The following is a 56,335-nucleotide window of genomic DNA, read 5'->3' as shown; positions in this document are numbered from 1 at the left end:
TTCCACCGGTCACCATCGAAGGGGATTGCCGTGACCATCTCGCTAGACGGCCAGGCCGCTCCGGCCACGGCCGAGGACTTCCTCAACCGGCCGCCGACCGTGGGCCAGCGCGTCCACTCGGTGCTGCACAAGCAGCCCGCCCTGAGCCCGGCCATCGTGCTGATCCTGGCCGCGGTCGCCTTCGGCCTGCTCAACAGTCGCTTCTACCACCTGCAGAACCTCTCCCTCGTGGCGCAGCAGGTCGCCGTCGTCGGCGCGCTCGCGGCCGGGCAGACTCTGGTCATCCTCACCGCCGGCATCGACCTGTCGATCGGCGCCGTGATGGTGCTCGCCTCGCTGGTCATGTCAAAGCTCGTATTCGACCAGCACGTGCCCGGCGTCCTGGCGCTGCTGGTCGGCGCGGTCATCGCGGTGCTCGCCCAGGCTGTCAACGGCCTGCTGGTGACGAAGATCAAGTTGCCGCCGTTCATCGTCACCCTCGGCACGCTGAGCATCTTCACCGCGATCACCCTCATCTACGCCAAGGGCCAGACGGTGACGCTGCAGCCCGGCGCCTTCCTGCTGTGGAGCGGGAACACCGTCTCGATCGGCTCGCTGCACCTGACCACCGGCGTGCTGATGATGATCGGGCTCTACCTCGTGATCGGCTTCGCGCTGCGCTACACCGCCTGGGGCCGGCACCTCTACGCGGTCGGCGACGACATCGAGGCGTCGCGGCTGGCCGGCATCTCGGTGAACCGGGTGCTGCTGAGCGCGTACATGGTCGCCGGGGTCGCGATCGCCGTCGCGGCCTGGATCCTGGTCGGCCGGGTCGGCGGCGGCGACCCGAACAGCGGCCTGAACGCCAACCTGGAGTCGATCACCGCCGTGGTCATCGGCGGCACCAGCCTGTTCGGCGGCCGCGGCGTCGTGGTCGGCTCGCTGATCGGCGCGCTGATCGTGCAGGTCTTCGACAACGGCCTGGCGCTGGCCGGGCTCGACCCCAACTACCAGGTGCTCGCGGTCGGCCTGCTGGTGATCGCCGCGGTGTCCGTCGACCAGTGGATCAGGAGCGTGAAGGCATGAGCGCGGCAGGCACCCTTCCGGTCCTTGAGGCCAGCGGCCTGGTGAAGCTGTTCGGGCGCGTCGTCGGGCTCGACGACGTGGACCTGGCGCTGTACCCCGGCGAGGTGCTGGCCGTCATCGGCGACAACGGCGCCGGCAAGTCCACGCTGATCAAGTGCCTGTCCGGGGCGCTGGTCCCGGACCGCGGCAGCATCCGCGTCAACGGCGCCGAGGTGCACTTCCGCCGGCCGCAGGACGCCCGCGAGGCCGGGATCGAGACCGTGTATCAGACCCTTGCGGTCGCACCGGCCCTCGACATCGCGAGCAACCTGTACCTGGCCCGCGAGGTGCGCCGCAAGGGCCCGCTCGGCTCGGTGCTGCGGATGCTGGACACCGGCGAGATGAAGCGGCAGTCCGCCGAGCACATCAAGCGCCTCGGCATCAGCACCCTGCAGAACATCGGCCAGGCGGTGGAGACGCTGTCCGGCGGCCAGCGCCAGGCGGTCGCGGTCGCCCGCGCGGGCGCGTTCGGCAGCAAGGTGGTCATCCTCGACGAGCCGACCGCCGCGCTCGGCGTGCGGGAGACCGGCCAGGTGCTCAAGCTGATCCGCGAGCTGCGCGACAACGGGCTCGCGATCATCCTGATCAGCCACAACATGCCGAACGTGTTCGAGGTCGCCGACCGCATCCACATCCAGCGGCTCGGCGCCTGCGCCGGGGTCATCACGCCGAAGACGCACTCGATGGAGGACGCGGTCGCGATCATGACCGGCGCGAAGAAGCTCGCCGCGACGACGGACTGACCGCTGACATGACGCAGATGACGGCCGGCTCAGGCTACGAAGATCCGCCGAGCGGCTACCTGATCGAGCACGGCCACCTCGGCTTCGAGCCGGTCGTCATCGTGACCTCGCCCGACGGCGCCGCCCGGGTGATCCTGGCCCGGCGTGGCGCGACCCTGCTGCGCTGGGAGGTGAACCGGCTCGGCGCGCCGTTCGACCTGACCGACGGCTACCGCGACGAGGCCGAACTGCTCGCCCAGGACGGCGTGCGCAACGGGGTGCTCGCGCCGTTTCCGAACCGCGTCGCCGACGCCCGCTACACGTTCGCAGGCGTCGAATACGACCTGCTGCCCGGCCAGTCGGCTGGCCGGACCTCCCCGCGGTTGAGCTACCACGGCTTCGCGCGAGAGCTCCCCTTCGATCTCGCCGAAGCCGTGGTTTCCGCGGACCGCGCCCAGCTGACCTTCGTCACCCGGATCCACTCCGGCCGGCACTCCGGCTATCCGTTCCAGCTCGAATTCGCGATCACCTACCTCATCACCGGCGACGAAATCGCGATCACCACCCGCGCGACGAATCAGGGCACGTCCATCGCGCCGTACGCCGCCGGCTGGCATCCCTACTTCCGCCTTTCCGGCACCGTCGACGACTGGACGCTGCAGATTCCCGCGCGCACCATCGTCCGCACCGATGACGCGCTGATCCCGCTCGACGGCGCTGCGGCGTACCAGCCGCTCGACGACAACCCCGCGATGGACTTCCGTCTGCCGCGCAAGTTGAGCGGCCTCGTCATCGACGCCTGCTTCACCGATCTCGCGTTCGAGCACGAACAGCGATGCGAGACGGTACTGCGTCACACACAGGCTCCTGACGAACTCCGCGTCTGGCAGTTCGGCGGCTCAATGCACGTATTCACCGGCGACACCCTCGCACGCGACCGTCGCCGCAGCATCGCCCTGGAACCGGTCGAGGTGGTCACGAACGCCTTCAACCGCGCGGATTGCGCAGGTGCGCTGCGTCTTAGGCCCGGCGAGACTCGCACGTTCCGCTTCGGCGTCCGCTACCTGCGCAATACCTGAACCGCTTGCGCGCTACTTGATCTCAATCACTCCCAGGTGATTGTCCGAGGGCTTCTCAGCCGAATCGGTGTCCGTGGCCGCGTGCGCCGCGCCCGGGTTCATCCCGGCCAGCAGCTGCCTGGCCAGCCCCAATCCGGTGCCGCCCATGGTCAGCGCCTTGGCCAGCAGCTCGTTGACGCCGTCCGCGCCGTTGAGCACCACCATGTGGTCCACGCCCGCGAAGGCCTCGGCGCCGGCGTGCACGATCGCGGGCCAGTTCTCGGCCAGCTGCTGGGCGATGACGGCCTCCTGGTTCTCCGCCAGCGCGGCGGCCCGCGCCTTGATCGCCTCCGCCTCGGCCAGTCCCTTGGCCCGTGCGGCCTCGGCTTCGGCGAGCCCCTTGGCCTTGGCGGCCTCGGCCTCGGCAAGACCCTTCGCCTGGGCCGCGGCAGCCTCGGCGGCTCCGGTGGCCCGAGTGAACTCCGCGCTGGCCTGGCCGCGGGCCCGGGTGGCCGCGGCGTCCGCCTCGGCGGCGGCCTTGATCCGGGTGGCCTCGGCGAGGGCGCGCAGCTCGGTCTCCTTGGCCTCGGCCTCCGCCTCGTGCACCTTGGACTCGCGATGCGCCTGCGCCAGCGTGACCGTCTCGTAGGCTTTGGCGTCGGCGGGCTTGCGCACGTCGACCTGCAGCTGCTGTTCGCGCTTCTGCGCCTCGAGCTCGGCGACGCGCGTCTCCTGCACGACGACTTCCTGGCGGGCGGCGGCCTCCGCGAGCGGACCGGCCATCTTCGCCTTCGCCTGGGCCTGGTCGACCTCGGCCTGGTAGCCGGCCTGCTGGATGTTCGAGTTGCGGATCGCCTCGGCCTTGCGCGCGTTCGCCTCGGCCTCCGCCTCGGTGGCGGTGCGCTCGGCGGCGGCCTGCGCGATGCGCGCGTCGCGCTGAACCGCCGCGGTGTGCGGTGCGGCCAGAGCCTTGATATACCCGGTCGGGTCCTCGATCTCCTGGATCTGCAGCGAGTCGATGGTCAGCCCGAGCTTCTCCATCTCGTGGCCCGAGGTGGCGCGGGTCTGCTCGGTCAGCCGCTCCCGGTCCCGGATCATCTCCTCCACGGTCAGGCTGCCCACGATCGAGCGCAGGTGCCCGGCCAGGATGTTGTGCACTCGGGTGTTCATGTTGTTCTGCTGGTCGAGGAACCGGCGGGCGGCGTTGGCGATGGAGACTCGGTCGTCGCCGACCTTGAAGATCACCACGCCCTGGACGTGGACCGGGATGCCCTGACTGGTGACGCAGTCCACGGACAGGTCCGCCTCGTTCAGGTCGAGCGAGAGCTTGCGCACCGCCTGCACGCCGGGCACCACGAGGGTGCCGCGGCCGGTGATGATGCGGAAGCCCATGCCCTCGTCGACGCCCTCGATGCGGTGGCGGGCACCGGAGATCAGCAGAGCCTGGTTCGGTTCGGCCACCCGCCACATCAGCTTGAATATGAGCACTGCCAGGACGACGCAGGCGGCGATGATCCCCGCGAGAATGAGTGCCGAAGGCACTGTTTGTTCACTTCCCCCTGTAGGAAGCGGAGCCGCAGCCCCATGCCGCGGGTCTCCGCACTACTGGTGTACACCCGCCGAACCTTGGACGCACACCCGGGTCTCGTAAGAGGGCTGTCAGAGCGCCGAAACGTACACCGTGCGCGGCGGATGGTATTCGAGCACGACCACGATCGTGCCGACCGGGATCTGCTCGCCGGCCTCCGCGGCGTACGCCATGAACGCCTCTGCGCCGCCGCGCACCTTCACCATCACCTCGCCGACCAGGCCCGGAGCGATCCGCCCGGTCACCCGCCCCTGCAATCCGACCAACGTCGGCCTCCCTCCGCAAGCGATCAGCGCCATTACACACCACGCCGCGCTCGGTCGGCGCCTGCGGCCCCTGGCACAACTCGACGACCGGATATACAGTCCGAACAGCTGAGCCGACGGCTTTGAGACGATCGCGCAGCGGGCCGCGATTTCCACGCGGCGGGGGCGGGGAGCGGGGCGGAAGTGAACGTGGAACCGGAGCAGGTCTTGTTCGCCGGGGAGCGCATCCTGTGGACCGGTCGTCCGCAACGGGCGCGGCATTCCGCGCAGGAGCTCGGGATGGCGCTCTACCTGGTGATCGGCGTGCCGATCGCGCTCGCCCTATTCATCCTGCCGCTCTTCAAACACTCGCAGCCGGGGTGGCTCGTCGCATTCACCATGATCGTTGTGGTCGGCGGGCTCGTTCAGGCGGTCGGATACCTGATCTACCTCGCGGTCATCCAGCCGCGTGTGCGGGCAAGCGTCACATATGCGGTGACCGATCGGCGCGTCATCATCACCGGCGGATTGCGGGTACGCGTCGCGAGCTCGGCGTACATCAGCTCACTGCGTAAGCCGGAGCTCGTGCAGCACGGCGACGGCACCAGTACCCTGCGATTCGGGGACGGGCGTCAGGCGAAACGGCCCATGCCGGTGCCGTCGCCTTTCCGCCGCGAGGCGCCGACGCCCGTCCTGCCCGCGCTCTCCGGCGCGGACGCCAGCACGGCGCTCGCGGCAGTCCAGCAGGCACTCACTGCGCTATCCCACGGCGAGGCGAGTACCGCGTGGTCATCCGCCGACTCCCTGCCTGCGCTCACCGACGCGACGCCCGCGGGTTGGACAGCGATGCCGGGTGAACAGGTGCTGTGGATCGGTCGGCCCGGCCGGGTGCGCTGGTGGTACGGCGCGCACGACGTGTACACCTCGCTGTTCGGCGTCGCTTGGACCGCCGCGGTCGGCATCATGGAAGCACTCGCGATCTCACAACACGCTTGGCCGTTCGCCATCGCCGTCCTGGCTTTCATAGCCTTTGGCATCCATTCGATGTTCGGACGACTGCTGTGGCGCCGCGCCCGGATTCGTCGCTTCACCTACCTGGTCACCACGCAGCGCGTCGCGACCGTGTGGAACCTGCGGCGGCCCCGAATCGTGTCCGCAGCCCTGTCGGACCTGCGTCCGGCGGCGTTGTCCGACACCGGAACGCTGACGTTCAACCTGGCCGTCCCGGCCACGCAGCAGCAGCCGGGCCAGGCGACTGCCTCCCTGCTCAGCCCTGCGGCCACCAACGAAGCGCCCGTCTTCCTCGACCTAGCCGACGCCGCCACCGTCTACCGCATCGTCGGCGCTGCTCAAGCCGGCGCCATGGGTCTCACGACCTCACCCGCGTGACTCCAGCGCTGCGTAGTCGATCCGCTCTTGGGTCCATATGAGAGGCTGAGTCCATGCGGAGGCGTTCGCCGAGGCGAGACGCCGCAACGTGGTGCTGCTGATCTCGATCGGCTACGCGGCCTGCCACTGGTCCCACGTGATGCGCTAAGTACAGCAGTTGAACGGGTATGGTGCTGGATTAGCCCGACAGCGGGTTAGTCCAGCGCAGGCCAGGGAAGCGGGCGAAGTCGGTATCGTTCGAGCACATTTCCGCGTTGCGCTCGATCGCGAGTGCCGCTAGCTGGGCGTCGGTGGTCAGGTTGCCGCCGGTCCCCACTCCGCGCAGCAGGTCGAAGGCGAGTTCGAAGTGGCGTGGCCCCGGAGTCAGGATGCTGACATTTGGCTGTGCGAGCCACGCCGAAACGTGTCCGGTCGCGGCCTCCACGGTTAGTGGCGGGTTGAGGACGCGGGGATTGGTGGCGATCCGGATGAACCCGAAGACGGCGGGGGCCGCCAAGCCAATCTCGGCCGAGGAGTTTATGGTCTCCTCCCACCATGCGTGCGCGGCCTTGTGCTGAGGGAACGCGGTGATGACCGCGTAGAGCAGGAGATTGACATCGGGCACGATCACGACTTGCGACGCCTCACCGTCTCGAGGATCGCCGCGTCTTCGAGTTCGTCGGCCAGGCGATTGAACCCGGACAGATCCAGGCCGGGCTGGAGCGCGGCTTCGTGGACGGGCACGTGGTACGTCTCTCGTTGTGAAGCGGCCGGAGAGAGCGCACGGCGCAACGCGTCGTTGATGACCTGCTTCATCGACGTGCGCATACGGTGGACGGCATCTTCGACAAGGTCCGCCACGTCGGGGTCGAGCGTCAAGGTGGTACGCATGCAAGCATCATAGTGTCAAAAATTCGAGGCATCAAGATGCCTTCAGGCCATAAGGCGGCCTGTTGGCGCGACTTTGCCGTATCTTCGGCAGCACGCTCCAACGAGGTGGACTGGCGGCGGCCGGGTGAAGTGGCGCGTCACAGGTGCCGCGTAATGAATTGAGTCAAGTAGTACGCGCCAGCGTTCTGACGTGCGGAGAGTGTCGTGAATCCAGACGAGCTGATCAGACTCGAAGGGTCGCTGAGAGAGATCTTGGACGGCAGTTCGCTCGAATGGCTTCTCGACGAGGTTGACAGCGCTATAGCCGTCGGTGTGTCCGAAGAAAAGCTGCTACAGCGTCGCGCGCGTGGCAGCGGAGAAGAGTGGAACGTCACGGATGAGCTCGACGGGCAAGCGCTCGTCCAGGAACTGCGTGCTCCCACCGGCGACTCTCGTAGATCACGACATGGAGCCGCGTACGAGAGCGCTAAACGCAAGGGAACGCTGGTGATCTCGACGCGTGCGATGAGTGTGGAGGAGAGGGTTGGTGTACTCATCGAAGCACTGCGGCGCGTGCTCGTCGAAGTTCCAGTAATTGAAGCCGAGACCTTGAAGACCCTTGTGACGGTTGAGGAGGAAGTCGGCGAGCGCGAGGGTGCGAGCACTGTCATCTTCGCACCCGAACAAGGACCGCCTCAGCGTCGTAGCAAGCAGCCGATCGAGCTGACTGACCGATACGTCGACGAAGGCCGGATACGGCTGGAGCGGCTGTTGAGACAAATTGAGGCGGAGGTGAGATCGTGAGTGCGACGGACGATCTGATCGACGAGATCCGTGGCCTGCTGTCCACGAACCGCATCTCCTATCGTTCCGCATCAGATGTCTGGGATGTCTAGGAAGGGTTCATCTTTTCCCTGGTTGTAGCCACGGCCAGTAGACACGGCGCCACCGTCTGGTACGAGAACGTTCACGGCCAGCCTACAAAGGACCTCGTCTTCCGTACGAGTCCCGGCCAGCTGTACAGCGACGCCATCCCCTACACCCACGCTGTCATCGAGTTCGACGGGGCGCCGCCGTTGGAGGTCCACCTCGGTGTTCGGGTCCAGGGCACTTCGGGCGTACTCCACGAGTGCGATGTACTCGTCCTGCCGCGAGCTGAGGCCGCGTTGTGCCGGATGGAGAGGTTTGCGCCTCGGGGAAGTCAGTGCATCCTGGTCGTCGAGTGCAAGTACTACACATCGGGTCTCGGCATCACGCTGGCTCGAAACTTCGAAGGTCTTCGCGCCGATGTGAAGACCCAAGGGGAGCTGTTCGTCGCCAACGTAGGTTCGGCGAGCGTTGTCAGGTACCTGGGTTCGCGTCGGCGTCCGTTCGAGCGTGACGTTCTGCCGAACACCCCGCAGGCGGGTTATGTCCAAGCTGAAATCCGCCGAGTATTCAAGGACTACCTGAGTAAGACGGCGCCGTCGACGATCATCTAGTGTCAGCCGAAGGGCTAACGCGCCCGTGGTGATATGGGACCACCTCTGAGCGGTGTGAGAGGCTGAGTCCATGAACCGGCTCGGCACTGCGACCTCGCCTTATCTGCTCCAGCACGCGGACAATCCGGTGGATTGGTGGCCGTGGGGCGAGGAGGCGTTCGCTGAGGCGAGACGGCGCGATGTGCCGCTGCTGATCTCGATCGGCTACGCGGCCTGCCACTGGTGCCACGTGATGGCGCACGAGTCCTTCGAGGACGTGGAGACGGCGGCGGCGATGAACGCCGGATTCGTGTGCGTGAAGGTCGACCGTGAAGAGCGGCCGGACGTCGACGCCGTCTATATGACCGCGACGCAGGCGATGACCGGGCAGGGCGGCTGGCCGATGACGGTGTTCGCCACCCCTGAGGGCAAGCCGTTCTACTGCGGCACCTATTTCCCGCGGGAGTCGCGCGGTGGCATGCCCTCCTTCCGGCAGCTGCTCGACGCGGTGGGCACGACGTGGCGGGAGCGCCGCTCCGAGGTCGAGCGTGTGGGGGAGGACATCGCCGGCAAGCTCGCGCAGACCGCGGCCCCGGTGGACGGCGGCGCGCCGGGGGAGGCGGAGTTGGCCGCGTCAGTATCCGCGTTGGTGCGCGACTTCGATCCCGTACACGCCGGGTTCGGCGGGGCTCCTAAGTTCCCGCCGTCGATGACGCTGTTGCATCTGCTGCGGCATCACGCCCGCACGTCTTCGCCTCAGGCGCTCGACATGGTGCGGCGCACCTGCGAGGCGATGGCCCGCGGTGGAATTTACGACCAGCTCGCCGGCGGGTTCGCGCGGTACGCGGTCGATGCCACGTGGACCGTGCCGCACTTCGAGAAGATGCTCTATGACAATGCCTTGCTGCTGCGCGTATACACGTTGCTGTACAAGGCGACCGAGGCCGGCGATACGGGTTCCGACTCTGCTTCCGACTCTGCTTCCGGTTCCGCTTCGGATTCCACTTCCGGCCCCGCGTCGGGCTTCTTCGCGCGCGTCGCGATCCAGACCGCCAAGTTCCTGCTGGCCTCGCTGCGCACCGTAGAGGGCGGCTTCGCCTCGGCGCTCGACGCCGACACCGAAGGCGTCGAAGGCCTGACGTACGCCTGGACGCCGGAACAACTGCGCGAAGTCCTCGGCGAGGAGGATGGCGCTTGGGCCGCGGAGTTCTTCCATGTCACTGAGGAGGGCACGTTCGAGCACAGCACGTCAGTACTCGAAATGCTCTCCGACCCGGCCCCGGAAGACGAGCCGCGCTACCACCGCGCCAGGATCACGCTCCTCGAAGCCCGTGCCGAGCGACCTCAGCCGCACCGGGACGACAAGGTCGTCGCCGCCTGGAACGGCCTGGCGATCACCGCGCTGGTCGAGGCGTCGCTGGCCTTTGACATGCCGCACCTGCTCGACGCGGCGCTCGGAGCGGCCCGGTTGCTGGCGGACGTGCACCTGCGTGACGGACGCCTGGTGCGCACCTCCCGCGACGCAGTCGCCTCGACGAACCCCGGCGTGCTGGAGGACTACGGCTGCGTCGCCGAAGGATTCTGCGTTCTGTACTCGGCGACCGGCGACAAGCAGTGGCTCGAGCGCGCCGCGAGGCTGCTGGAGACGGTACGCGAGCAGTTCGTCTCGGACGCGGGCTTCCACGACACCGCCGCCGACGCGGACGCGCTGTACTTCCGGCCGAGCGATCCGACCGACAACGCGACTCCGTCCGGCACCTCTGCCGCGGCCGCCGGCTTCGTCGCCTACGCCGTGACCGCGGGCTCGCTCGACCACCTCGACGACGCGCACCGCGCCCTCGCGGCCGCCTCCCGGCTGGCCGAGCGCGCGCCGCGCTTCGCGGGCTACGGACTCGCGGTCGCCGAGGCGCTGCTCTCGGACGTGCCGGCGGCCTTCGTCTGTCCGGGCCCGTTCTGCGCGTGACCGCACCCGCACTCCACTGGCTGATATCGCCGTGTCACCTCCGTCTTGCTCGCGTGATCGACCGGACCGGCCCTAGGCGCCGTCCCGGAATGGTGCGATCCTCGGTAATGTGACCTGCGTCACATTTCCATGGCGCCGACAACCTCGCGGCCGCGACCGGCGGTCTGGTCCGTCAACGCTCGTGGTTGAGGGGGGTTGAGGTGGACGCGAGAGCCCGCGCCGAGTTCGAAGAGTTCGTCACCGCGCGTTCCGCCGCGCTGTTCCGCACCGCCGTCCTGCTCACCGGCAACCGCCAGGACGCCCAGGACCTGGTGCAGTCCGCCCTGGAGCGGGCCTGCCGGCACTGGGAGCGGGTCGCGGCGGCCGAACAGCCGGAGGCGTATGTGCGCCGCATCCTCGTCAACTCCCTCAAAGACCGGTGGCGCGTGCGTCGGCGGATCGTCGAGGTGCCTTTCGACGACGCGCGGCCGTCCGTGCCCGCCGGCCAATCCCCGCAGCGGCAGGTCGAGCAGGTGGAGCTGCGGCGATCGATGATCGCCGAATTGCTGCGGCTGCCGACCGGGATCCGCGCGGTGCTGGTTCTGCGCTATTTCGAGGACCTGTCCGAGGCCGAGATCGCGCACGCGCTGGGTTGCTCGACCGGGACGGTCAAGTCCCAGGCGGCTCGCGGCCTGGCGAAACTCCGGGCGGCACTGGGCACGGAACCGGACTTCGCGGTGTCCGCGTCCGGACCGCCGCCCGCGAGCCAGGACCCGGGTCCTGGTCTGAATCCAGCAAACCGACTGCTGCCGAACCGTCCGGCGGATCGGGGGGACTCATGAAGCGTCCGCTGTCACCCTTCGAGCAGGAACTGGTGTACGCCATGGACGAATACGCTCAACGCACCGTGCCGCCAGGCTTCGACGCCTCACGCATCATCGCCCGCGAGCGGCAGCGTGTCAGGGTGCGGATCTCACTGGCCGCCGTCTGCGTCGCCACCGCGGCCGGCATCGCGTCGTGCGTCGCGGCCGGCGTGCCCGGCAACGCGGACAAGGGACTACCGGTAGTCGGCAACACCAACACCCCGGTCGCGGTGACCGGGAGCCCGACGCCCGCCGCGTCCCAATCCGTCGGAACCTTGCCGGGCGCGACGATCGCAGCCTCGCCGGTCACGGCCGGCAGCAGCAGTGCGTCGGCGGCGCCGGGTCTCTATCCGCCGATCTGGCCGACGACACCCACCAGCAGCCCGTTCGCGGGATCCGTCCCGCCGGTTCCGGTGCTCAAGTCGATCAACGCTGGCGAAGTGTTTCTCGGCGACAACAGCCGCGGCGAGTACTGGGTCTCCTTCGAGTTCACCGGCGAGGTGCCCGGTTTCAAGGCGCAGTACGTGAGCAGGGTCGTCCACGAAGGCTCTGGAACCGCGCTCTCCATGCCCGGTTCAGCCTTCCTGCAGCTGACCTTCAGCTCGGCGCAGGCTCACGACGACAGCGGCAATCCCACGCTGAATCCTCCCGCCACGAGCCCGATTCCGGTGCGGCCGGGCCAAGCGGTGCCTGCTTATGTGGTCAACGGCGACTTTGAGGGAACGGTCACTGTGACCGTCGGCCTGCAGCACGTGAAGGGCTTCCACCTCAGCGAGCAGACGGTCTCGGCGACCGATCACATCATCCGCTTGGAGATCAACCTCTGAGTGCCGTGGTCCGCTCAAGTCCTCGCGTAGACCGTGATCGAGATCGCGACGTAGTGGCAGACGAAGGCCGCGATCGTGAACAGGTGGAAGATCTCGTGGAAGCCGAACCACTTCGGGGAGGGGTTCGGCTTCTTGAGCGCGTAGACCACGGCTCCGATCGAGTACAGCAGCCCGCCCGCGATGATCGGCCCGGTCACCGCCCAGCCTCCGTGCCGCACGAGCTGCGGCATGTAGAAGATCGCGGCCCAGCCGAGCGCCAGGTAGCAGGGCACGTATACCCATCGCGGCGCGCCGAGCCAGAAGACGCGCATGCCGATGCCGAGCAGCGCGCCCGTCCACACCAGGGTGAGCAGCACCTCGGCGGAGTGGCGCGGCAGCAGCACGACCGAGATCGGCGTGTACGTCCCGGCGATGATCAGGAAGATGTTCGTATGGTCGAGCCGGCGCAGCACCAGCTGTGTCCGCGGCCCCCAGTTGCCGCGGTGGTAGACGCCGCTCACTCCGAACAGCAGCCAGGAGCTGACCGCGAAGATCGTGCACGCCGCCGCGGTCGCGGCCGTCGGCGCCAGCGCGATCAGCACGATCCCGGCGGCCAGCGCCAGCGGGAAAGTGCCGGCGTGGAACCAGCCGCGCAGCTTCGGTTTCGCGTGCTGCAGCGCCTGCGCGGCCGCTTCTGTGGCGGACGCCACAGCCTGAGATGGAGAGACGTGCCTCACAGCCGAGGTGCGCGGATCCAGTGCTTCACCGCCCGGGCCCATGAGATTCGTCACATCGCGCTCCCGTCCCGGCCGCTGCCGCGGCCTGCTGTTTCATTCTTTTTCAGGACATTGCGCCACGCCGCGTCGGTGCGCCCGTTGGCATCTCAAGGGTAACCTACGCATCCGTAAGTTACCCGAGCGTAGGATTTAGGTATCCACGATGCGGACACTCGTGGCTATAGTCCAAAACACCCCTCACCACGCCCGGGAGGTGCGGACCCCCGGCGTACTTTAGGAGTGCGTGCGATGTCGTTCGCCCTTGCAGAATCCCTTTTGTCCGAGAATCCCCCTACCCGCCATCCGGGCTTGCTGTCCTGGGTGCGCGAGGTCGCCGAACTGACCAAGCCGGAGCAGATCGTCTGGTGTGACGGCTCCGACGAGGAGTGGACCCGGCTGACCGGCGAGCTGGTCGAGAAGGGCACCCTGCGGCGACTGAACCCTAAGAAGCGGCCCAACTCCTTCTACGCGGCCTCGGACCCCTCCGACGTCGCCCGGGTCGAGGATCGCACGTTCATCTGCTCGCAGCGGGAGGAAGACGCCGGGCCGACGAACCACTGGGTCGCGCCCGCCGAAATGCGCGAGACGCTGCACGGCCTGTTCGACGGCTCGATGCGCGGCCGCACGATGTACGTCGTGCCCTTCTCGATGGGGCCGCTCGGCTCCCCGCTCTCCGCGCTCGGCGTCGAGATCACCGACTCCGCCTATGTCGCGCTCTCGATGCGGGTCATGACGCGTATGGGCGAGGCGGTGCTCAACGAACTCGGTGAGAACGGCGACTTCGTCAAGGCCGTGCACTCGGTCGGCGCCCCGCTGGAGCCCGGCCAGGCCGACGTGCCGTGGCCGTGCAACCCGACCAAGTACATCACCCACTTCCCTGAGGACCGCGAGATCTGGTCGTACGGGTCCGGCTACGGCGGCAACGCGCTGCTCGGCAAGAAGTGCTACGCGCTGCGCATCGCCTCGGTCATGGCCCGCGACGAGGGCTGGCTCGCCGAGCACATGCTCATCCTCAAGCTGACCCCGCCCAACGGGCAGACGCGGTACATCGCCGCGGGCTTCCCGTCCGCGTGCGGTAAGACGAACCTCGCGATGCTTTCCCCGACCCTCCCCGGTTGGAAGGTCGAGACGGTCGGCGACGACATCGCGTGGATGCGTTTCAGCGAAGACGGACGCCTTTACGCGATCAACCCTGAGGCCGGATTCTTCGGCGTCGCGCCCGGAACCGGGATGGCCACCAACGCCAACGCGATAGCCACTTTGACCGAAAACACCATCTTCACCAACGTCGCGCTGACCGACGACGGCGACGTGTGGTGGGAGGGCCTGACCGAGGAGCCCCCGGCGCACCTGACCGACTGGAAGGGCCGCGACTGGACCCCGGACTCGCCCGAGCCGGCCGCACACCCGAACTCGCGGTTCTGCGTGCCCGCCGCGCAGTGCCCGACGATCGCGCCCGAGTGGGAGGATCCCAAGGGCGTGCCGATCTCGGCGATCCTGTTCGGCGGCCGCCGCGCCACGTCCGTGCCGCTGGTCACCGAGTCGCTGTCCTGGCAGCACGGCGTCTTCCTCGGCGCGAACGTCGCCTCCGAGAAGACCGCGGCCGCGGAGGGCACGGTCGGCGAGCTGCGCTACGACCCCTTCGCCATGCTGCCGTTCTGCGGCTACAACATGGGCGACTACTTCGCGCACTGGCTCCAGGTCGGCGCGGCCGCGGACCCGGAGAAGCTGCCGCGCATCTACTACGTGAACTGGTTCCGCAAGGCGAACGACGGCCACTTCCTGTGGCCCGGCTTCGGCGAGAACAGCCGCGTGCTCAAGTGGATCGTCGACCGCCTCGACGGCCGCGCGGACGGCGTGCAGACGCCCATCGGCGTGGTGCCGACCCCGGACGCGCTCGACCTTGACGGCCTCGAGATCGACGACAAGGACCTCGACCAGCTGCTGTCCGTGGACGTCGAGGCCTGGCGGCACGAGGCGGAGCTGATCCCGTCGCACTTCGAGCGCTTCGGCGACCACCTGCCCGAGGCGCTGTGGGAGGAACACCGCGCGCTCAAGTCCCGGCTTGGCTGAACTGAGTTCGCTTCGTTGCGCGACGAGCCGGTAGTAACCGTCATCTGAGCGGATCTTCACCAGATCCTCACAGCCGCCTCGCCTCTTCGGGGGTTGGGGCGGCTGTGATGGTTATAGGGTTCCGCAGGAGAACCGCAGGGCCGAGGAGAGGCGTCGGAGATGAGCGTGCGAGACCTCGTCTACGGCGTGTACGAGAAACGGCTGACCGCGAAGCTGGACCGTTCCCGCATGCCGCGTCACGTCGGCGTGGTCATGGACGGCAACCGGCGCTGGGCCAAGTCCGTCGGCGAGCAGATCGCCACCGGGCACCAGCGCGGCGCCGACAAGATCCACGACCTGCTCGGCTGGTGCGAGGAAGCCGGGGTCGAAGTGGTGACCCTGTGGCTGTTCTCCACGGACAACTTCAACCGGCCCGCCGAGGAACTCGCCGACCTGCTGCGCATCATCGAGGGCTCAGTACGCAGCCTCGCCGACACCGGACGCTGGCGCGTACGCCCGCTTGGCGCGCTGGACCTGCTGCCCGGCGATTTCGCCCGCACCCTCAAGGAAATCGGCGCGCGGACCGCGGACAACCCCGGCCTCGTAGTTAACGCAGCAATCGGATACGGCGGCCGACAGGAGATCGCCGACGCGGTACGGTCCCTGCTCCAGGAACACGCCGAACGCGGTACGTCGATCGAGGACCTGGCGCAGGTGATCGACGTCGAACATATCGCGCAGCACCTTTACACTCGCGGGCTGCCCGATCCGGATCTGCTCATCCGCACCTCTGGAGAGCAACGCCTTTCCGGGTTCATGCTCTGGCAATCGGCGCATTCCGAGTTCTACTTCTGCGAGGCTTTCTGGCCCGCGTTCCGCAAGATCGACTTTCTCCGCGCACTGCGTGATTACAGCCTGCGGCAGCGCCGCTATGGTGCGTAACGAGCGCTGACACGTCCGAGGACTGCGCCGCAGGCCAGGCCGGAGACCGTTTTCGCATAGGCCGCAAGGGGTAATGCCCTGGTATGACGTGTGACACCGGCCCCGCTGGCAGACCTCGGAAGGCTGCCGCGCACGGTCCGGTGATCAGCCGAAAACTCTTCGCCTGGAGCCGCCCCCCTTCCTTACCGTTGTGACCGGTGTGCAAGTCCCACCCTCGTTCAGGGCGCGCCGGGCACGGCGCGCCACAGGGAGTCGTGCTAAGTGGCCGTTACACCCAAGCGCCGTTCCGCCCGTCCCGAACGGCGCACTTTCGTGCTGGACACCAGCGTCCTCCTCGCGGACCCGGCCGCGATCACCCGCTTCGACGAACACGAGATCGTCATCCCGCTCGTGGTCGTGAGCGAACTCGAAGGCAAGCGTCACCACCCCGAACTCGGATACTTCGCGCGTTCCGCGCTGCGGATGCTCGACGAGCTGCGCGTGAAGTACGGACGCCTCGACGCGCCCATCCCGATCGGGAACGCGGACGGCACGCTGCGCGTCGAGCTCAACCACACCGACCCGACCGTGCTGCCGCCGGGATTCCGTCCCGCGGTCGCCTCTCCGGACAACGACACCCGCATCCTCTCGGTGGCCAAGAACCTGGAGGCCGAAGGCAGGCAGGTGACGCTGGTCTCCAAGGACCTGCCGCTGCGGGTGAAGGCCGCCGCGGTGGGGCTGCCGGCCGAGGAGTACCGCGCGGAGCTGGCGATCACCTCGGGCTACACCGGCATGGCCGAGCTCGAGATCGGCGGCAACGTGGTGGACCGGTTGTTCGAGGAGGGGCGGGCGGAGATCGCCGAGGCGGCCGATCTGCCGTGCCACACCGGCCTCGTGCTGGTCTCCGAGCGGGGTAAGGCGCTCGGGCGGGTGACCGCGGACAAGCAGGTGCGGCTGGTGCGCGGCGATCGCGAGGCGTTCGGGCTGCACGGCCGCTCCGCGGAGCAGCGGATCGCGCTCGACCTGCTGCTCGACCCGGAGGTCGGCATCGTCTCGCTCGGCGGGCGGGCCGGCACCGGCAAGTCGGCGCTGGCGCTGTGCGCGGGCCTCGAGGCGGTGATGGAGCGCCGCCAGCACCGCAAGGTGGTGGTCTTCCGGCCGCTGTACGCGGTCGGCGGCCAGGACCTCGGCTACCTGCCCGGCACCGAGGGGGAGAAGATGAACCCCTGGGGCCAGGCGGTCTTCGACACCCTCGGCGCGCTGACCACGACGGACGTGATCGACGAGGTGGTGGACCGCGGCATGCTCGAGGTTCTGCCGCTCACCCACATCCGCGGCCGCTCGCTGCACGACTCCTTCGTGATCGTGGACGAGGCGCAGTCCCTGGAACGCAACGTGCTGCTCACCGTGCTGTCCCGGGTCGGCTCCGGCTCGCGGATCGTGCTGACCCACGACGTGGCGCAGCGCGACAACCTGCGCGTCGGCCGGTACGACGGCGTCGTGGCGGTCGTGGAGAAGCTGAAGGGGCACCCGCTGTTCGCGCACGTGACCCTGACGCGCTCCGAGCGCTCGCCGATCGCCGCCCTCGTGACCGAAATGTTGGAGGATCTGGCGGTCTGATCCCACCCGATCGCGGGCGCGCCCACGGGGGAACCCGCGCGCGATGTGACCCACGACACAAAATCGAGGCCCCGGGAAGCAATTCCCGGGGCCTTTTGCGCGCTTTTTGATCAAACAGCTGACCTGCACCGGCTAGACGAAGCGTGAACGGCTGTCCACGGACGGTGCAATTGGTGTGATTTAACCCACATCTGAAAGATTTGGGGTTTGCGGCAACATTCAGGCAGTGTCTTGGTTCGTCAGGCCCCCCGCACCGGGTTCCCGATTCGGCACAGCGAACGGAACGACCCGGGTGCGCCACCCGCCGGCGTGTACCTCCCGCCGCGGGCACCAAGAGTCAAAAGGGGCGAGGCGCCGAGCGCGCGCGGCAGAGCAAAGGTTCCAACGCGGCCATCCCGGCCGCTGCTTCGCCATGCCCGCCGGCAGACGGAAGGTTATTTGTGCCCAGGCTCCGCCTGTCCATTCCCGAGTCCATATCGACGCACAAGCACAAAATCGCGGTGACCGCCGCGTCGTGCACCGCGGTCACCGGCGCCATCATCGGTGCCCTCGCGGCCGGCGCGTCGGGTGCGAACGCGGCTACTGCACCGGTGGCGCACGTTGTCCATATCCCCGTGCTAGCCCCGACGCTCCCGGCCTCGCCGAGTGCGAGCGCCAGCGCGACGCCGTCCGCGGCGCCCACCAGCGCCAAGCCGCCGGCCCCCGCGACGACCAAGGCCGCGGCCCCGGCTCCGGCGACCACCAAGCCGGCCCCGGTGGTGCCGAAGGTGGTCGACCCCTACGCGGGTCTGAGCGCGTACCAGATCGCCGAGCGCATCGTGCCCTCCGGCGAGTTCGGCTGCTTCGACTGGATCGTCACCCGCGAGTCGGGTTGGGACGTCCACGCCACGAACCCGTCCAGCGGCGCTTACGGCCTCGGCCAGGCCCTGCCCGGCTACAAGATGGCCTCCGAGGGCTCCGACTGGCGCGACAACCCGGTCACTCAGATCAAGTGGACGCTGAACTACATGGACGAGCGTTACGGCTCGCCGTGCTCGGCTCAGTCCTTCTGGGAAGCGCACAACTGGTACTAAGCCGATTCGGTCGGTTTACGCCGCGGTTAGCCGCAATGCATCCACACAGGTCGGGCGGGACGCCTCACACGTCCCGCCCGACCTGTTCGTCTGCGGCGTCCGCGCCCTGAAGCGAATAGGCGTTTGCCGGAATCTGCGGGTACGGCCCCGCTGATTGCCGACCGATACGCAAGCGCACGCAGGCCGCTGCAACGATGACCAGTGTGCCGCCGAGAGCGAACCAGAATCCTGGCAGCAAAGTCGTTGAGGCCACGTAGTCCGAAAACCGCGACGCCGCGTTCCAGCCGAGCAGCGATTGCCGCGGGAAGATCGCGCGTATGCCGATATCGGGCAGTCCCCCCGCATTGAACAAGGCCGGGCCGAGCAGCCACGCCACGGACAGGGCACGTGACCTTATGAATCCGGCCGCGATCGCGAATCCGGCGACGACGGCAAAGCCGCCGAGCGCGCCGGCCTTGCCGAAGTTGCTGCGGCCGGTGAAGTTGCAGCAGTAGTACGTGTGCAGGTCGCCGAAACCCGGAAGTCCGTAGTGATCCACGCGCCAGCTCATGAGGTTGGAAAGCAGCAATAGCCCACCGCCGAGCAGAGCGCCCCCTCCGAGGCACAGGAGCCCGATCCGGAGCCGTTGTGCGCGCTCGGGGATGACGGCCGGCGGTTCGCGCCGCAGCAGGTCACGCAGCGCGAACCCGGCGAAGCCGGCGGCGATCACCGTGGCCAGCTCGATGGAGATGAAGACGATCATGGCGGTGCGCCCGTCCGACGGCCTCGTGAACAGCGAAGGCCGGAAATTGCCGGGATTGATCGCGATCCAGGACACCGGGAGTGCGATGGCGAGTCCAAGCCCGAACACCCGGGTCCTTCGTATCAACACGAGTGTGCCGACCGCCGCGAACAGCAGCAGCACGTAACCCTTATTCGCGTCCTGCTGTGGAAAGGCGTACGCATGCGGGTCGACGAGGCTGTTGGATCGAGCGATGGCTAGCCACACGAAATGCGTCGCCGATGCCAAGAAGTACAGCACCGCGACCACGACGTACAACTGGTCCGGCTCACTGGCCGATCCCGCGGGCTGCGGCCAGGAGACCGAGGCCGCCGCCTCCTTCTCCTGCGGGCTGCCTTGCTCGACGATCGCCCACGGATCGCTTTGCGCCATGAAACATCCCCCGCCTGTGTCCTCTACCGTCGGCGCAGCCGACGGTAGAGGCCCGCGCCTCGGCGGAACAAGCACTTTTCGATAACGGCAGAGGGCGTACAGACGAGGGGTTTTCAGCGTGGCGTGCGCCGCCGTTTGATCAAGGCCTCTGCCCGATCCGCAGCAACGGCTTGTCGTCACCGGGGTTGGTGAAGAAGTCGTTGCCCTTGTCATCGACCACGATGAATGCCGGGAAGTCCTCGACCTCGATCCGCCAGACCGCCTCCATGCCGAGCTCCGGGTAGTCGAGCACTTCGACGTGCTTGATGCAGTCCTGCGCCAGCCGGGCCGCCGGGCCGCCAATCGAGCCGAGGTAGAAGCCGCCGTGCTCCTTGCAGGCCTCGGTGACCTGCTTGCTGCGATTGCCCTTGGCCAGCATCACGTACGAGCCGCCCGCGGCCTGGAACTGATCAACATATGAGTCCATCCGTCCGGCCGTCGTCGGACCGAAGGAACCCGAGGCGTAACCCTCCGGCGTCTTAGCCGGTCCGGCGTAATAAACCGGATGATCCTTCATGTACTGCGGCAGCGGCTTGCCCGCGTCCAGCAGCTCCTTGAGCTTCGCGTGCGCGATGTCCCGCGCGACCACCAGCGTTCCGGACAGCGACAGGCGCGTCTTGACCGGGTACTTCGACAGCTCCGCTCGTACCTCGCTCATCGGCCGGTTCAAGTCGATGCGCACCACGTCGTCGTCAAGGTGCTCATCGGTCGTCTCAGGCAGGTAGCGCGCCGGGTCGGTCTCCAGCTGCTCCAGGAACACTCCCTCGACGGTGATCTTCCCGAGCGCCTGGCGGTCGGCGGAGCAGGACACCGCGATCGCGACTGGGCAGGAGGCGCCGTGACGCGGCAGCCGGATCACCCGCACGTCGTGGCAGAAGTACTTGCCGCCGAACTGCGCGCCGATCCCGAGGTGCCGGGTCAGCTCCAGCACCTCGGCCTCGAGCTCCACGTCCCGGAAGCCGTGCGCCAGCATCGAACCCGAGGTCGGCAGGGTGTCGAGGTACTTCGCCGAGGCGTACTTGGCGGTCTTGAGCGCGTACTCCGCGGAGGTGCCGCCGACCACGATCGCCAGGTGGTACGGCGGGCAGGCCGAGGTCCCCAGCGAGCGGATCTTCTCCTCGAGGAACCGCAGCATCGCCTTCGGATTGAGGACCGCCTTCGTCTCCTGATACAGGAACGACTTGTTCGCCGAGCCGCCGCCCTTTGCCATGAACAGGAACTTGTACGCGGACCCGGAGGTGGCGTACAGCTCGATCTGCGCCGGGAGGTTGGAGCCGGTGTTCTTCTCCTCCCACATGGTCAGCGGCGCCATCTGCGAATACCGCAGGTTCAGCCTGGTGTAGGCGTCGTACACACCCTGTGCGATGTGCGCCTCGTCGCTGCCGTCGGTCAGCACGTTCTGCCCGCGCTTGCCCATCACGATCGCGGTCCCGGTGTCCTGGCACATCGGCAGCACGCCGCCGGCCGCGATGTTCGCGTTCTTCAACAGGTCGAGCGCGACGAACCGGTCGTTCGGCGAGGCCTCGGCGTCGTTCATGATCGAGGCGAGCTGGGTCAGGTGCGCCGGCCGCAGGTAGTGCGCGATGTCGTGCATCGCGGTGTCGGTCAGCAGCCGCAGCGCGGAGGGCTCGACCTGGAGGAAGGTCCGGCCCGCGGCGGACACCGTCGACACGCCTTCGGTCGTCAGCAGCCGGTACTCGGTCTCGTCCGGCCCGAGCGGCAGCAGGTCTGAATAAGCGAACTCGGGCATGCACAAGCCTCCTGTGACCGTACGTTTCATAAGTCCGCGGCCTCGCGGCGTCACGGACTATGTACGAAGCCTATGCCCGAGCGATAAGCGCCTCGCGCCGGGTAGCGTAGCGGGGTGACTTCTCCTGCGATGCGTGGTCCGGAAGACCGCAATCCCGGCCTGCGCGCCTCCGATGCCGACCGTGAACACGTCGCCGAACTGCTGGGGCGGGCCTTCGCGGAAGGCCGGCTGAGTTCCGAGGAGCACAGCGAGCGGCTCGAGGCCGTCTACGCCGCGAAGACGATGGGCGAACTGCGGCCGCTGGTGTCGGACCTGCCGGTGGTCTTCGCGCCGCCCACGGCCGCCGCCACGGCGACCGGCGCCGGGCTCACCGACCTGGCCGCCGCGGACGCCACCACGCGGTACGGCGGCGGAGAACCGGTCGTCGCGCTGTTCAGTGAGACGAAGCGGACCGGCCGGTGGCTCGTGCGCTCCGGCCTCAACGCCCGCGCGATCTTCGGCTCAATCGAGCTCGACCTGACCGAGGCGATGCTCGAACAACGCGAGATCACCATCGTCGCGAACGCGGTGTTCGGCGAGGTGATCATCCGCGTCCCGGAGGGCGTCATCCTGCACGACGAAGGCAGCGCGATCTTCGGCTCGCGCAAGCTCGCGGCCAGACCGGGCACCTTGTTCGGACCGGAGACGCCGGTTGTGCACGTGCAGGGCGTCGCGGTGTTCGGCAATGTCGAAAGCAAGGGGCCGAAGAAGAAATGGCTCAAGGGCCGATGAGCAGCGGCGACACGAACAGCGGCGACACGAACAGCGGCGATATGAACAGCAACGGCATGCACGGTGCTTCGATCGACAAGCCGCTCTACCTCCACCGCGCAACGGTCTGGTTCGACGAGCTGGACATGGTGGGCGTCCTGCACAACGCGCGTTACGCGATCCACGTCGAGCGCGCCATGACCGCGCTCTACCACTCGCTGACCGGGCTCGATCCCTCGGACAGCTACGTTGTGGTCAAGCACTACGAGATCGAGTTTCTGCGGCCGTTCACCCGCGAGCGCGGCGAACTCGTTGTCGAGATCGGCCTCGGCCGGCTCGGCCGGACCAGTGCCGTGTACACGTTCCGTTGTCTGTCTGAGGGAGACGACGGCGCGGAGATCGAGCACGCGCGCGGTACCCGCACCATCGTGAAGGTAACGCGCGGCGACCTGCGTCCCGCGCCGTGGTCAGACGGATTGCGCGCCGCGGTAGCGGGCTAACGCAGCGCCGACTGCTTTGCGCACTTGCGCTGCTCAACCCTGACGCGACATCACGTCACGGTTCGGCGCGTCCAGCGAGTTGTCTGCCAAACGGTGCAGCATCGCCAGCAGATCCGCGTGCTGTTCGGGCGACCAGCCGGCCAGCTGCTCCTGCAGGATCTCCGACCGTGCGCTGGAGAGCTGGTCGATGATTTGCACGCCGGCCGGTGTGAGCGTCACCAGGCCGTCCGCGTCGCGCTGCGCGAATCCGCTCGCGATGATGCCGTCGATCTTCGTACGAACCTGCTCGACCGGCAGGCCAAGTCGTCGGGCCGCCGCCTCGTCGGTGATCGGACCGGCGTGGTAGAGCCGGAACAAGCCGTACGCCTGCGGGATCGTGATGTCCACGCCGGCCCGCTCGATCACGGTCTGGTACCGGTCCCACAGGTTCTGCCGGCTGGTAAGCCTGGTCAGTGCGCGCTCGATCTCGTCGAGCGAGCTGCGGAAGGTCGGCAGGCCGGTCGCCTCGCCAAGCTCCGACGCCCTGGTCGCGCCGCGCAGCGGCACCTCGCGCAGGAACAGCGTGAGCAGGAACGCGACGAGCGTGATCGGCACCGCGATAAGGAACACCGTCTGCATCGACAACGCGAAGATGTGCAAGAAGGGCGCGGCCTGCGTGTGCGGCAACTGACGCACCGAGGTCGGCGATTCGAGCACGCGTCGCACCGGGAAGGTGGTCGGCAGCGTGCCGTCCTTCAGCGCGCCGGTGACCTTCGAGCTGAGCTGGTTGTTCAGGATCGTGCCGAAGATCGAGGCGCCGAACGAGCCGCCGATGGAGCGGAAGTACGTCGCTCCGGAGGTCGCCGTCCCGAGGTTCGCGTACTCCACGGCGTTCTGCACGGCGATGATCAGCACCTGCATGGTCATGCCGAGACCGAAGCCGAACACCGCCATGTCCACGCCCATGACCGTCGCGGTGGAATGTTCGTCGATCCGGGAGAGCAGATAGAGCCCGAACGCCATCAGGGCCGTGCCGACGATCGGATAGATCTTGTATCGGCCGGTCTTGCTGATCAGCTGTCCGCTGCCGATGGAGGCGACGAGCAGACCGCCCATCAGCGGCAGCAGCCGCAGTCCCGAGACGGTCGGGGAGTTGCCGTTGACCACCTGCATGAACAGCGGGATGAAGGAGAGCGCGCCGAACATGCACAGGCCGACCACGAACCCGATCGCCGAGCACATGGAGAACACCGGGTTGCGGAACAGGTGCAGCGGCAGCACCGGTTCGGCGACCCGCTGCTCCACGAGTACGAACCCGAACAGCAGCACCACCGCGCCGATCCCGCAGCCCCACACCTCGACGGAGTTCCAGGCCCAGGTGCTGCCGCCGAGGCTGGTGATCAGCACCAGGCAGGTCGAGGCGGCGGCGAGCAGCGTGGTGCCGGCGTAGTCGATGCGCGGCCGCTGCTTCGGGGACTTGGTGCGCAGCGCGGTCGCGATGACGCCCAGCGCGACCACGCCGACCGGCAGGTTGACGTAGAACACCCAGCGCCAGGACAGGTTGTCGACCAGGAAGCCGCCGAGCAGCGGCCCGAGCACCGAGGACACGCCGAAGACGGCCCCGATGACGCCCTGGTACCTGCCGCGGTCCCGCGGCGGCACGACGTCCGCGATGACCGCCATGGCCAGCACCATCAGCCCGCCGCCGCCGATGCCCTGGAAGGCGCGGAAGGCGATCAGCTGGGGCATGTTGTGCGCGACTCCGCACAGCACCGAGCCGGCCAGGAAGACGATGATGCAGACCTGGAAGACGGTCTTGCGGCCGAACAGGTCGCCGAGTTTGCCCCACAGCGGCGTGGTCGCGGTCGAGGCGAGCATGTACGCGGTGACCACCCAGGACAGGTGGTTCGCCCCGCCCAGGTCGCTGACGATGGTCGGCAGCGCCGTGGACACGATGGTCTGGTCGAGCGCGGCCAGGAACATCCCGAGCATCACCCCGGCGAACACCAGCCGTACCCGGCGGGCGTCCTCCTCGACGGGGGCGACGTTCGCGGCGGTGTCCTCGATCTGACCCGACATCAGCGCCTCCGAGGCGATCGCGCGACCCTGAAGATGGTTGTTCCCTCAAACAGAGGTAACACCCCGAAATGCCCGATGCCCGCCAGAAACGCTAAACGGATGAGTTGAAACGCCCTATCACCGCGCTGGCCGGTGCGCGCCGGCCAGCGCTTGGCGATCTGCTGGCGGCTAGCCGAAGTCGATGGCGCTGAACTTACGCAGCTTGTCGAGCCGGTGTTCCGAGTCGATTCGGCGGACCGTGCCGCTCTTCGACCGCATGACGAGTGAGGACGTTATCGCCCCTCCGGCGCGGTACCGCACTCCACGCACCAACTCGCCGTCGGTGATCCCGGTGATGGCGACGAACGCGTTCTCACCGGTGACCAGGTCGTCCGTGGTCAGCACCCGGTCGAGATCGTGGCCCGCGTCCAGCGCCTTGCGCCGCTCCGCGTCGTCGCGCGGCCAGAGCCGGCCCTGGATCACGCCGCCGAGGCACTTCATCGCGCAGGCGGCGATGATGCCCTCCGGCGTGCCGCCGACGCCGAGCAGCAGGTCGATGCCGGTGTCCGGGCGCACTGCCATGATCGCGCCAGCGACGTCGCCGTCCGAGATGAACTTGATCCGCGCCCCGGTCTCGCGCACCTCGCGCACCAGGTTCTCGTGCCGCGGCCGGTCCAGGATGACCACGGTCACCTCGGTCGGCCGGCAGCCCTTCGCCCGCGCGACCGCGCGGATGTTGTGGTCGACCGAGGCGGTGATGTCGACGGTGTCCGCCGCCTCCGCGCCCGTGACCAGCTTCTCCATGTAGAAGACCGCGGACGGGTCGTACATCGCACCGCGCTCGGCCAGCGCGATGACCGCGATCGCGTTCGGCATGCCCTTGGCGTTGAGGGTGGTGCCGTCGATCGGATCGACCGCGACGTCGCACTCGGGTCCGTCACCGTTGCCGACGCGCTCGCCGTTGTACAGCATCGGGGCGTTGTCCTTCTCGCCCTCGCCGATCACCACGACCCCGTCCATCGAGACCGTGTTGATCAGATGCCGCATGGCGCCGACCGCCGCGCCGTCCGCGCCGATCTTGTCGCCCCGGCCTACCCACCGGCCGGCCGCCATCGCGGCGGCTTCGGTGACACGTACCAGCTCAAGGGCCAGGTTACGGTCGGGAAGCTGAGGGTTTTCGGTCTCGGACGTGCTACTCATGGTGGTGTCCTTCCGCACGGGACATCATGAAGAGGCGGCGGGCCGCTGAGGGGCGGCCGAAGAATCCGCTGATTCGCCGGTCTATTGATCGTAGCGATGCGGACAACCCGCCCCCGGTCGTCGGCCGCCGCGGCCGATCGGAGACGATGGAGACATGGCGAACTCGGCTAAGTCGCGGCTCAGAACCACCGTCCGGGACATGGTGCTCTCCCTGGCGGTGATCGCGGTGCCGATCGCCGTGGTGCTTGCGGTCAAGCCCTCGAAGGCGGGCAACCCGGTGCATCCGGTGGACACCGCCGCGTATCAGACCACGCTCGGCGCCGCCCGCGCGGCAGAGCCGTTCCCGGTGCTCGCGCCGACCGGGCTGCCGGCGAACTGGAAGCTCACCTCGGCTTACTACAACCCGGCGGGGGGCTCCGGACCGGCCGAATGGCACCTGGGTTACCTCACCCCGAGCGGCGGCTACGCCTCGCTGGAGCAGACCAGCGAATCCTTCGCCAGTTACTTGAACGACCAGCACTCGAACGCGAGCCAGGACGGCGCGGTCCAGATCGCCGACGCGACCCCGACCGAGTGGCAGCACTACACCGGAACCGCACCGGGAGGGCTCAAGACGCTGCTGTACTCGCAGAACGCGAAGTCGACCGTCATCGTGGCCGGCAGCGCCTCGCTCGCGGAACTGGAACAGCTGGCCGCCGCCCTGCACTGACCGGTCCCGGTCGGGGCGCCGTTCGGCCAGCCCCGGGTGGCGGGAAGTCAGCCCTCCTCGCGGGCGGCGACGGCAGCATCAAGACGGGCCCGCGCGCCATCCAGCTTCGCCTGGCAGTGTGCGGCCAACGCCTCGCCGCGCTCCCACAGCGCCAGCGAGTCCTCCAGCGAAAGCCCGCCGGCCTCGAGCCGCTGCACCGTCGCGACCAGTTCCTCGCGCGCCTGCTCGTAGCCGAGCCCGCTCAGGTCGTCGTGCGCCGCGGAATTCGCTTCTTCAGCCATGGCGACCACGATAGGTTGCCGGGGCGACAGCTACACGCAAGGAGTCGAACTGTGGGAATCACGGCGCGCCAAGCGGTGGTCTCCGACGCCGAGGAGCTGACCCGGCTACGCGAGGTGATGATCTCCACCTTCGGCCCGATCCCGGACCACTCCTGGCGGGAGCCTTGCATTGCGGCCTTCCGCACCGCGCTGGCCGACCCGGCCGGTCCGTTGCAGGCGTTCGTCACCGACGCGCCGGATCAGCCCGGGATGCTGGCTGCCTGCTCGGTCGGCGTGATCCAGCAGCGGCTGCCCGGTCCGGCGAACTGGACCGGCCAAACCGGCTACATCCTCAGCGTCGCCACCGATCCGCGATTCCGCCGTCAAGGCCACGCCCGCGCCGTCGTCGTGGCGACTCTTGACTGGCTGCGTGCCCGTGGCGTGCCACGCGTGGACCTGCACGCCTCGGACCAGGGTGAATCGCTTTACCGCGATCTCGGCTTCCACGAACCGCGCGGCATCGCGCTCACGGCGTGGCTCCCGAATCAGCGCTGACGCGAATCACTGCTGACCCGTCTCAGCGCCGACCCGGGTCGGCATTGACCCGAGTCACCGCCGACCCTGATCAGCCGCCGGCACCGACCACCGAACCGGCCTCGTCAGCCGCCCGCGCCGACTGCCTAGTCAGCTCCCGCCTCGTCGGCCACCGTCGCGTTCAGCGAACCGCCGGCCAGCCGCAACGTAAGCGCATCGCCCGGCTCCACCTCCTCCGGCTTGCGCACCACCGCCCCACCCGCGCGCTGCACCACCGCGTAACCGCGCTCCAGCGTCGCGAGCGGGGAGAGCGCACGCACCCGCGCCAGGGTCTGCGTCAGCACTTCGCCGTCCTGGGTGACCTTGTGGCGCGCGCAGCGGTACGCCCGGTCTCGCAGCGCCGCGACCTCCTGCGCGCGCTGGTCGATCATGCCGTACGGCGCCGCCAGCACCGGCCGGGACCGGAAGCCATCCAGCGCCCGGCGCTCTCGGTCCAGCAGCTGATTGATCGTGCCCCACAGCCTGCGCCGCGCCTGCGCGACCCGCTCCATCTCCTCGTGCACGTCCGGCACGATCCGCTTCGCCGCGTCCGTCGGCGTCGAGGCGCGCAGGTCGGCGACCAGGTCCAGCAGCGGCGAGTCCGGCTCGTGCCCGATCGCGGAGACCACCGGCGTCCGGCAGGCGGCCACCGCGCGGATGAGCTGTTCATCGGAAAACGGCAGCAGGTCCTCCACCGAACCGCCGCCCCGCGCGATCACGATCACGTCTACCTCGGGATGAGCGTCCAGCTCAGCCAGCGCCGCGGTGACCCCGGCCACCGCGCCCGCGCCCTGCACCGCCGTCTCGCGCACCTCGAACCGGACTCCCGGCCAGCGCCGCTGGGCGTTCTCCAGCACGTCCTTCTCGGCCGCGGAGGCCCGGCCGCAGATGAGCCCGATCAAGTGCGGCAGGAACGGCAGCGGCTTCTTCAGCGCCGCGTCGAACAGCCCCTCCGCCGCCAGTCTGCGCTTGAGCTCCTCAAGCCGCGCGAGCAACTCGCCGATGCCGACCGGTCGCAACTCCTGCGCGAGCAGCGAGAACTGGCCGCGCGGCCGGTAGAAGTTCGGCTTCGCCCAGACCACGACCCGCGCGCCCTCGGACGGTGCCGGCACCACCTTCTCGAACACGCTGCGGTAACACGTCACGCTCACCGACACATCGTGCGACGGATCGCGCAACGTGAGAAACACCATCCCGGCGCCCGGCCGCCTGCTGATCTGCGTGATCTGACCTTCGACCCAAATCGCGCCCAGCCGGTCGATCCAGTCGCCGACCATCGTGGCGAGGGTCGAGACCGGCACCGGGTTCTCGAAAGAGGTCTGCAGGGCCATGCGCCAACGGTATCGGCCGACGCCGACACGGAGATCGGATACGCGCGCGTTCCGGCCGCGGTTCAGCCGCGGCACCGCACCCGTGCCGCAGGCGAGGGAAAAAGTGTGCGGGAGATGTAAAGATCGGCTCTCCCGCTCTGGGGCGCCCACCGCGTCCGCGAATACCATGGAGACATGGTCACCGCCTCCGGTTCCGCCCCGGCCACCTCAGGGTCCGTCTCCGCAGTGCCCGACTCCGCCTCGAGCGCAGCCTCCGCCGAAGCCCCGCAGCGCAAGCGGGTCCTGCTCGCCGCGCCGCGCGGCTACTGCGCGGGTGTGGACCGCGCGGTCCAGACCGTCGAACGCGCGCTTGAGCAGTACGGCGCGCCGGTTTATGTGCGAAAGCAGATCGTGCACAACAAGCACGTCGTGCAGACGCTGGAGGAGCGCGGGGCGATCTTCGTCGAGGAGAACGAGGAGGTGCCCGAGGGCGCGATCGTGATCTTCTCGGCGCACGGCGTCGCCCCCGAGGTGCACGATCAGGCGTCGCGGCGCAGCCTGCGGACTATCGACGCGACCTGCCCGCTGGTGACCAAGGTGCACAAGGAGGCGGTGCGCTTCGCCGACGAGGGCTACGACATCCTGCTCATCGGCCACGAAGGCCACGAGGAGGTCATCGGCACCACCGGCGAGGCCCCCGAGCACATCAAGCTGGTGGACGGCCCCGAGGGCGTCGCCGACGTCGAGGTGCGCGACCCCTCCCGGGTAGCCTGGCTCTCGCAGACCACGCTGTCCGTGGACGAGACCGAGCAGACCGTCGCCAAGCTGCGCGAGCGCTTCCCGCTGCTGATCGACCCGCCGTCCGACGACATCTGCTACGCGACGCAGAACCGGCAGGTCGCGGTCAAGCGCATCGCCCCGCAGTCCGACCTGCTGATCGTGGTCGGCTCGGCCAACTCCTCCAACTCGGTACGGCTGGTCGAGGTGGCCCTCGAGGCCGGGGCCAACTCCGCGTACCTGGTGGACCGCGCCGAGGAGATCGATCCGGCCTGGTTCGAGGGCGTCACGACCGTCGGCCTCACCTCGGGCGCCTCGGTGCCAGAGGAGCTCGTTCAGGGCGTCCTCGCGCTGCTCGCCGAGCGCGGATACAGCGACGTCGAAGAGGTCCGCTCGGCCCAGGAGAAGCTGCTGTTCGCGCTTCCGCATGAATTGCGGCGCAACCTGTCGAGCAGCTGACGCGCTGCCGGCTGGCTCAGCGGCGGAAGGGCAGCCTGCGGGCGAGGATGACGCACAGCGCCACTGCGGTACCGAAGAACACGGCCCGTGCCTTCAACGCCAGCAGCTCCAGCATCGTCGCGACGGTTCCCATCAGCCCGGAGCCCATGTCGTGCGGCGAGAAGGTCGCGACGAGCAGCAAACCGACGGCAAAGGCGAGTGGCGGGCCGACGACGGCCGAGTACCAGTCGGATCGTCGTACCTTCACGGCCGCATAGGCGCTGCCGACCAGGAACAGTCCGATGAGGCACCATGCGGCCGTACCGACGAGCAGTAGGTCCAGCGTCGCGCCGATGGCGCAGGCGCCGACGAGCACCATCGACACGCCGAACGCGGTGAGCGGCGCACTGCCGGCCAGCGGTCGCGCGAGTGCGGGCAGCGGCTGCTGGCGAGAGCCCGCGCCACCACCGAGCTGTGACCGCGCGCTCGCGCCTGAGCTAGAGCCGGTGCGCTGGCCGACGCCGCTCGGCCACGAAGGCATCGAACTCGGTGGCCGCCGTACCAGGCTCCGCGAGCCGTCTCCGGGCCGCTCAGCGTGCGTCTCAGCGGCGTGCCGGGCAGTTGGTTGGGGGTGCCACAGACTTCCCTCGGAGGATCCGTGTTCGGCCGCCGGGTACTGGCTCATACCTGCCACGGTAGGAACCGGCGCGGGCCGCCGACCGGTGCCACGCCCGCTGATCACTCATCTGGATGATGCGTCACCCCGAACGCATCAGAGCCCGTCTACCTGCGTGAATGAGACCTCTCATGCACTCGTGGGCGCGTCAGGGCGTTACGGCGCCACGGTGTCAGAGCGTCACAGTGCCAGGGCGCCACGGTGTCACGGCGTCATGCGATCGGAGGTGGTGCGCGGCGTCAGGCCGCCGGGCGCGCTCGGTAGCGGCAGCAGCGAGTCCAGCGCACTGGGGGAGCGGGGCGCGGTGTCCAGATGCCGCGGCGTCTCGGGCGCCGCCTCGCCGACGCCGAGGTCGTGCAGCCGCCGCGCGGTCACTAGCACGCGGGAGTCAAGCGACCCGACCGCCCGGTTGTATGCGGCGACCGCGCTGCCGAGCGACCCGCCGAGTCGGTCGACATGCCCGGCCAGAACCCCGATCCGGTCGTACAAATCCCGGCCGAGGTCGATGATCGTACGAGCCTCCGCGGCGAGCGTGTCCTGAGACCACGCATATGCGACGGTACGCAGCAACGTGATGAGTGTGGTCGGCGAGGCGAGCATCACGCGCCGCTCCGCCGCGTACTCCAGCAGATTGGAATCGGCTTCGAGCGCGTAGGACAGGAACGCCTCCCCGGGCACGAACAGCACCACGAACTCCGGCGTCGAGGCACCGACCATATTGAGCCGCTTCCAATACGCCCGGGAACCCAGCTGCTCCACATGCGCCCGCAGCTGCCGCGCGTGCGCCCGTAGCCGATCCGAGCGCATCTCCTCGTCCCGGGCCTCCGCAGCCTCCAGGAACGCCCCGAGCGGCACCTTCGCGTCCACGACCACGTTCTTGCCGCCGGCCAGGTGCACGACCAGGTCCGGCCGCGCCGCGCCCTCGTCGCCGTCGAGCGTGGCCCCGACCACCAGCTGCTCGGTGAAGTCGCACCGGTCCACCAGCCCGGCCAGTTCCACGGCGCGGCGCAGGTGCAGCTCGCCCCAGCGGCCCCGGACCTGCGGCGCGCGCAGCGCGGTGACCAGCGCGGCAGTCTGCCCGCGCAGCTCCTCGCCGGTGGTGCGCACATCCTCGATCTGCCGGGCCAGCGCGGCCTGCGCCGAGCTGCGCTCCCGTTCGATCTCGCGCAGCCGGTCGTCCAGGTGCCGCAGCGACTCCTGGATCGGCCGCCCGACCTGCGCGAACTGCTGATCGGCCAGCCCGAGCAGCCGGTCAGTGGACCGGTCGAGCGCCTCGGCGGAGGGGCCGCGCCCGCGCCCGCGCTCCCAGAGCACGCCCAGCACGAGGCCGAGGGCGAGCCCGATCAACAGCAGTACCAGCTCTCCAGCGTTCACGAACAACATCGTGGGAGTTACCACCGACAGGGACAACTAGACTTGCCGTCCATGGCCCTGCAGATCGGAATCGTCGGCCTGCCGAACGTAGGCAAGTCGACCCTCTTCAACGCGCTGACCAAGAACGACGTGCTCGCCGCGAACTATCCGTTCGCGACCATCGAGCCGAACGTCGGGGTGGTGGGCGTGCCCGATCCGCGGCTCGCCGTGCTGGGCGCGCTGTTCAAGTCCGAGCGGATCGTCCCGGCCACCGTCTCCTTCGTGGACATCGCCGGGATCGTGCGCGGCGCCTCCGAAGGCGAGGGCCTGGGCAACAAGTTCCTCGCCCACATCCGCGAGGCCGACGCGATCTGCCAGGTCATCCGGGTGTTCACCGACGCGGACGTGCACCACGTGGACGGCAAGGTCGACCCCCGCGGCGACCTGGAGACCATCAACACCGAACTGATCCTGGCCGACCTGCAGACCATCGAGAAGGTCCTGCCGCGCCTGCAGAAGGAAGCGCGGATGGCCAAGGAGAAGCAGGCCGTGGTCGCCGCCATCGAGCAGGCCAAGAAGGTGCTCGACGAGGGCACCACGGTCTATGCCGCCGGACTCGACCCCGAGCCGCTGCGCGAGCTGCACCTGCTCACCGCCAAGCCGTTCATCTACGTGTTCAACGTGGACGAGGAGGAGCTGACCAACGATCAGCTCAAGGCGGAGATGCGTGCCCTGGTCGCGCCGGCGGAGGCGGTGTTCCTCGATGCCAAGATCGAGTCCGAGCTGATCGAGCTGTCCGACGAGGAGGCGCTCGAACTGCTGCAGAGCATGGGGCAGGAGGAGTCCGGTATCACCCAGCTGGCCCGGGTCGGCTTCGACACCCTCGGCCTCCAGACGTATCTGACGGCGGGTCCGAAGGAGGCGCGCGCCTGGACCATCCGCAAGGGCGCCACCGCGCCCGAGGCGGCCGGCGTCATCCACACCGACTTCCAGCGCGGCTTCATCAAGGCCGAGGTCATCTCGTTCCAGGACCTGGTGGACGCGGGTTCGGTGGCCGAGGCGCGCGCTCGCGGCAAGGCCCGCATCGAGGGCAAGGACTACGTGATGGCGGACGGCGACGTGGTCGAGTTCCGCTTCAACGTCTGAAGCAGCTCGAGCCGCATCGCCGGGCAGTGTCAACCCGTGAGCGTGCTGGCTACGGCTTGCTAGCCACGTACAAGGTGATGAAGAGGATCCAGCCGAGCAGCAGCAGGCTCGCCACGATCGTCGCCGCGAGAGCCTGACCGTGCCCTACACCGGTCTTGCGCGCTTTAGACAGGCCGACACCGCCTAAGGGCAGTGCGACGGCGAGTAGGCACGGTGCGGCGAATCCCACCAGAGAGAGCACGAGCGCGGCGGTAGCGATGCCGTTGCTCGGCGGTGACGTCTGATACGGCGCATAGCCGTAGTGGACCTGTGGCGGCTGGTAGGGCTGCCCAGGGCCGGATGGAGGACCGTATTGCTGCGGTGGGTAGGACGGTAGCTGCGAGGATGACGGGTGGTGCGGTAGCGAACCCGGCCCGGACCGAGAGGGAGCGCTGCTGAAGGGCGCGCCGGAGTAGGAGCCGTTCCCGTTCTGACCCGAATGCGGGCTCTGGTAGGGAGTGTTCGGACGCGGCGGCTGTGACTGCTGCTGTGGCTGTGGTTGACGCTGCGGCGGCTGCGACTGGTGCGGCTGAGGAGCGCGCGGAGGCGTATTCGGGTGCGGCGGCCGCGTGCCGGGATGCGGAGGTGCGCTGGAGTACGACGGTGCGCTGGGCCGCGGTGGTCCGCTGGAGTACGACGGTCCGCTCGGCGGTGGCGGGACCAAGGGCGCGAACGACGGCGAAGGTTGCGGCGCCGAGGCTTGTGCTTGAGGCGAATTGAGCCCTGCCGCCGAGTCCTTGTTCAGTGCATCCGTCGCCTGCGCCAGGATGTCCGCAAGCACCGCGGTCGGCAGCCATCCGGGAAGCGGGCGCTCTCCTGGATGCGCTTCCAGCGCGCGGACCACGTCCGACGTCGTCGGCCGTAGCCGCGGCTCGCTGGCGAAGCACCGGCGCACCAGCTCAGTCAGCACATCCGGCAGTGCCGGATCCATGACCGGCCCGATGCCCATGGCCCGCGCGTACTGCTCCTGAGCTCCACCGCGTCCGTACGGCCCACTGGCGGTCGCCGCGTAGTGAAGGACCGCGCCGAGCGAGAAGACGTCCGAGGCGGTGCTGAAATCCCCGTAGCCGAGCTGTTCTGGCGCCATGTAGGGCGGCGAACCGCTCACCATGCCGGTCTTTGTCAGGGCCGCGTCGCTCACGCCGCGTGCGATGCCGAAGTCGATCACCTTCGGTCCAGCGGCGGTAAGCAGCACGTTCGCCGGTTTCAAGTCGCGGTGTACCAGGCCGACCGCGTGTATCGCCGCGACTGCCTTGGCGACGCAGGCCCCGAGGATGCGTACCGAATCGGCAGGTAGCGGGCCGAAGCGGCGTACCGCATCCTCGACGGATATGCCAGGGACGTACGCGGTGGCGAGCCAGGGCGTCGCGCCGTCCGGATCGGCGTCTACGACCTCGGCGATGTACTCATCGCGCACCCTGCGTGCCGCGGCTACCTCATGCGAGAACCGGGTTCGGAACTCGGAGTCGGCGAGCAGTTCGCCGTGGACGGTCTTGACGGCGACGGCCCGGCCGGTCTTTTCGGAACGACCCAGGTACACCCGGCCCATTCCGCCCCGGCCCAGCCTGGCGACCAGCCGGAACGGTCCAATCCGGGCGGGATCGCCCGTCGCGAGCGGCTCCATGACCCTCCCCCAGCGTGTGGAGGGTATTGAATCGCGCTGCGTCGGGGCGTCGCAACAACGCCTGCAACAGACTTCGGCGTACTACCCGTGCCAAACGGTGCCCTATCAGACCGTACCGAGGATTTCCTCGACCATTGCGATGGTCGTACCGGGATGCAAGAACGCGAAGCGCGCTACCGTCTCGCGCTCCCAGCTGGTCGGTGTAACGAACGCGACCTGACCCGCCAACAGCCGCCGCGACCACGCGTCATACTCCTGCGGCCCCCAGCCCTTGCGGCGGAAGAGCACCGTGGACAGCTCCGGCTCACGGATCAGTTCCAGATCGGGGTGACGGCGGATCAGGTCGGCGGCCTCGCGGGCGGTCGACAGCGCCGCCTCGATGGCGTCCCGGTAGGCGTTGGTGCCGTGCACGGCGAGGGAGAACCAGAGCGGCAGCCCGCGTGCGCGACGGGTCAGGTGGTACGCGTAGTCGGTCGGGTTCCACTCCTCCGGCGCGTCCGTGTGGATCACGTCGAGGTACGAGGCGTCTTGGGTGTGTACCGCCTTCGCCAGGTGCGGTTGCCGGTAAAGCACTGCGGCGCAGTCGAACGGTGCGAACAGCCACTTGTGCGGATCGACGACGAACGAGTCGGCATGCTCGATCCCGTCGTACTTCGCCCGCACACTCGGCGCGAAGAGCCCCGCTCCGCCGTACGCGCCGTCGACGTGAAGCCAGAGATCGAATTCACGCGCCGCCGCCGCGATGCCGGCCAGGTCATCCACGATGCCCGCGTTGGTCGTCCCGGCGGTCGCCACGACGCCGATAACCGGAGCGTCGTCAGTGTCACGCATCAACGCTGCTCGCAGATCGGCGCCCGTGAACCGGTGGTCTGTGGTCGGCACGAGGAGTGCCTCGACGCCGATGATGCGCAGCGTGTTGTTGACCGAGGAATGCGACTGGTCGCTCACCGCGATGCGAACCCGGTCATACGGCCCGAGGCCCAGCTTGCGTCGCGCCGTGTCCCGCGCGACCACAAGTGCGGACAGGTTTCCAGCCGAGCCGCCGGTGACGAAGCAGCCTCCGGCGCTCGTCGGCATCCCGGCCAGGTCCGCAATCAGCCGCAGCACCTGGTTTTCGGCGGCGATCGCCCCAGCCGCCTCCAGCCAGGAGATGCCTTGCAGCGAGGCGCACGAGACCACCATGTCGAACAGCAGTGCCGCCTTGGTGGGCGCGGCGGGGATGAAGGAGAGGAAGCGCGGGCTGTCGCATGAGATGACGGCCGGCGCGAGCTGCTCCGCGTAAACGGATAACACCTGCTCGGGGTCGTGGCCGTGTGCGGTCAGCAGGCCGGAAAGCGCGGCCTCCAGCTTCGCGCGCTCGCCGGGGTGGTCGAGCGGCACCGGATCGAGTTGCAAGCGCTCGCGCATGTAATCGAAGACCAGGTCGGCTAGACGCGCGTCATAGGTGTGCATTTGCTGGGCGGCCTCGTGCATGGTCCTGAGTATGCGGCTGGTTCTTCGAGGCGTCGAGACCGCCTCTCGCAACGATTCGCCTGTTCAGCTGCACTATTCCTGCAACAAAACGCACGCAAGTGCCGAATCTATCAACGATCCATTGCGCCGTCGCGCAAAGAATCATGGCGCCGATCACTGTCCGCGCCGAGCGGACAGCATGGCGTGGCGAATGTGGTTTATGTCACCCCCGTCGTTGCGGACCGTGGGCTCCGCGGCCTCCGGCGAGCGCGTGGGACGATGGCCGGCATGCAGCAGGAGAGCGTGCGCGTCGTCGTCGCGGCGGTGATCGAGCGGGACGGGCAGATCCTCGCGGCCCGGCGCACCGGACCGCCGGACCTGGCCGGGAAGTGGGAGTTCCCCGGCGGCAAGGTCGAGCCGGGCGAGGAAGACATCGCGGCTCTGATTCGCGAGTGCGAGGAAGAGATCGATGTACGGATCACGGTGGGGGAGCGGATCGGCCCGGAGTACCCGATCGCGGGCGGCTCGATGGTCGTGCGCACGTTCCTTGCCGCGATCGAGGAGGGCGAGCCGGCGCTGCGCGGGAGCCACGACGCCCTGCTCTGGGTGCGGCCGGGGACGGCCGAGGCCCGTGCGCTGCCGTGGCTGGAGGGCGATCTGCTGATCCTGGACGCGCTGGACGAGCGGGCGGCCGCCGGGGGTGTCATCCGAGTGGCCTAACTCGGTCGTGGATCAATATAAAGATCATACTTTGCGGGAAGGAGTCCGGGCAGCCAGCTCTCGATTCCCAGGACCGTACATGCCCGCAGCCTTCGACCGTTCGAAGAGCGCCTTGGATGCGTCCGCCGGCGACTCTTCGGCCGGCGCCGTCGAATCAGCCTGCGAGCCGGCCGAGTCCGAACCCGACGAACGGGCTTCGACACCCGCCGCCGAAACCAGCACCGAACCCGGATCCGCCCTCGCGTCCGACGCCGAATCCGATACCGAACCGGACGCCCCGTTGCGCTCCGTGCTCGGATCCCGATCCGGCCGAAACCTGGCCCAGCTCGCTGCCTCTGCCGTGGATCCGCGGCGGATCGAGGTCGAGCGGGCCCTGTTCGAGTCGCTCTTCGACCAGGTCCCGATAGGCATCGCGATCTACGACACCGAGCGCCGCTACCTGTTGGTGAATCAGGCCTTCGCCGACTACAACGGCATTCCGCCGCAGGAGCACATCGGCCTGCTCCCCGAGGACGTGAATCCGAACCTCGGTGATACCGTCCCGCTGCTCCAACAACAGGTACTCGACACCGGCGAACCGGTCGTGGACGAGCTGGTCAAGACCGCGACCCGCATCACCGAGCCGGGTACCTGGCGGTACTGGTCCATCTCCTGCGCAAGGCTGCAGACCGACGACGGCCAAGTCCTCGGACTGACCGAGATCGCGACGGACGTGACCGAGCGTCAGAAAGCCTCCGAGCGTGAAAGATCGGCGCACGAGCGCACCGCGCTGTTGAACGCCGCGAACAGCCGCATCGGCACCTCGCTGGACATCGACCGCATCGCAGCCACGCTCGCGGACGTCGCCGTCCCGCAGTTCAGCGACGCGACCACCGTCTACCTCCTCGACGCTGAGAAGCCGTCAGGTGGCGCGGAAACGGGGACCAAGCCCGTCGCTGCCATCGCGTACTCGGTTCTGGCGGCCGGCGAGTCTGCGGACCAAACGCTCCACATGCACGCGGTCGCGGTACGCGGGCAGACCGCCATGTCCGAGACCGGCACGAAGTCGCAAAAGAGGCGATCGCGACTGCGCGGAACCAGCCGCAGGTTTCCGCCAATCGAGCCCGGTACCGCACTGCACGAGTGCATAAGCAGCGGACGTGCGCAATTCCTCGATCTGGAAGACCCCGGGCGCCAACCCCTACACGCGCCCGACGCCGATACGCGTGGCCACGATGCGAAGGACGCTGGTCGCGCGGAACGCAGCATCGTCGTTCCGCTCAAGGCACGCGGCTCGCTCCTTGGGACTGTCCGGTTTGCCCGGGCGAAGCAACGAGACGAATTCACGCTCGTCGATCTGGAAACCGCGGAAGAACTCGCCGCACGCGCGGCAGTCGCGATGGACAACGCGCGGCTGTACATGCGTGAGCGCGATACCGCACTGATGCTGCAACGCTCGCTCATGCCGCAGCGATTCGACGCGGTAGACGGCACACAGGTCGCGTTCCGGTACCGGCACGGCGCCGCGGGCGCTCAGGTCGGTGGCGACTGGTGCGACGTCATCCCGCTGCCCTGCCGCCGAGTCGCGTTCGTGGTCGGCGACGTGATGGGCAGCGGCCTGTCGGCGGCGGGAATCATGTCCCAGTTCCGCACCGCGGCGCGCACCCTCGCCCAACTGGACCTGAGCCCGGCGCTAGTGCTGCGGGAACTGGACGAACTGGCCCGCTCGATGAGCGAGTCGCACCTTGCGACCTGCATCTACGCCGTCTACGACCCCGTCATCGGGGAGTGCACGCTGGCCTCGGCCGGCCATCCGCCGCCGGTGTTGGCCACCTCGGGCGGCGGAGCGGACCTGATCGGGCTTTCCCCGGGCGCCCCGCTCGGCCTCGGCGGCCAGCGCTTCGAGGAACGCGTGCTGACCATCGAACCCGGCTGCGCGCTCGCCCTCTACACCGACGGCCTGGTCGAGGGCCGGGACCGCGACATCGAGACCGGGATCGACGAACTGCTCGGCGCCATCTCCAAGTCGGCGCCGGTCGGCCTCGGCTCGGCGTCAAGCGCCACCGGGTTCGCCGTGGCCGACGGCCGCCGCCTCGAAGCCGCCTGCGACGCGGCATTCGAGGCGCTCATCGGGCCGCACCGCAGCGACGACGCGACGCTGCTGATCGCCTCGCTCGGCCGGCTCCCTGAGAACCAGGTCGCCTCCTGGGTGCTGACCAGCCAGCCGACCGTCGCCGCCCGAGCCAGGGAACTGGTGCGCCGCTGCCTGCACGAGTGGTCCGCCGAGGACGCGGTCGCCAACGCCGACGACAGCGGCCTCTCCCCGCTGGTCGGCGACGTGGCCGACGTCGTCGAACTACTCGTCAGCGAACTGGTCACCAACGCGCTGCGGTACGGCCGCGGCCCGATCGGACTGCGGCTGCTGCGCGGCGCCGACACGGTGGTGTGCGAGGTCTCCGACGAACTGGAGGCGGCGCCCCGGCTGCGCACCGTGCAGCACGGCGAGGAGGGCGGCCGCGGCCTGTACCTGGTCGACCAGCTCTCGCTGGACTGGGGAACCAGGACGACCGCGCACGGCAAGATCGTCTGGTTCGAGGTCTGACCAGGCCACACGCCGCGCTGCTCGCGTTCGGACTTGCTCTACTCGCATCCAGACACCTGCCCCGCTCGCGTCCAGACCTGCCCTACTCGCGTTCGGACCGCCCTGCACCCGCGACTGTCACATCCCCGGCGCCACCACGGCGATCGCCTTGCGCAGCGGAGTCCCGGAGCCGTCCCGACGCTGGTCGAGCGGCGGCAGGTCCACCGGGTTGCCCGCCTCGTCGGCGGCCCGGGCCGGAGCCGCGCCCGCCCACGCGAAGACCAGGGTGTCCTCCCCGCGCAGGAACCGCTGGCAGCGCACGCCGCCGGTGGCCCGACCCTTCGACGGGTAGAGCTGATACGGCGTCATCTTCGCGTTGCCCGCGCTGGTGCCCGGCAGCGCCCCGCTGGAGCCGGCGACGGTGACCACGACCGCGTCCCGTTCCGGATCCACCGCCGTGAACGACAGCACCGACGCGCCGTCAGACAACTTGATCCCGGCCATTCCGCTGGCCGGGCGGCCCTGCGGGCGCACTTGCTCGGCGGAGAACTTCAGCAGTTGCGCGTCCGTGGTCAGGAACACCAGGTCCTCCCGGCCGGTGCGCAGCTCGGCCGCGCCGACCACCCGGTCGCCCTCCTTGAGCGTGATCATCTCGAACTCGTCCTTGTTCGCCGGGAAGTCCGGCACCACCCGCTTGACCACGCCCTGCAGCGTGCCCAGTGCGACGCCGGGGGACTGCGGGTCGAGCGTCGAGAGGCACAGCACCTTCTCGTCCGCCGCCAAGTCCACGAACTCGGAGGCTGGCGCGCCACCCGCCAGGTTCGGCGCCCCCGCGGTGACCGGCAGCGAGGGCAGGTCGATCACGGAGACCCGCACCAGTCGGCCCGCCGAGGTGAACACTCCGAAGTCGCCGCGCAGCGTCCCCTCGACCGCCGAGACGATCGCGTCGTGCTTCGCTCGCCGCGCGTTCGACTCCGACTGCGACTCCGACTCCGCGTCGCCGTCTGCGGCGCTCGCGTCCCCGCCCGCCGGCAGCGTGATGCGGGCGAGCAGCCCGGTGGAGGAAAGCAGCACCCGGCACGGCGCGTCCTCGACCTCGAGCGGGACCGAGGCGGCCACCGGCGCGTCCGCGGCCTCGAGCAGCGTGGTGCGCCGCGGCGTGCCGAACTCCTTGGCCACCTGAGCCAGCTCGTCGGAGACCATCTTGCGCAGCAGCGCGTCCGACTCCAGGATCGCGGTCAGCTCGGCGATCTCCCGGGCCAGCTTCTCCTTCTCGGTCTCCAGCTCCAGCCGGTCGAACCGGGTCAGCCGGCGCAGCGGGGTGTCCAGGATGTAGTTGGCCTGAACCTCCGTCAGCTCGAACTGCGCCATCAGCCGCTCGCGCGCGTTCGCCGCGTTGTCCGAGGTGCGGATCGTCTGAATCACCGCGTCGATGTTCAGCAGCGCGATCAGCAGGCCGTCGACCAGGTGCATCCGGTCCGAGCGCTTGCGCCGCCGGAACTCGCTGCGCCGCCGCACCACCTCGAAGCGGTGGTCCAGGTAGACCTCGAGCAGTTCCTTCAGGCCCAGCGTGAGCGGCTGTCCGTCGACCAGCGCCACGTTGTTGATGCCGAAGGACTCCTCCAGCGGGGTCAGCTTGTACAGCTGCTCCAGGATCGCCTCGGGGTTGAAGCCGTTCTTGACCTCGATGACCAGCCGCAGCCCGTTGGTCCGGTCGGTCAGGTCCTTCAGGTCCGAGATGCCGAGGATCTTCTTGGCCTGCACTAGCTCCTTGACCTTGGCGATCACCCGCTCCGGGCCGACGTTGTACGGCAGCTCGGTGACCACGATGCCCTTGCGCCGGTTGGGCAGCGTCTCTACGTGCGCGGTCGCCCGCATTCGGAACACGCCGCGGCCGGTCTCGTAGGCGTCGCGCACGCCGTCGAGCCCGACGATTCGCCCGCCGGTCGGCAGGTCCGGACCCGGGACCAGCCGCATCAGCTCCTCGAGCGACGCGTCCGGCTTCTTGATCAGGTGCCGGGCCGCCGAGATCACCTCGCCGAGGTTGTGCGGCGGCATGTTCGTCGCCATGCCGACCGCGATCCCGGCCGCGCCGTTCACCAGCAGGTTCGGGTACGCCGCAGGCAGGACGTCCGGCTCGGTCTCCTGGCCGTCGTAGTTCGGGCCGAAGTCGACCGTGTCCTCGTCGATGTCCGCGGTCATCAACAGCGAGGCCGGGGTCAGCCGCGCCTCGGTGTACCGCATCGCCGCCGGCGGGTCGTCGTTGCCGAGCGAGCCGAAGTTACCGTGCCCATCCACCAGCGGCAGCCGCATCGAGAACGGCTGCGCCATCCGCACCAGCGTGTCGTAGATCGGCCCGTCGCCGTGCGGGTGCAGCCGGCCCATCACCTCGCCGACCACGCGCGCCGACTTCACGAAGCCGCGATCGGGCCGCAGCCCCATCTCGTTCATCTGGTACAACACCCGCCGGTGCACCGGCTTGAGCCCGTCGCGGGCGTCGGGCAGCGCGCGCGAGTAGATGACCGAGTAGGAGTACTCCAGGTAGGAGTTGGACATCTCCTCGGTCACGTCGATCTCGACGATCCGTTCCTCGAACGGCTCGTCAGTCTCCTGCGGTGCGCTGCGGCGGGCCATGGCTGCGCTGCTCCTGTGCTGGTAGGGATGCTGCTAGCGGCCTATTGTGCCCCGTCGCGCCGACAGCCTCGAAAAGCGGCCAGACGGGACGCGTATCCGGTCGTGTCCGAGTTTCACCGAGTGGCTCCGGCGGAGCCGGCGTCCAGGCTGTCAGCACCCTCCGTGCAGGTACGCGGTTGGCATTGCCCTGAGATGGGTGGTCAGCCGACAATCAGGGGCGGATCCCGTTGTCCACTCGTCCGGAGACTGTGAGGCAGAACGTGCCCGGCAACGACCACGATTTCGACCTGGAGACGAGGAAGCAGCGGGGTGGGCTGTTGTGGCGGGCTCGCTGCACGGGGTGCTCGTGGTCCAGCGACTGGTCGAGGGACGGCGACGCCGTGCGCCGTCAATACATGACCCACTTCGAAGAGATGCTGGGTACCGCTTCCTCACCTGCGTTCGGGCGCAGGAGCGGGCGGCGCGGTTCCCCCTGCGAGCGGTGCAAAGGTGCTGGCTACCAACCGTGCTTTAACTGCAACGGAGATCCTGGCGAGGGGATCTGGGCGTGTACCGTCTGCCAGGGGCAGGGGAGTGAAGAGTGTTCCCTTTGCGACGGCGAAGGCGTTCGCTGAGGGACGCCGTACCTCACCAACGTGCATTCGGACGTTCGCCGCGGTAAGTACGCGGTGTCTGCCGGCTGTGGATCCGGGCGCGACTGCCGTCGGGCCGGACCCTGCCGCCGCCGAATGCTGCGGCCGCGGCGCGAATCCTCTCATTGTGCGGCACTCATTCTCCTGCCGGGCACCGACAGAACCGCTTGGAACCGGCCGCGACGCCCCGGAAACCGGCCGACACCCGATGTACACGCGCGAGCCCTGGCAGTGCGAGGATTGGGCTATGCCCCAGAGAACCGACTCCGGCGCCCTCGACCCCGGTCTGCGCGCCTCCATCGAGCGCAGCGGCTACTACCCGGCGCTGGTCGCCGAGGCGGTCGAGACCGCGCTCGGCGGCGAACCGGTCATCAGCCATCTGGTCCACCAGGAGACGACCTTCGACGCCGAGGAGGTACGCCGCCACGTCACCGTGCTCGCGCTGACCAAGCGCCGGCTGGTGGTCGGCCACACCGACGAGCACGGCACCGAGCCGGAGCTCGACGGAGTGGACTCGCAGGTGGGCTCGTACGCTTCCACCTCGACCGAGACGGTGCGGCTCGACCGCGTCTCGACGGTCGTCGTGACCAGGGTGGTGGACGACCCGGCGAAGCACGTGCGCGGCACGCTCCCGCGCGAGGTCGTGCTCACGGTCGGCTGGGGCGCAGTGGGCAGAGTGGACCTCGAACCGGCCAACTGCGGCGACCCGCACTGCGAGGCCGACCACGGGTATACCGGCACTGTCACGGGCGACGACCTCTCGCTAAGGGTGTCGACCGGTGCTGACGGACCGGACGCGGTACGGATGACGCTCGAGTTCGCCCAGGCGCTCGCGGCTGCCACCGTCGAACTCGGCGCAGCTGGACGCGGGTAACGGCGTGGATGCGGGGGCGGCCGAGGGGGAGGCCGGGTTCGATTATCCGGCTTACGGCGCGGGCGCACTGTGCGACGTGCTGCCCGCGATCGGCGCCGCTCTCGGGGTGTCCGCGTCCCCGTCCACCACGACCACCGCCGACCTTTGGGAACTGCACCCGGTCCGCCGCGCGTGCCTTTTCCTGGTCGACGGGATGGGCAGCGAGCTGATCCTCAAGAACGCCGACGCGGCCCCCTACCTCGCGGCGTTGCTGCAGAACGGACCGCAGGGCATCGGGCCCCAGGGAGTCGGCCGCACGCTCACCGCCGGCTTCCCTTCCACGACCTCGACCTCGCTCTCCTCGATCGGCACCGGCCTGCCGCCCGGGGCGCACGGCATGCTCGGTTACAAGCTCATGGTCCCGGGGACCGGGAAGCTGATGAACTTCCTGAAGTGGGATCAGGACGTGGATCCGCTGCAATGGCAGCCCCGGGAGACGATGTTCGAGCGGCTGCGCCGGGCCGGCGTCGCGGTCACCCACGTCTCCTCGCCGCGCTTCGCCGAATCCGGACTGACCCGCTCGGTGTTCCGCGGCGCCCACTTCTCCGGAGCCGAGCCGCCGGACGTGCGGGCCGAGCGCGCGCTTCAGGCGCTCGAGGAGCCCGAGCCGGCCCTCGTCTACCTCTATTACTCCCAGCTTGATTTCGTCGGACACGCGGCGGGCGTCGGCTCGCAGGCCTGGCGCGATCAACTCGGCTACGTCGACGCGCTCGTGCAATGGCTTGCCGAGCGGCTGCCGCAGGACTCCTCGCTGTACGTCATCGCGGACCATGGCATGCTCGACGTGCCCGTGGAGCACCGCATCGACGCGGACACCGACTGGGAATTGCGCGCCGGTGTGGCGCTACTCGGGGGCGAAGCACGAGCCCGACACGTCTACGCGCACCCTGGTGCGGATCGCGACGTACTCGCGATCTGGTCCGAACGCCTCGACGGCATCGCGGCGGTGCGATCCCGCGAGGAGGCGATCGCCGAGGGCTGGTTCGGTCCCGGCGTGGATGCGGGTATGCGTGACCGGATCGGCGACGTCGTGGTCGCGATGCGCGGGGACTGGGCGGTGATCGCCTCCGAGCGTGAGGTCGTCGAATCCCGGCTGATCGGCATGCACGGCTCGATGACCGCGGCCGAACGGTTGGTCCCCCTGCTCGAGGTGCGAGGATGACGAGTTATGGCCCCTGAATCGGTAGACCGTGCGCCATTGATCTCCATCGAACGACTGGCCGAACTGCTCGGCGTCGGCAAGGAGAAGACACCGATCGGGACCGTGACACTGCTCGACGTGCGCTGGTCACTGACCGGTCCGCCGGGCCGCGACCTCTACGCGGCCGGCCATATCCCGGGCGCGCGTTTCGTCGACCTCGATCACCAGCTCGCCGGGCCTCAGGCACCGAACGGTGTGGGAGGTCGCCATCCGCTGCCTAACGCGGAGGACTTTCAGGCCGCGATGCGCGCGTTGGGCGTGTCCGACGACCGTACGGTCGTCGTGTACGACGCGGCTGACTCCACCTCTGCGGCGCGTGCCTGGTGGTTGCTGCGGTACTTCAGCCACTCCGACGTAAGGGTGCTTGACGGCGGATACGCCGCGTGGGCGGCGGCCGGCCTGCCGACTGTCTCCGGTGACACGCCGGGAACCTCCGAACTCGGCGCCGCGACCGGAGCAGGGAACTTCATCGCCGTGCCCGGCGCGATGCCGATCATCGACGCGGACGGGGCGGCGAAGCTCGCGGTCGAGGGAGTGCTGCTCGATGCGCGCGCCGCGGCCAGGTTCCGCGGCGATGTGGAGCCGATCGACCCGGTCGCCGGGCACATCCCCGGCGCGGTGAGCGCGCCGACCCGCGACAACGTCGGACCCGACGACCGCTTCCTGCCGACCGAGATCCTACGCACCCGCTTCGCCTCGCTCGGCGCCAACGGGATGAACGGCCGCGAGGTCGGCGTGTACTGCGGCTCCGGCGTGACCGCCGCGCACGAGGTGCTCGCGCTGGAGCTGTCCGGGATCAGGGCCACGCTTTACCCGGGCTCATGGTCGGATTGGATTACCAGCCCGGACCGCCCGGTGGCCACCGGGGAGTGAACCGCGGGGACTACTCGCCGCTCTTCTCCTCCCCGCCCTGGTCCTTCTCGTCGGCCGCCTTCTGCCCGTCCGCCTTCCGCTCGTCCGGCTTCTCCTCCGCCGTCAGCTGTTCGTCGTCTCCGAACATGTCGCTCAGCCCGGACATGTCGAGCTCGTCGCGGTGCACGAAACCGTCCGGGTCGTCCAAGTCCTCGGCGGTCGGGAGCAGGTCCGGGTGCGCCCACAGGTCGTCGCGGCCGTCGATGCCACGCGCATCCCCGAGCGAAGCCCACAGCCGGGACGCGTCACGCAGCCGCCGCGGCCGCATCTCCAAGCCGACCAGCGCCGAGAAGGTCTGCTCCGCAGGACCGCCCGAGGCCCGGCGCCGGCGCAGCATCTCACGCAGCGCGCCCGCGTGCGGCAGGTTCGGCGCGGCCGCCGCGTTGACCACCGTGTCCACCCAGCCCTCGGTCAGCGCCAGGATCGTCTCCAGCCTGGCCAGCGCGGCACGCTGCTGCGGCGTGTCGGGGGCGGTGAAGGTGATGCCCTCCTCGAACACGCTCTGCAGGTTCGCCAGACCCTCCGGAGACTGCGCGTTACGCATCAGCTCCTCAATGCGGCTCTGATCCACGGTGATCCCGCGCGCGTACGCCTCGACCGCGCCCAGCACGTGCGCCTTAAGCCACGGAACGTGCGCGAACAGGCGGTGATAGGCGACCTCACGCATCGCCAGGTATAGCCGCACCTCGGTTGCCGGAATCTCCAGGCCCGCGCTGAACGCCGCGACATTCGACGGCAGCAGCACCGCCTTGCCGTCCGGACCGAGCGGCAAGCCGATGTCCGACGAGCCGAGCACCTCGGTGGCCAGCTGCGCCAGCGCCGTGCCGACCTGGTGCCCGAACAGCGAGCCGCCCATCTGCCGCACGATCCCGGTGATCGGCGCCGCGGCCCCGGCCGCCGCCTCCGGCAGCAGCCCGCTCATCGCGCCGGTCATCCGCTCCGCCACCGGCTCGACCAGCTGCTTCCAGACCGGCAGCGTCTTCTCGATCCACTCGGCCCGGCTCCAGGCCAGCGCCCCGGTGGTGCCGGCCGGCAGCGCGGTCACCTCGTCGAGCCAATGTTCGGCCAGCCGGACCGCGTCCTCGATCGGGCCGATCTCGCCGGAGGTCGGGCTCGGGTCCGGCTGCGAGGCGGACACCGTGCGGGCGACATCCCTGGCCAGCGCCCAGTTCACCGGGCCCTCGCCGCTGTTGATCAGCGACTGGATGCGCCCCATCATCATCATGAGCATCTGCGGGTCGAACCCGGGCATCTGCTGCCCGAGCCCCGCGGCGAACTTGGACAGCGACTCGCCCATGTCGCCGCCCTCCGCCCCGCCGAGACCGAGCGCGCCCAGCAGCCCGGCCAGCGGGTTCGCCCCGGCCTCCGCGCCGCCCGCACCCTCCTGCCGGCGTTCTTGATCGCCGCGCTCGGCCTGCTCACGGGCCGCCCGCTGCTCGGCCTCCTTCGCCTCGCGCTCGACGTCGGCGCCGAGGCCCTCCAGCCCCTTGACGATGTCCTCGAACGGCACCGGCTCCGGCTCGTCCCCGCTCGGTGGGACACTTTCTGAGTGGTCGTTCACGTCGAACCTCTAGACAATCGTCCACACTGGAGAGGGACCCCCGGCGCAAGCGCGCCTGACGCGGCGCGCACGAGAAGCGGTGTTCACGGGAAGCACGGCCACTCAATCACTCGGGGATCACGCACTCTACGGATAGAACAGACTTTACGGTGAACGGAGTGTCCCGTCCCCTCACCGTAGTAACCATCGGAGTGTGCTTGTGAGTTCCCCGGCAGAAGGCGGACGGCGCCGTTCGGCGCGACTCACCGTAGCGGTTACCGGCGCGGCCGACGTCATCGGCGCGGCGGTGGCCGTCCGCCTGGCCGGGCACGAGGGCGTACGCAAGGCGGTGGCGCTCGATACACGCAGGTTGGACGCGCCGGGAGTGGTGTTCCGCCAAGCGGACGCGCGCGATCCCGGCCTGGCCGAGCGGCTCGGGGACGTGGACGTCGTCATCCACGCCGACATCGACACCTCACCTGACACGGACACAAAGACGCGCACCGCATGGAACGTGCGCGGTACGCAGACCGTCCTCACCGCCGCAGCAGCCGCTGGAGTGAGCCGGGTCGTCCTGTTCACCAGCGCCGTCGTCTACGGCGCGTATCCGGACAACCCGGTGCCGCTCGCCGAAGACGCACCGCTGCGCGCGGTACCGGACGGTTCGCTCGTCGGCGATTATCTGGAAATCGAACGATTGGCCGAACGCGCCCCCAAAGCGCACCCCGGCCTGTCCGTCACCGTCCTGCGCCCCGCCGTCCTGACCGGTCACGGCATCGACACGGTCTTCACGCGCCACTTCGAGGCGCCCCGGCTGCTCGTGGTCAAGGACTCCGAACCGTGCTGGCAGTTCTGCCACGTCGAAGATCTCGCCTCAGGCCTCGTGCATGCCGCGCTGAGCGACGTGGACGGCCCGCTCGCGGTCGGCAGCGAGGGCTGGCTCGGGCAGCAGGAGGTCGAGGAGATCTCCGGGATGCGCAGGATGGAACTGCCCGAGTCGCTGGCCGTCGGCGCCGCGGAACGCCTGCACCGGCTGCACCTGACCCCCGCGCCCGCCACCGACCTGCAGTACGTCATGCACCCGTGGGCGGTCTCCACCGAGAAGCTCAAGGCGACCGGCTGGCAGCCGCAGTACAGCAATGCCGAGGCGTTCCAGGCGCTGCTCGTCGAGATCGAGGGCCACCACGCGGCGTTGGCCCGCCGGCTCGGCAAGAAGGACGCGGCCGCCGGTCTCGGCGCGGCTGGCGCCACCGTCGCGCTCGTCGGAACGGCCGCCCTGGTGCGGCGCGCCCGCAAGAAGCGCCGCACCACCTGAGCCCCGCCACCCGCCAGGCCCTTCCCGAGATGATGATCTTATGTCTGCCAGTCCCACGCCCCCTGCTACGCCACCAACCCTCCACGACGATGAGGTGACCGTGACCGACCCCGTCCGTCTCATCGACGTACGTGACACCCCGCTGTCCGTGGACGAAGTGCTCCAAGCGGTCACCGACCGCCAGGCCGGCGGCATCGACCTGTTCATCGGCACCGTGCGCGACCACACCCCGGAACGCCCCGGCGAGCAGGTCACCGAGCTCGAATACTCCGCGCACCCAACCGCCCGCGAGCAACTCCTCGAGGTCGCGCGCAAAGTCGCCGCCGACCACCCCGGCACCGCCCTGGCTGCAGTGCACCGCGTCGGGAAGCTGCAGGTCGGCGACCTTGCCGTGGTCGTCGCGGCGTCCGCCGCGCACCGGGCCGAGGCGTTCGCCGCGTGCAGGGCCCTGATCGACACCCTGAAGGAGCAGGTGCCGATCTGGAAGCGCGAGGAGTTCCGGGACGGCTCCCACACCTGGGTCGGAATTTGATCTAGGCTGCCGATCCGTGCTCTCGATCCTGGTCTGGTGGGCCATCCCGGCGGTCGCGGTCGTCGTAGCGGCCGTGGTGACAGCCGTCGCGCGCCGCATCCGGCGCGCCCGCGAGGACGTCGGCACCCTGCACCGCTACCAGCGGGCCCGCCAGGTCCTCGCGCGTACCCAGCAACCCGCCCCGCCCCAGCGCCCCACCGTCTCCACCCGCGACTGACGCGCCTCCTCCCTCCTCCTCGCCTCCATTCCCCCTCCCGCCTGCACGCCCCCAGATCCGTGCATTAGGGTCGTTCACATGCCGCGCCGACGTACCGTCACGCTCGCCGTCTCAGGAGCTCTTCTCGCCGTCTTTGGGGTCGGCGTGTACTTCCAGCCGGTGCCTTACGCGGAGATGACCCCCGGTCCAACCTTCGACACACTCGGCTCGTATCAGGGCACGCCACTGATTACGATCACCGGTCATCAGACGTACAAGACCGACGGTCAACTGCGCATGGTGACGGTCGGCGTGTCGAGCCAGGACTACCAGATGCCGCTCGGTACGGCCCTCGTCGGCTGGCTCAGCTCCGACCAGGCGATCGTGCCCAAGGAGACGATCTACCCGCCCGGCACGACGCAGCAGCAGAGCGACCAGGAGAACGCGGTGGCGTTCACCGACTCGCAGGACGCAGCGATCACGGCGGCGCTCGGCGCGCTCGGCATCAAGCCCAAGGGCAGCGAGGTCGTCATCGCGTCGGTGAGCGCGGGCACGCCCGCGGACGGCAAGCTCCAGGCCGGCGACATCATCAAGTCGGTCAACGGCACCGCGATCACCACCGGCGGCGACAGCGGGCTGGCCGAGGTGCAGAACGTCATCCAGAAAGTGACGCCCGGTCAGCAGGTCACCTTCATCGTCTCGCGCGGCACGAAGCAGCAGACCGTCACGACCAGCACCACGAAGAACAGCAAGGGCAAGGCGGTCGTCGGCATCTCCGTGGAGAGCGAGAACACCTTCCCGTTCGACGTGAGCATCCAGCTCAACGGGGTCGGCGGCCCCAGCGCCGGCATGATGTTCGCGCTCGGCATCATCGATAAGCTCACCCCCGGCGGCGACCTGTCCGGCGGCAAGGTGGTCGCGGGCACGGGCACGATCGACGCGTCCGGGAACGTCGGTGCGATCGGCGGCATCCAGATGAAGACGATCGGCGCCCGCCGCGATGGTGCCACGGTGTTCCTCGCCCCCGCGGACAACTGCGCCGACGCGAAGGCGAACCTCCCCGCCGGCCTCGAACTGGCGAAGGTCTCAACCCTTCAGGACGCGCTCAACGCCCTGGCGGACATCCGCGCCGGCAAGACCCCGCCGAGCTGCTGACCCACCGTCACCCAGCCGCTCCTCCGCCCTGGCAACGCCGCCCCACCACACAGCACGCCCGCACCTGCGCACCCCCCGGCCCGCGCCCGTGCCCGCGCCGCCGCCTGCCCTGCCTTTGATCTCCGCCCTCTGTTCCCCCGCCCTCAATCCCGCAACGTCTGCGCCAACGCCTCTTCCAGGTTTGGCACAAGCCCAGGCCCAGAGAGCACCTCGTCGTCTGCATCCCGCGAGCGAAGCCTCAGCGCACAGTCCCGCGAGCCGTCCCGCAGCACCCCCACCGCGATCCGTACCTCCTGCCGCTGCGGATGCGCGGCCACCCAAGCGTCCAGGTCGACTCCGGAGTCGTCAGCAGGCATCTCCGCCTCAGCATCCGGCGGCAGCATGACCCGCTCGACCACCAGCGCGGCCCCGTCCACGGTCTCCGGCCACCCGATCCCGGCCAGCGCCTCGTCGAGTGCCTTCCCGCCCGGAAAGCCCTCCTGCTCGATCGAGGTGTAGGCCCGCATCGGCCCCAGCCCCGAAACCTCCACGGTCTCCGGCGCCAGCGCAGCCGCCAGCCGCGGCTCAGCCTTGATCAGCGCCGCGGTATCCGCCAGCGCGAACAACCGCGGCCCCTGGTCCCAGCCGTCGCGGGAGACGTGCTGCTCCAGCTCGATCAACGACTGCGTCAGCGCGGCGTTCATGGCACCCGCGGCCTTCCCGTTCTCCATGGCCCCATTCTCCCCGACGCCAGACCCCGCCGACCCCCGAGCCCGCCAATCCGCCACCCCACACGGCCACGACCTGCGCAAACAAGCCACCCATCACAGAACTCGTCCGCGCGATAGCCGCTTCGAACTATCCGATTTGCTTCCGCAGCGACCTTCGACCTACAGTAGAGACACACCGACGCGGGGTGGAGCAGCTCGGTAGCTCGCTGGGCTCATAACCCAGAGGTCGCAGGTTCAAATCCTGTCCCCGCTACATAGGTCAGAGGCCCGGAGACACAGTCTCCGGGCCTCTGCGCTTTGGTGTGTAGTCACTCGGCGGGTCACATGTGGAAGACGCGGTCGAGGAACGCGAGAGTTGGCTGCCACTGTGTGCGCATGAAGGCCGGGTCCTCGTGGCCTGCACCCGGCAATACCGTGAGTGTCGCCGTTGCGCCAGCCCTAGTCAGGGCCGCAAGCAGGTCGCGCGAGTGCTGCAAGGGCACCACGCAGTCGTGGTCACCGTGCGCGATGCGGAACGGCGGGATGGAGCCTGGCTTCGCGCTCGCGATGTAGGGGAACGGGTTCTCGGCCGCGGGGCGCAGGCCGGGCAGGTCGGTCAGCTCGCTGGCCCCGAAGTCGTCGACTACAGCCTGCACGGCGGCGGAGACGTCTGCGTTTCCCAGGCGCGGATCGTCGAAGACCGTGCGGCGGTCCGCGGTGACCCCCAAGATCAGCGCCGAGAAGCCGCCGGCTGAGTCGCCCCAGGCCGCGAATCGGTTCGGGTCTAGTCGGAAGCGCTGTGCGTTTGCGCGAAGGAACCGCACTGCGGCTTTGGCGTCTTGGGCAGCAGCCATCGGGTCCTGCGTTAGCCGGTAGTTCATTGCCGCGACCGCGTACCCCTTAGCCAGCAGCTCGGTGAGGTTGGGCACCTGCACTTCGACGATGTCGCGGCACGGCCCCGGCGGTGGCGCCTTGACCGCTGAGCCGGCGAATCCGGTGATCTGGCTCTTATCGCCGGTGCGCCAGCCGCCACCGTGGATCCAGATCAGTAGCGGCGCCGGGTGTGCGCCGGCCGCGGGCAGGTATAGGTCCAGCTGCTCGGCGGGGTCGAGCGCGGCGTAGGGCAGGTCGGACAGCGTCGAGGCCGCGGGGCCGGGTGTCGGCAGCGGGCTCGCGCTCGCGCTCGTTCCCGCGTTCGCGCTGGTGCTTGCGGTATTGCTGCCTTGCGCGGCGGGCGACGACGGGGAGGAGCACGCTCCGGCGAGCAGCATGGCGGCGGCCGCGAGTGCGGCGGACGCCTTTCGGCGCGCTGCGGCAGGGGAGGCGAACACGCTCATGGCGGCATCCTCAGAGCTCGTACACGCCCGCTGGGTCAGCAGCAGCTTAGTTGAGTGCCGGTAACCGTTCCATGGAGACGGCGGGCCACCGGCACACGTAAGCGGTATTGGTGCTGGTGCGGTTCAGCCGCTGTAGACGGGGCGCGCGACGCCGTGGTGGTGGGAGCAGGCACCCTGTATTCCGCCGGACATGGAGTACGTGCCATCGGTGCACTCGACCATGTACCCGTTGCCGTTGTAGAAGTTCGCGATGCAATCGAAGTAGCTGCACACTGTGCCGGCTGGCGAGGAGACGTAGCCACCTCGCCCGCAGAAGTTGTACCCGAACGGGTTCGGCGGCGCGCCACAGAGGGACGGCTTCGTCGCAGCAGTCGTATGCACGGGGGCAGGGGCCGGCGCGTGCGTCGTCGGCACAACTGGATTGGGTGCTGCGCTCGTCGCCGGAGCGGTTGTCACATCGGCCGCTGACGGTGAGTCAGAGGTCGAGGCCGAGACGTCCTGCGTCGGCGTGCTCTGCGTCGTGAGTTGCTGTTCGGCCGCAGTCGGTGTTCCAGTGCTGGCGCCCGCACAGCCGGTTACCGCAAAAGCGACGCAGAGACCGAGGATGCTCAGCGCCGCGCTCAACCCACTGCGCGATTTCCGACCCTTCGAACTGCTACCCGCCCACGCTAATGATCTGCTCGGCATTCGCCGACCCTCCCCTGTTAGACAAACGAGAAGCAGCGTATGGAGGCACTCGGGCGGGCAATGCGGTTTGGCTGACTGGGCATAGAACCGTTACCGCGCGGATACGGTGCGCGACGGAGTAGACGCCTGCCTGAGTTACCGCAGCTTTGGCCGCCTTGCCGCGTTGCCGCCTTATCGTTGCTCGCGCAGGCGGCTTCCGGGCCCGGGCTCAACGCGAAGCCGTGGCCGGTCGCCGAGGTCGTGCCCTGCCTCGCACGTCACCGAGATCCGGACGCGCTCTCCGCAGCCCGCGTGCCGAGGCACGGCAGGCGGCCCGTCCTGCGCCGACAGGTGCCGGTCGCCCCAGGCCATGACGGCGAGGAGGATCGGCACGAGATCGCGGCCGGCGTGCGTCAGCCGGTACTCCTGCCGTTCCCGCGCCCCGTCGACTCGATAAGCGGTGCGCGTGACCAATCCGCCATCGGCGAGCGCGGCAAGGCGGCGGGAGAGCACGTTGCGCGCGATGCCCAGATGCGTGACGAGGTCGTCGAACCGTCGCACGCCGTTGGAGAGGTCGCGGAGGATGAGCAACGTCCAGCGATCGCCGATGAGCGCGAGCGTGCGCGCGATAGAGCAGGTCTCGCTGTCGTACGCACTGTATGGCAGTGGATCGACGGCGGTGTCGACGGAGGGCGAGGTCATCCTTCAATGCTACAGGCTGAGTTGCTCAGGAAAACTCAGATGCTCTAGCGTTGCGGTACTAGCGAGTAACTGAGCCCGAGTGAGACGCGAGGCCGTGATGACCGAGACCGTGGGCACCGATGAGTCGGCAGAGGCAGCGAACATGACCCGCATGGCCGATGGGGACGGATCGGTCCTCCGCGAGCGCGCATACGCCTGGTCCGATCCGTTGGAGCTGGCGACGTTCGGGGCGGGACTGAGCGGCATGGAGCTCTTTGCTGCAATGGTCGAGGGTCGCGTGCCCCCGCCGCCGATCATGCAGACGCTCGACTTCTCCGGCTTCTCGTACGAGGAGGGCCGCGTCGCCGTCAGCCTCACGCCGCAGGAGTTCCATTACAACCCGCTTGGTTCGGTACACGGCGGCGTGTTCGCGGCGCTGCTCGACACGGTCTGCGGCTGTGCGGTACACACCAAGCTCCCCGCAGGCGTGTTCTACACGAGTCTGGACTTGTCGGTGAAGTTCTTGCGGCCGGTCTCGGTCGCGACTGGTCCGATCACTGCGGAGGGCGCGACGGTGCACGTCGGACGCCGTACCGCACTCGCCGAGGCGCGCATATTCGACGAAGCGGGCAAGGTCTACGCGACAGCCAACAGCAGCTGTCTGATCATGCGTCCTGAGTAGGCCCCAGGCCGCTAGGTTTTAGGGCGCAGGCGACTAGGGCGCACGCTGCTAGGTCGTAGGGCGTGGGGCCGTAGATCGATAGGGCGGCGCACGCGCTAGCCCGGGATCCAGTTCGCGTCAATGGTTAACACCCGACCATTCGGCAGACATACTGCTCACGTCGGTCCCGCCGTGGTCTCATGGAGAAAGTTGCGCACCAGCCATGGGCCGTAGGACGCGAGTCGCAGGCGCGGGACGCAGGGCGCCGAAGCAGAAGTAGGGATGTCGTCGATGGCCGGGATCAGGGAGCTAGCCCGCGAGTGCGGCGTGTCGGTCGCGACGGTTTCGCGGGCGCTCAACGGCCACCCCGAGGTCAGCGAGGCGACGCGGCGCCAGGTGCAGGAGACCGCCCGGCGGCTCGGGTACCGGCCGAGCCAGTCCGCGCGTGCGCTGGTGCGGGGCCGGTCCGACACCGTTGGGCTGCTATGGGACACCGGCTACGAGGCCACCGGCCGTCGGCATCCGTTCCTGCTGGCGCTGTTGGTGGGCGTGAAGCGGGCGTTGAGCGCTTCGGGACGGCACGTGCTCCTTCTCAATGTGGACGACCACCGTTCCGGAGACCGCGCTTATCTCGACATCGCGCTTCAGCACCAGCTCGACGGCGTGGTCATGATGGGTGTCGATGATCGTCACCCAGCGATGCAGACGTTATACGGGTCCGGATTCCCGTGCGTCGCTCTGGACCTGCCGATCGCTGGACCCCGCGCTACGTACGTTACGTCGGACAACTATGCGGGGGCTGCGGAGGCGGTGCGGTATCTGCACAGTCTCGGCCACCGCGAGATCGCAACGATCACCGGGCCGACAGACCTGCTGCCGGCCGCACAGCGTTTGGCCGGTTACGAGGACGCGATCCGGGAGCTCGGGCTGAAGACGCAACCCGAGTATGTGGAGACCGGCGACTTCTTCCTGGACAGCGGTTACTCATGTGCGCGACGTCTGGCGACGTTGCCGAATCGTCCGACGGCGGTCTTTGTAGCCGGCGATGAGATGGCCGTTGGCGCGATGCACGCGTTTGAGGATGCGGGGATCAGCATTCCGGGGGACATGGCAGTGGTCGGCTTCGACGACATCGAGGCGGCGAGCCTGGTTCGTCCCGCGTTGACGACGATCGCGCAGGATCCGATCGCGTTGGGTGCGGCGGCTGTCGCGGCGCTGCTCGCGTTGGTGGACACGCCGTTGACGAACGTGGAGCAGCTGGCGGAGGTGTCGGTGCCACGTACCGTTCCGACGCATCTGGTGGTGCGTCAGTCCTGCGCGATGCGGCGGTAACTGGGCAGGCCAGCAGCTCAATGAGCGCGGTAAATCAGCCAGTTGACGCACGGATTTGACTCGTTGACCTTCGGCTGCCTACTCTTCTCCGAGTCGCCGGGCGCTCTGCCCGAGCGGCAAGCCAATCGGATCAGCGGCGAAAAGCGCTGTGCAAATAGCGCTGAGAATGTCTGATAGAGTGGCGGAGCCGGAAACGGCAAAGAAAAGAAGCAAAGAAGTACCGAAGCAATCACTCGGTCGGTCTTAGAAGTAAGACTTTCCGGTGTGTCTGTTTCTTGAGAACTCAACAGTGTGTCGACATTTTTGTCTGTGATGCCATTTATGTTTTGGATGGCTGTTGTCCCGACCCCCGTCGGGACGGATGGCCAGGATTTCGAATGATTCTTTTTTGGAGAGTTTGATCCT

52 protein-coding genes, 1 tRNA gene and 1 pseudogene are annotated in these 56,335 nt (G+C 68.7%); 32 read left to right on the top strand and 22 right to left on the bottom strand.

Features of this window, described 5'->3' with window-relative positions; translation table 11 throughout:
• The first annotated feature begins 30 nt into the window (after nt 1–30).
• Genes VFA06_RS16660 through VFA06_RS16650 form a run of 3 tightly spaced genes read left to right on the top strand, consistent with a single transcriptional unit; the run spans nt 31 to nt 2,905 of the window.
• On the top strand, nt 31–1,065 hold the full coding sequence (locus tag VFA06_RS16660) for an ABC transporter permease (protein ID WP_324841499.1): 1,035 nt from the start codon (nt 31–33) through the stop codon (nt 1,063–1,065).
• A complete protein-coding gene (locus tag VFA06_RS16655; protein ID WP_324841498.1) occupies nt 1,062–1,847 on the top strand; it encodes an ATP-binding cassette domain-containing protein in 786 nt (261 codons plus the stop codon). Before VFA06_RS16660 ends, VFA06_RS16655 begins: the two co-directional genes overlap by 4 nt.
• 8 nt (nt 1,848–1,855) lie before the next feature.
• A complete protein-coding gene (locus tag VFA06_RS16650) occupies nt 1,856–2,905 on the top strand; it encodes a hypothetical protein (protein WP_324841497.1) in 1,050 nt (349 codons plus the stop codon).
• Between the two features lie 12 nt (nt 2,906–2,917).
• On the opposite strand, the gene VFA06_RS16645 is transcribed toward VFA06_RS16650, so the two are convergent.
• Nucleotides 2,918–4,354, bottom strand: a complete 1,437-nt coding sequence (locus tag VFA06_RS16645) for a flotillin family protein (protein ID WP_349260214.1) — start codon at nt 4,352–4,354, stop codon at nt 2,918–2,920.
• Between the two features lie 189 nt (nt 4,355–4,543).
• Nucleotides 4,544–4,738: a hypothetical protein gene (locus VFA06_RS16640; protein WP_324841495.1), complete on the bottom strand. Its 195-nt coding sequence runs from the start codon at nt 4,736–4,738 to the stop codon at nt 4,544–4,546.
• Between the two features lie 183 nt (nt 4,739–4,921).
• Here VFA06_RS16640 and VFA06_RS16635 point away from each other — a divergent pair, with 183 nt between their 5' ends.
• Both VFA06_RS16635 and VFA06_RS26100 read left to right on the top strand, forming a co-directional pair.
• Nucleotides 4,922–6,106: a hypothetical protein gene (locus VFA06_RS16635; RefSeq protein WP_324841494.1), complete on the top strand. Its 1,185-nt coding sequence runs from the start codon at nt 4,922–4,924 to the stop codon at nt 6,104–6,106.
• 55 nt (nt 6,107–6,161) lie between these two features.
• A pseudogene (locus VFA06_RS26100) lies at nt 6,162–6,248 on the top strand (DUF255 domain-containing protein); the annotation flags it as partial.
• A gap of 36 nt (nt 6,249–6,284) precedes the next feature.
• Here the strand turns inward: VFA06_RS26100 and VFA06_RS16630 are convergent.
• On the bottom strand, nt 6,285–6,716 hold the full coding sequence (locus tag VFA06_RS16630; protein ID WP_324841493.1) for a type II toxin-antitoxin system VapC family toxin: 432 nt from the start codon (nt 6,714–6,716) through the stop codon (nt 6,285–6,287).
• Nucleotides 6,713–6,976 (bottom strand): CopG family transcriptional regulator, encoded by a 264-nt coding sequence (locus VFA06_RS16625; protein WP_324841492.1) that lies wholly within the window; start codon nt 6,974–6,976, stop codon nt 6,713–6,715. Before VFA06_RS16625 ends, VFA06_RS16630 begins: the two co-directional genes overlap by 4 nt.
• A gap of 204 nt (nt 6,977–7,180) precedes the next feature.
• Between VFA06_RS16625 and VFA06_RS16620 the strand changes: the two genes are divergently transcribed.
• The 5 genes from VFA06_RS16620 (at nt 7,181) to VFA06_RS16600 (ending at nt 12,047) form a co-directional block, all read left to right on the top strand.
• Nucleotides 7,181–7,759, top strand: a complete 579-nt coding sequence (locus tag VFA06_RS16620; RefSeq protein ID WP_324841491.1) for a hypothetical protein — start codon at nt 7,181–7,183, stop codon at nt 7,757–7,759.
• 371 nt (nt 7,760–8,130) lie between these two features.
• Nucleotides 8,131–8,436, top strand: coding sequence for a hypothetical protein (locus tag VFA06_RS16615; RefSeq protein ID WP_324841490.1), 306 nt, complete (start codon nt 8,131–8,133; stop codon nt 8,434–8,436).
• A gap of 70 nt (nt 8,437–8,506) precedes the next feature.
• Nucleotides 8,507–10,378, top strand: a complete 1,872-nt coding sequence (locus VFA06_RS16610) for a thioredoxin domain-containing protein (protein WP_324841489.1) — start codon at nt 8,507–8,509, stop codon at nt 10,376–10,378.
• A gap of 200 nt (nt 10,379–10,578) precedes the next feature.
• Nucleotides 10,579–11,199 (top strand): SigE family RNA polymerase sigma factor, encoded by a 621-nt coding sequence (locus VFA06_RS16605; RefSeq protein ID WP_324841488.1) that lies wholly within the window; start codon nt 10,579–10,581, stop codon nt 11,197–11,199.
• The gene (locus VFA06_RS16600; RefSeq protein WP_324841487.1) at nt 11,196–12,047 is read left to right on the top strand and encodes an AMIN-like domain-containing (lipo)protein; all 852 of its coding nucleotides are present in this window, start codon (nt 11,196–11,198) and stop codon (nt 12,045–12,047) included. The genes VFA06_RS16605 and VFA06_RS16600 overlap by 4 nt, the downstream gene beginning before the upstream one ends.
• A 14-nt stretch (nt 12,048–12,061) precedes the next feature.
• On the opposite strand, the gene trhA is transcribed toward VFA06_RS16600, so the two are convergent.
• Complete coding sequence (gene trhA / locus VFA06_RS16595; protein ID WP_324841486.1) at nt 12,062–12,736, bottom strand: PAQR family membrane homeostasis protein TrhA; 675 nt, start codon at nt 12,734–12,736, stop codon at nt 12,062–12,064.
• A 315-nt stretch (nt 12,737–13,051) separates the two neighbouring features.
• On the opposite strand from trhA, the gene VFA06_RS16590 reads away from it, so the two are divergent.
• The 4 genes from VFA06_RS16590 (at nt 13,052) to VFA06_RS16575 (ending at nt 18,468) form a co-directional block, all read left to right on the top strand.
• Nucleotides 13,052–14,875, top strand: a complete 1,824-nt coding sequence (locus VFA06_RS16590; RefSeq protein WP_324841484.1) for a phosphoenolpyruvate carboxykinase (GTP) — start codon at nt 13,052–13,054, stop codon at nt 14,873–14,875.
• A gap of 159 nt (nt 14,876–15,034) precedes the next feature.
• Nucleotides 15,035–15,796, top strand: coding sequence for an isoprenyl transferase (locus VFA06_RS16585; RefSeq protein WP_324841483.1), 762 nt, complete (start codon nt 15,035–15,037; stop codon nt 15,794–15,796).
• Between the two features lie 261 nt (nt 15,797–16,057).
• Entirely contained in the window at nt 16,058–17,395 is a 1,338-nt protein-coding gene (locus tag VFA06_RS16580) for a PhoH family protein (protein WP_324841482.1), read from the top strand.
• A 500-nt stretch (nt 17,396–17,895) separates the two neighbouring features.
• Nucleotides 17,896–18,468, top strand: coding sequence for a hypothetical protein (locus VFA06_RS16575; RefSeq protein WP_324841481.1), 573 nt, complete (start codon nt 17,896–17,898; stop codon nt 18,466–18,468).
• Nucleotides 18,469–18,532: 64 nt separating this feature from the next.
• Here VFA06_RS16575 and VFA06_RS16570 read toward each other — a convergent pair whose 3' ends face one another.
• Both VFA06_RS16570 and VFA06_RS16565 read right to left on the bottom strand, forming a co-directional pair.
• Nucleotides 18,533–19,801 carry a hypothetical protein gene (locus tag VFA06_RS16570; protein ID WP_324841480.1) on the bottom strand — a complete coding sequence of 423 codons (1,269 nt, stop codon included), beginning with the start codon at nt 19,799–19,801 and terminating at the stop codon, nt 18,533–18,535.
• Nucleotides 19,761–21,410: a fumarate hydratase gene (locus VFA06_RS16565; protein ID WP_324841479.1), complete on the bottom strand. Its 1,650-nt coding sequence runs from the start codon at nt 21,408–21,410 to the stop codon at nt 19,761–19,763. Before VFA06_RS16565 ends, VFA06_RS16570 begins: the two co-directional genes overlap by 41 nt.
• 114 nt (nt 21,411–21,524) lie before the next feature.
• Between VFA06_RS16565 and VFA06_RS16560 the strand changes: the two genes are divergently transcribed.
• Both VFA06_RS16560 and VFA06_RS16555 read left to right on the top strand, forming a co-directional pair.
• Complete coding sequence (locus tag VFA06_RS16560) at nt 21,525–22,181, top strand: DUF1707 SHOCT-like domain-containing protein (RefSeq protein ID WP_324841478.1); 657 nt, start codon at nt 21,525–21,527, stop codon at nt 22,179–22,181.
• Nucleotides 22,178–22,660: an acyl-CoA thioesterase gene (locus tag VFA06_RS16555; protein WP_324841477.1), complete on the top strand. Its 483-nt coding sequence runs from the start codon at nt 22,178–22,180 to the stop codon at nt 22,658–22,660. The genes VFA06_RS16560 and VFA06_RS16555 overlap by 4 nt, the downstream gene beginning before the upstream one ends.
• A 33-nt stretch (nt 22,661–22,693) precedes the next feature.
• Here the strand turns inward: VFA06_RS16555 and VFA06_RS16550 are convergent, their stop codons facing one another.
• Both VFA06_RS16550 and glpX read right to left on the bottom strand, forming a co-directional pair.
• On the bottom strand, nt 22,694–24,718 hold the full coding sequence (locus VFA06_RS16550) for an MDR family MFS transporter (protein WP_324841476.1): 2,025 nt from the start codon (nt 24,716–24,718) through the stop codon (nt 22,694–22,696).
• Between the two features lie 168 nt (nt 24,719–24,886).
• Nucleotides 24,887–25,897, bottom strand: a complete 1,011-nt coding sequence (gene glpX / locus VFA06_RS16545) for a class II fructose-bisphosphatase (RefSeq protein WP_324841475.1) — start codon at nt 25,895–25,897, stop codon at nt 24,887–24,889.
• Between the two features lie 154 nt (nt 25,898–26,051).
• Here glpX and VFA06_RS16540 point away from each other — a divergent pair, with 154 nt between their 5' ends.
• On the top strand, nt 26,052–26,606 hold the full coding sequence (locus VFA06_RS16540; protein WP_324841474.1) for a DUF4245 domain-containing protein: 555 nt from the start codon (nt 26,052–26,054) through the stop codon (nt 26,604–26,606).
• A gap of 47 nt (nt 26,607–26,653) precedes the next feature.
• Here the strand turns inward: VFA06_RS16540 and VFA06_RS16535 are convergent, their stop codons facing one another.
• On the bottom strand, nt 26,654–26,887 hold the full coding sequence (locus VFA06_RS16535; RefSeq protein WP_324841473.1) for an exodeoxyribonuclease VII small subunit: 234 nt from the start codon (nt 26,885–26,887) through the stop codon (nt 26,654–26,656).
• 51 nt (nt 26,888–26,938) lie between these two features.
• Here VFA06_RS16535 and VFA06_RS16530 point away from each other — a divergent pair, with 51 nt between their 5' ends.
• A complete protein-coding gene (locus tag VFA06_RS16530) occupies nt 26,939–27,421 on the top strand; it encodes a GNAT family N-acetyltransferase (protein ID WP_324841472.1) in 483 nt (160 codons plus the stop codon).
• Nucleotides 27,422–27,546: 125 nt separating this feature from the next.
• On the opposite strand, the gene xseA is transcribed toward VFA06_RS16530, so the two are convergent.
• A complete protein-coding gene (gene xseA, locus VFA06_RS16525; RefSeq protein ID WP_324841471.1) occupies nt 27,547–28,770 on the bottom strand; it encodes an exodeoxyribonuclease VII large subunit in 1,224 nt (407 codons plus the stop codon).
• 174 nt (nt 28,771–28,944) lie between these two features.
• On the opposite strand from xseA, the gene VFA06_RS16520 reads away from it, so the two are divergent.
• Complete coding sequence (locus VFA06_RS16520; protein WP_324841470.1) at nt 28,945–29,985, top strand: 4-hydroxy-3-methylbut-2-enyl diphosphate reductase; 1,041 nt, start codon at nt 28,945–28,947, stop codon at nt 29,983–29,985.
• Between the two features lie 16 nt (nt 29,986–30,001).
• Here the strand turns inward: VFA06_RS16520 and VFA06_RS16515 are convergent, their stop codons facing one another.
• Nucleotides 30,002–30,505, bottom strand: a complete 504-nt coding sequence (locus VFA06_RS16515) for a DUF6542 domain-containing protein (RefSeq protein WP_324841469.1) — start codon at nt 30,503–30,505, stop codon at nt 30,002–30,004.
• A gap of 339 nt (nt 30,506–30,844) precedes the next feature.
• Nucleotides 30,845–32,023, bottom strand: a complete 1,179-nt coding sequence (locus VFA06_RS16510; RefSeq protein ID WP_414639911.1) for a DNA recombination protein RmuC — start codon at nt 32,021–32,023, stop codon at nt 30,845–30,847.
• A 42-nt stretch (nt 32,024–32,065) separates the two neighbouring features.
• Here VFA06_RS16510 and ychF point away from each other — a divergent pair, with 42 nt between their 5' ends.
• Nucleotides 32,066–33,139: a redox-regulated ATPase YchF gene (gene ychF, locus VFA06_RS16505; RefSeq protein WP_324841467.1), complete on the top strand. Its 1,074-nt coding sequence runs from the start codon at nt 32,066–32,068 to the stop codon at nt 33,137–33,139.
• A gap of 49 nt (nt 33,140–33,188) precedes the next feature.
• Here the strand turns inward: ychF and VFA06_RS16500 are convergent, their stop codons facing one another.
• Both VFA06_RS16500 and VFA06_RS16495 read right to left on the bottom strand, forming a co-directional pair.
• Complete coding sequence (locus VFA06_RS16500) at nt 33,189–34,802, bottom strand: protein kinase domain-containing protein (protein ID WP_324841466.1); 1,614 nt, start codon at nt 34,800–34,802, stop codon at nt 33,189–33,191.
• Between the two features lie 105 nt (nt 34,803–34,907).
• The gene (locus tag VFA06_RS16495; protein WP_414639913.1) at nt 34,908–36,254 is read right to left on the bottom strand and encodes a pyridoxal phosphate-dependent decarboxylase family protein; all 1,347 of its coding nucleotides are present in this window, start codon (nt 36,252–36,254) and stop codon (nt 34,908–34,910) included.
• Between the two features lie 288 nt (nt 36,255–36,542).
• On the opposite strand from VFA06_RS16495, the gene VFA06_RS16490 reads away from it, so the two are divergent.
• Entirely contained in the window at nt 36,543–36,974 is a 432-nt protein-coding gene (locus VFA06_RS16490) for a (deoxy)nucleoside triphosphate pyrophosphohydrolase (RefSeq protein WP_324841464.1), read from the top strand.
• Nucleotides 36,975–37,053: 79 nt separating this feature from the next.
• Nucleotides 37,054–39,555, top strand: a complete 2,502-nt coding sequence (locus VFA06_RS16485; protein ID WP_324841463.1) for a SpoIIE family protein phosphatase — start codon at nt 37,054–37,056, stop codon at nt 39,553–39,555.
• A 117-nt stretch (nt 39,556–39,672) separates the two neighbouring features.
• Here the strand turns inward: VFA06_RS16485 and VFA06_RS16480 are convergent, their stop codons facing one another.
• Nucleotides 39,673–42,168, bottom strand: coding sequence for a DNA topoisomerase IV subunit A (locus VFA06_RS16480; RefSeq protein WP_324841462.1), 2,496 nt, complete (start codon nt 42,166–42,168; stop codon nt 39,673–39,675).
• An 879-nt stretch (nt 42,169–43,047) separates the two neighbouring features.
• Here VFA06_RS16480 and VFA06_RS16475 point away from each other — a divergent pair.
• The 3 genes from VFA06_RS16475 to VFA06_RS16465 are packed head-to-tail and all read left to right on the top strand — an operon-like array spanning nt 43,048 to nt 45,787.
• A complete protein-coding gene (locus VFA06_RS16475; protein WP_324841461.1) occupies nt 43,048–43,674 on the top strand; it encodes a DUF5998 family protein in 627 nt (208 codons plus the stop codon).
• Nucleotides 43,675–43,678: 4 nt separating this feature from the next.
• Nucleotides 43,679–44,875: an alkaline phosphatase family protein gene (locus VFA06_RS16470; RefSeq protein WP_324841460.1), complete on the top strand. Its 1,197-nt coding sequence runs from the start codon at nt 43,679–43,681 to the stop codon at nt 44,873–44,875.
• Nucleotides 44,876–44,881: 6 nt separating this feature from the next.
• Nucleotides 44,882–45,787 carry a sulfurtransferase gene (locus tag VFA06_RS16465; protein WP_414639909.1) on the top strand — a complete coding sequence of 302 codons (906 nt, stop codon included), beginning with the start codon at nt 44,882–44,884 and terminating at the stop codon, nt 45,785–45,787.
• Nucleotides 45,788–45,797: 10 nt separating this feature from the next.
• Here the strand turns inward: VFA06_RS16465 and VFA06_RS16460 are convergent, their stop codons facing one another.
• Entirely contained in the window at nt 45,798–47,387 is a 1,590-nt protein-coding gene (locus VFA06_RS16460) for a zinc-dependent metalloprotease (RefSeq protein WP_324841458.1), read from the bottom strand.
• Between the two features lie 199 nt (nt 47,388–47,586).
• On the opposite strand from VFA06_RS16460, the gene VFA06_RS16455 reads away from it, so the two are divergent.
• From VFA06_RS16455 to VFA06_RS16440, 4 genes are all read left to right on the top strand, one after another.
• The gene (locus VFA06_RS16455) at nt 47,587–48,681 is read left to right on the top strand and encodes an NAD-dependent epimerase/dehydratase family protein (protein WP_324841457.1); all 1,095 of its coding nucleotides are present in this window, start codon (nt 47,587–47,589) and stop codon (nt 48,679–48,681) included.
• A gap of 40 nt (nt 48,682–48,721) precedes the next feature.
• Nucleotides 48,722–49,213: a molybdenum cofactor biosynthesis protein MoaE gene (locus tag VFA06_RS16450; protein WP_414639907.1), complete on the top strand. Its 492-nt coding sequence runs from the start codon at nt 48,722–48,724 to the stop codon at nt 49,211–49,213.
• A 16-nt stretch (nt 49,214–49,229) separates the two neighbouring features.
• Nucleotides 49,230–49,430, top strand: coding sequence for a hypothetical protein (locus VFA06_RS16445; protein ID WP_324841455.1), 201 nt, complete (start codon nt 49,230–49,232; stop codon nt 49,428–49,430).
• A gap of 78 nt (nt 49,431–49,508) precedes the next feature.
• On the top strand, nt 49,509–50,564 hold the full coding sequence (locus VFA06_RS16440; protein WP_324841454.1) for a YlbL family protein: 1,056 nt from the start codon (nt 49,509–49,511) through the stop codon (nt 50,562–50,564).
• Between the two features lie 143 nt (nt 50,565–50,707).
• Here VFA06_RS16440 and VFA06_RS16435 read toward each other — a convergent pair whose 3' ends face one another.
• Entirely contained in the window at nt 50,708–51,274 is a 567-nt protein-coding gene (locus VFA06_RS16435; RefSeq protein ID WP_324841453.1) for a PPA1309 family protein, read from the bottom strand.
• Between the two features lie 179 nt (nt 51,275–51,453).
• Here VFA06_RS16435 and VFA06_RS16430 point away from each other — a divergent pair.
• Nucleotides 51,454–51,527: transfer RNA gene (locus VFA06_RS16430), tRNA-Met, on the top strand.
• A 67-nt stretch (nt 51,528–51,594) separates the two neighbouring features.
• Here the strand turns inward: VFA06_RS16430 and VFA06_RS16425 are convergent.
• The 3 genes from VFA06_RS16425 to VFA06_RS16415 all read right to left on the bottom strand — a co-directional run bounded on the left by VFA06_RS16425 (nt 51,595) and on the right by VFA06_RS16415 (nt 53,958).
• The gene (locus VFA06_RS16425) at nt 51,595–52,590 is read right to left on the bottom strand and encodes an alpha/beta hydrolase (protein WP_324841452.1); all 996 of its coding nucleotides are present in this window, start codon (nt 52,588–52,590) and stop codon (nt 51,595–51,597) included.
• Nucleotides 52,591–52,713: 123 nt separating this feature from the next.
• Complete coding sequence (locus VFA06_RS16420) at nt 52,714–52,971, bottom strand: hypothetical protein (protein WP_324841451.1); 258 nt, start codon at nt 52,969–52,971, stop codon at nt 52,714–52,716.
• Between the two features lie 477 nt (nt 52,972–53,448).
• On the bottom strand, nt 53,449–53,958 hold the full coding sequence (locus VFA06_RS16415; protein WP_324841450.1) for a helix-turn-helix domain-containing protein: 510 nt from the start codon (nt 53,956–53,958) through the stop codon (nt 53,449–53,451).
• Between the two features lie 97 nt (nt 53,959–54,055).
• On the opposite strand from VFA06_RS16415, the gene VFA06_RS16410 reads away from it, so the two are divergent.
• Nucleotides 54,056–54,619, top strand: coding sequence for a PaaI family thioesterase (locus tag VFA06_RS16410; RefSeq protein ID WP_324841449.1), 564 nt, complete (start codon nt 54,056–54,058; stop codon nt 54,617–54,619).
• Nucleotides 54,620–54,880: 261 nt separating this feature from the next.
• Complete coding sequence (locus VFA06_RS16405) at nt 54,881–55,930, top strand: LacI family DNA-binding transcriptional regulator (RefSeq protein ID WP_324841448.1); 1,050 nt, start codon at nt 54,881–54,883, stop codon at nt 55,928–55,930.
• A 17-nt stretch (nt 55,931–55,947) separates the two neighbouring features.
• On the opposite strand, the gene VFA06_RS16400 is transcribed toward VFA06_RS16405, so the two are convergent.
• A partial coding sequence (locus tag VFA06_RS16400; RefSeq protein WP_324841447.1) for a hypothetical protein occupies nt 55,948–56,335 on the bottom strand: 388 nt, incomplete at its 5' end.

The sequence above is a fragment of the Actinocrinis sp. genome (assembly GCF_035653575.1).
Taxonomy (GTDB): domain Bacteria; phylum Actinomycetota; class Actinomycetes; order Streptomycetales; family Catenulisporaceae; genus Actinocrinis.
The sequence above is the reverse complement of the archived record's forward strand: the minus strand, read 5'-3'. Positions and strand labels throughout refer to the sequence as shown.

What these genes read in the sequence shown, in the direction of transcription:
- VFA06_RS16585 (WP_324841483.1), top strand. Translation starts at nt 15,035, where the DNA reads ATGAGCGTGCGAGACCTCGTCTACGGCGTGTACGAGAAACGGCTGACC.
- VFA06_RS16480 (WP_324841462.1), bottom strand. Translation starts at nt 42,168, where the DNA reads ATGGCCCGCCGCAGCGCACCGCAGGAGACTGACGAGCCGTTCGAGGAA.
- VFA06_RS16475 (WP_324841461.1), top strand. Translation starts at nt 43,048, where the DNA reads ATGCCCCAGAGAACCGACTCCGGCGCCCTCGACCCCGGTCTGCGCGCC.
- VFA06_RS16440 (WP_324841454.1), top strand. Translation starts at nt 49,509, where the DNA reads ATGCCGCGCCGACGTACCGTCACGCTCGCCGTCTCAGGAGCTCTTCTC.
- VFA06_RS16435 (WP_324841453.1), bottom strand. Translation starts at nt 51,274, where the DNA reads ATGGAGAACGGGAAGGCCGCGGGTGCCATGAACGCCGCGCTGACGCAG.
- VFA06_RS16645 (WP_349260214.1), bottom strand. Translation starts at nt 4,354, where the DNA reads ATGTGGCGGGTGGCCGAACCGAACCAGGCTCTGCTGATCTCCGGTGCC.
- VFA06_RS16510 (WP_414639911.1), bottom strand. Translation starts at nt 32,023, where the DNA reads ATGTTGTTCGTGAACGCTGGAGAGCTGGTACTGCTGTTGATCGGGCTC.
- VFA06_RS16485 (WP_324841463.1), top strand. Translation starts at nt 37,054, where the DNA reads ATGCCCGCAGCCTTCGACCGTTCGAAGAGCGCCTTGGATGCGTCCGCC.
- VFA06_RS16650 (WP_324841497.1), top strand. Translation starts at nt 1,856, where the DNA reads ATGACGCAGATGACGGCCGGCTCAGGCTACGAAGATCCGCCGAGCGGC.
- VFA06_RS16550 (WP_324841476.1), bottom strand. Translation starts at nt 24,718, where the DNA reads ATGTCGGGTCAGATCGAGGACACCGCCGCGAACGTCGCCCCCGTCGAG.
- VFA06_RS16495 (WP_414639913.1), bottom strand. Translation starts at nt 36,254, where the DNA reads ATGCACACCTATGACGCGCGTCTAGCCGACCTGGTCTTCGATTACATG.
- glpX (WP_324841475.1), bottom strand. Translation starts at nt 25,897, where the DNA reads ATGAGTAGCACGTCCGAGACCGAAAACCCTCAGCTTCCCGACCGTAAC.
- VFA06_RS16535 (WP_324841473.1), bottom strand. Translation starts at nt 26,887, where the DNA reads ATGGCTGAAGAAGCGAATTCCGCGGCGCACGACGACCTGAGCGGGCTC.
- VFA06_RS16415 (WP_324841450.1), bottom strand. Translation starts at nt 53,958, where the DNA reads ATGACCTCGCCCTCCGTCGACACCGCCGTCGATCCACTGCCATACAGT.
- VFA06_RS16655 (WP_324841498.1), top strand. Translation starts at nt 1,062, where the DNA reads ATGAGCGCGGCAGGCACCCTTCCGGTCCTTGAGGCCAGCGGCCTGGTG.
- VFA06_RS16600 (WP_324841487.1), top strand. Translation starts at nt 11,196, where the DNA reads ATGAAGCGTCCGCTGTCACCCTTCGAGCAGGAACTGGTGTACGCCATG.
- VFA06_RS16565 (WP_324841479.1), bottom strand. Translation starts at nt 21,410, where the DNA reads ATGCCCGAGTTCGCTTATTCAGACCTGCTGCCGCTCGGGCCGGACGAG.
- VFA06_RS16410 (WP_324841449.1), top strand. Translation starts at nt 54,056, where the DNA reads ATGACCGAGACCGTGGGCACCGATGAGTCGGCAGAGGCAGCGAACATG.
- xseA (WP_324841471.1), bottom strand. Translation starts at nt 28,770, where the DNA reads ATGGCCCTGCAGACCTCTTTCGAGAACCCGGTGCCGGTCTCGACCCTC.
- VFA06_RS16425 (WP_324841452.1), bottom strand. Translation starts at nt 52,590, where the DNA reads ATGAGCGTGTTCGCCTCCCCTGCCGCAGCGCGCCGAAAGGCGTCCGCC.
- VFA06_RS16520 (WP_324841470.1), top strand. Translation starts at nt 28,945, where the DNA reads ATGGTCACCGCCTCCGGTTCCGCCCCGGCCACCTCAGGGTCCGTCTCC.
- VFA06_RS16515 (WP_324841469.1), bottom strand. Translation starts at nt 30,505, where the DNA reads ATGCCTTCGTGGCCGAGCGGCGTCGGCCAGCGCACCGGCTCTAGCTCA.
- VFA06_RS16610 (WP_324841489.1), top strand. Translation starts at nt 8,507, where the DNA reads ATGAACCGGCTCGGCACTGCGACCTCGCCTTATCTGCTCCAGCACGCG.
- VFA06_RS16405 (WP_324841448.1), top strand. Translation starts at nt 54,881, where the DNA reads ATGTCGTCGATGGCCGGGATCAGGGAGCTAGCCCGCGAGTGCGGCGTG.
- VFA06_RS16465 (WP_414639909.1), top strand. Translation starts at nt 44,882, where the DNA reads ATGGCCCCTGAATCGGTAGACCGTGCGCCATTGATCTCCATCGAACGA.
- VFA06_RS16500 (WP_324841466.1), bottom strand. Translation starts at nt 34,802, where the DNA reads ATGGAGCCGCTCGCGACGGGCGATCCCGCCCGGATTGGACCGTTCCGG.
- VFA06_RS16450 (WP_414639907.1), top strand. Translation starts at nt 48,722, where the DNA reads ATGTCTGCCAGTCCCACGCCCCCTGCTACGCCACCAACCCTCCACGAC.
- VFA06_RS16590 (WP_324841484.1), top strand. Translation starts at nt 13,052, where the DNA reads ATGTCGTTCGCCCTTGCAGAATCCCTTTTGTCCGAGAATCCCCCTACC.
- ychF (WP_324841467.1), top strand. Translation starts at nt 32,066, where the DNA reads ATGGCCCTGCAGATCGGAATCGTCGGCCTGCCGAACGTAGGCAAGTCG.
- VFA06_RS16625 (WP_324841492.1), bottom strand. Translation starts at nt 6,976, where the DNA reads ATGCGTACCACCTTGACGCTCGACCCCGACGTGGCGGACCTTGTCGAA.
- VFA06_RS16490 (WP_324841464.1), top strand. Translation starts at nt 36,543, where the DNA reads ATGCAGCAGGAGAGCGTGCGCGTCGTCGTCGCGGCGGTGATCGAGCGG.
- VFA06_RS16540 (WP_324841474.1), top strand. Translation starts at nt 26,052, where the DNA reads ATGGCGAACTCGGCTAAGTCGCGGCTCAGAACCACCGTCCGGGACATG.
- VFA06_RS16555 (WP_324841477.1), top strand. Translation starts at nt 22,178, where the DNA reads ATGAGCAGCGGCGACACGAACAGCGGCGACACGAACAGCGGCGATATG.
- VFA06_RS16615 (WP_324841490.1), top strand. Translation starts at nt 8,131, where the DNA reads ATGGAGAGGTTTGCGCCTCGGGGAAGTCAGTGCATCCTGGTCGTCGAG.